Source organism: Enterobacter sp. 168J2, assembly GCF_034107265.1.
GTDB lineage: Bacteria > Pseudomonadota > Gammaproteobacteria > Enterobacterales > Enterobacteriaceae > Enterobacter > Enterobacter nematophilus.
In genome coordinates this window covers 742026-798931 of sequence record NZ_JAWNEB010000001.1, presented here as the reverse complement: position 1 = coordinate 798931, position 56906 = coordinate 742026, and the positions used below count along the sequence as shown (strand labels likewise).

Genomic DNA, 56906 nt, shown 5'->3' with positions numbered 1-56906 from the left:
ACGTCGCCCTCTTCCACCACTTTACCGTTCTCCATCACCGCCACGCGGTCGCAGATTTTGCGCACCACGTGCATCTCGTGCGTGATCAGCACGATGGTGAGTTTGAAGCGGCGGTTAATGTCGAGCAGCAGATCGAGGATCTGATCGGTGGTCTGCGGGTCGAGCGCGGACGTAGCCTCATCGCAGAGCAGCACGTCGGGGTTGTTGGCCAGCGCGCGCGCAATCCCCACGCGCTGTTTTTGCCCGCCGCTCAGCTGCGACGGATATGCATTCTCGCGCCCCTTCAGGCCAACCAGTTCCACCAGTTCGGCGACGCGCGCCTTAATGTTAGCTTTTGGCACACCGGCGATTTGCATCGAGAAAGCAATGTTCTCACTCACCGTGCGCGACCACAGCAGGTTGAAGTGCTGAAACACCATGCTGATCTTCAGGCGCGCCAGGCGCAGCGCTTCACCTTTTGCGGCGGAGATATCCTGCCCGTTAATGGTGACGCTCCCGGCGCTGGGTTTCTCCAGACCGTTGAGCAGGCGAATCAGCGTGCTTTTCCCGGCCCCGCTGTAGCCGATAATGCCGTAAATTTGTCCCTGCTCTATCGTCAAATTGACGTTATCAACGGCGGTCAGCGCGACTTTTCCGTTGTCAAAAACCTTCGAAATATTCCTGAGTACGATCATTCTTATACGTTATCCGTTGCGCATATAGCGGTTTAGCAGTATGGATGTCCAAATGATAGTAAACAGGCGTTATCAGCTTTGAAATGAACAAAAAAGCATGTCTTATAACTTTCGGAAATAAACAGCGAGTTTGCCGGGCGGGAAGTATTTAGACTAATTTCAGCAATGATTATCTGCCAGACGCATATGTGCTGGCTTACCTTCCGTAAAAGCGGTCATTTTTTCAGCATTTTATGCCGGTATAGCCATCCTCACATCCAGACAACTGTACGTCTTGCTGTCCTGACATCCAAAAACGACATTTATATTCCATTACGTTCTAAAAGGCAGTGAATGGTTCTTTATTGAGAAAATTTCACCGCCCTATCATCCCGTCATGACATCCAGAAAGGAAAACATCATGACGATTTACCACTCCGTCACCGAACTGATTGGCCGCACGCCGCTGATCCAGCTGCATAAGCTCGATACCGGCCCCTGCTCGCTGTTTCTGAAGCTGGAAAACCAGAACCCCGGCGGCTCGATTAAAGACCGCGTTGCGCTGTCGATGATTAACGAAGCGGAGCGCACCGGCCAGCTGCAGCCGGGCGGCACGATTATTGAGGCAACGGCGGGGAATACCGGCCTCGGCCTGGCCCTGATCGCCGCCCAGAAAGGCTACTCGCTGATCCTGGTGGTGCCGGACAAAATGAGCCGCGAGAAGATTTTCCACCTGCGCGCGCTGGGTGCCCAGGTGGTGCTGACCCGCTCCGACGTCAACAAGGGCCACCCCGCCTATTACCAGGATTACGCCCGACGCCTGGCCAACGAGCTGCCCGGCGCGTTTTATATCGACCAGTTTAATAACGAGGCCAATCCGCTGGCGCACCGCACCACCACGGCACCGGAGCTGTTTGAGCAGCTTGACGGCAGGATTGACGCCATCGTGGTGGGCGTTGGGTCCGGCGGGACGCTGGGCGGCCTGCAGGCGTGGTTCGCCGAGCACTCGCCGCACACGGAGTTTGTCCTGGCTGACCCCGCCGGGTCGGTTCTTGCCGACCAGGTGGAAACCGGACGCTACCACGACGCGGGCTCCTGGCTGGTAGAGGGAATTGGCGAAGACTTTATTCCGCCGCTGGCCCACATCGAAGGGGTGAATCGCGCCTGGCGCATCTCCGACCGGGAAGCCTTCACCACCGCGCGCGAGCTGCTGAAAACGGAAGGTATTCTGGCGGGCTCTTCCAGCGGCACGCTGCTGGCGGCGGCGCTGAAATACTGCCAGGCGCAGACCATACCTAAACGCGTGGTGACCTTCGCCTGCGACAGCGGCAATAAATATCTCTCCAAGATGTTCAACGACGACTGGATGCGCCAGCAGGGGCTTATCACGCGCCCTCAGGCGGGCGATCTCTCCGACTACATCGCCCTGCGCCACGATGAAGGCGCCACCGTCACTGCCGCTCCGGACGATACGCTTTCCACCGTGCTGGCACGCATGCGCCTGTATGACATCTCTCAGCTCCCAGTCCTTGAGAACGGCAAGGTGGTGGGCATTATCGACGAGTGGGATCTGCTGCGGCATATCGGCGGCGACGGCGACCGCTTTGCCCTGCCGGTCACGGCGGCCATGACCCGTCAGGTGGAATTCCTCGACAAACGCGCCCCGGAGAGCGCCCTGCACGCCATCTTCGACCGCGGTCTGGTGGCCGTGATTAACGACAATGACCGTTTTCTCGGCCTGATTACGCGCAGCGACGTCCTGACCGCGTGGCGCAATCGTCTACAGCAATAAAGGATTAAACGATGAAAAACCTGGCAACCCTGAGCGTCCACAGCGGCGCGTTTAACGACCAGCACGGCGCCGTCATGCCGCCGATTTACGCCACGTCGACGTTTGCGCAACCGTCACCCGGGGAGCATACCGGCTATGAGTATTCCCGCAGCGGCAACCCAACGCGCCACGCGCTGGAAACCGCCATCGCCGAGCTCGAAGGCGGCACGCGCGGCTACGCCTTTGCCTCCGGTCTCGCCGCCATCTCCACGGTGCTCGAACTGCTGGATAAAGACAGCCATATCGTCGCCATTGATGACGTTTACGGCGGGACCTATCGCCTGATCGAAAACGTACGCAAGCGCAGCACCGGCCTGCGGGTCAGCTGGGTTAAGCCGGACGATTTAGCCGGGCTTGAGGACGCCATTCGCCCGGACACGCGCATGGTGTGGGTGGAAACGCCGACCAACCCGCTTCTGAAGCTGGCGGATCTGGCGGCCATTGCCGCTATCGCGCGGCGTCATAACGTCATCAGCGTGGCGGATAACACCTTCGCGTCGCCAGCGATCCACCGCCCGCTGGCGTCGGGTTTCGATATCGTGGTTCACTCCGCCACCAAATACCTTAACGGCCACTCGGACGTGGTGGCCGGGCTGGCGGTGGTGGGTGATAACCCGGCGCTGGCGGACCAGCTTGGCTATCTGCAAAATGCGGTCGGCGGCGTTCTGGATCCCTTTAGCAGCTTCCTGACCCTGCGCGGTCTCCGCACGCTTGCGCTGAGGGTAGAAAAGCACAGCAGCAACGCGCTGGAGATTGCGCAATGGCTGGCGCAGCATCCTCTGGTCGAAAAAGTGTTCTATCCCGGCCTGGAATCGCATCCGCAGTATCAGCTTGCCCGCACGCAGATGGCCCTGCCGGGCGGGATGATTTCCGTCGTGGTGAAAGGCGATGCGCAACGCGCCACCGAGGTGATTCGCAACCTGAAGCTGTTCACCCTGGCGGAAAGCCTGGGCGGCGTGGAGAGCCTGGTGAGCCAGCCCTACAGCATGACGCACGCCTCGATTCCGCTGGAGCAACGCCTGGCAAACGGTATTGTGCCGCAGCTGATTCGCCTGTCGGTGGGCATTGAAGATCCGAAAGACCTGATTGCCGACCTCAGCCAGGCGCTGCAAAAATAGGCAAAATGCGGCAGGTCGATCGCCTGCCGCCAAAAGTTGTCATCATGGCTTAACGCCTTGATAACAATATTATGTGAAACGGCATTGATTAATTCTGAAACGCCGTATCCATTTTCCTTTTATCTTAAAATCAGCGTATAATGCGCGCCAAATCCCTGGTGAATGGTTTCAGCGCTTGGAATACAAAAAACAACCTACAACTTCCCCTCTCCTTCGTTGGGCTGTCACTCAGGCACACTTTCTTCTGCACGCTCATTTGATGTCTCCTATCCTTAGTGCGTGTCATATACTCTTTTGCAACACAGGTTTGACTCCGCGGCGGTGCGCCCCCGGAGCGAGATTTCCATATCCTTCCCAACTTAAAGACTAAGACTGTCATGAAAAAGACGAAAATTGTTTGTACTATCGGCCCGAAAACCGAATCCGAAGAGATGCTGAGCAAAATGCTGGACGCCGGCATGAACGTGATGCGTCTGAACTTTTCCCACGGTGACTACGCGGAACACGGTCAGCGTATCCAGAACTTGCGCAACGTGATGAGCAAGACCGGTAAAAAAGCGGCGATCCTGCTCGATACCAAAGGTCCGGAAATCCGTACCATCAAACTGGAAGGCGGTAACGACGTCTCTCTGAAAGCGGGCCAGACCTTCACCTTCACTACCGACAAATCCGTTGTCGGTAACAGCGAAATCGTTGCGGTAACCTATGAAGGCTTCACCACCGATCTGTCCGTGGGTAACACCGTGCTGGTCGACGATGGTCTGATCGGTATGGAAGTGACCGCTATCGAAGGTAACAAAGTTATCTGTAAAGTGCTGAACAACGGCGACCTGGGCGAAAACAAAGGCGTTAACCTGCCGGGCGTTTCTATCGCGCTGCCAGCACTGGCTGAGAAAGACAAACAGGACCTGATCTTCGGCTGCGAACAGGGCGTTGACTTCGTTGCGGCGTCCTTCATCCGTAAGCGTTCCGACGTGGTTGAAATTCGTGAGCACCTGAAAGCCCACGGTGGCGAGAAGATCCAGATCATCTCCAAAATCGAAAACCAGGAAGGCCTGAACAACTTCGACGAAATCCTCGAAGCGTCTGACGGCATCATGGTTGCACGTGGCGACCTGGGCGTTGAAATCCCGGTTGAAGAAGTGATCTTCGCGCAGAAGATGATGATCGAGAAATGTGTTCGCGCGCGTAAAGTGGTTATCACCGCCACGCAGATGCTGGACTCCATGATCAAAAACCCACGCCCTACCCGCGCTGAAGCAGGCGACGTGGCGAACGCCATCCTCGACGGTACCGATGCAGTGATGCTGTCCGGTGAATCCGCGAAAGGGAAATACCCTCTGGAAGCGGTCGGCATCATGGCGACCATCTGCGAACGTACAGACCGCGTGATGACCAGCCGTCTGGACTTCAACAACGACAGCCGCAAGCTGCGCATCACCGAAGCAGTATGCCGCGGTGCGGTAGAAACCGCTGAGAAACTGGAAGCGCCACTGATTGTGGTTGCGACCCAGGGCGGTAAATCTGCGCGCGCAGTGCGTAAATACTTCCCGGATGCCACCATCCTGGCCCTGACCACCAACGAAACCACCGCACGTCAGCTGGTGCTGAGCAAAGGCGTGGTTGCGCACCTGGTCAAAGAGATCGCCTCTACTGACGATTTCTACATTCAGGGTAAAGCAATGGCTCTGGAAAGCGGTCTGGCGCAGAAAGGCGACGTTGTTGTCATGGTTTCTGGTGCACTGGTACCAAGCGGAACAACCAACACTGCCTCCGTTCACGTGCTGTAATAATTCACGAACGAATTAAATTTGATAAAAAGCGCCCAATGGGCGCTTTTTTTATTAGCGGTATTAGCCAAATTCATTCAAAAAGCAAATCGGGTTTTTCTATTTAAATGCGATTTATCTAAGATGAATCCGATGAAAAATGCCTTTTTTTACATAGCTTTTTACTCAAAACGCACTGATTCGATGCTTCTTTGAGCGAACGATCAAAAATAGGCGTATTCCCATCAAAAAAATATTCTCAACCCAAAAAAGTTTGTGTAATACTTGTAACGCTACATGGAGATTAACTCAATCTAGAGGGTATTAATAATGAATCGTACTAAACTGGTACTGGGCGCGGTAATCCTGGGTTCTACTCTGCTGGCTGGTTGCTCCAGCAACGCTAAAATCGATCAGCTGTCTTCTGACGTTCAGACTCTGAACGCTAAAGTTGACCAGCTGAGCAACGACGTGAACGCAATGCGTTCCGACGTTCAGGCTGCTAAAGACGACGCAGCTCGCGCTAACCAGCGTCTGGACAACCAGGCTACTAAATACCGTAAGTAATAGTACCTGTTAATAAAATGGCGCACATTGTGCGCCATTTTTTTTGCCTGCGTCAAACCCCTACTGCGTTACCTTCTCCCCTTCCTCTTCTGCTACCGCAGCAGACACCCGGCTGTTCTGCACTGACAACACGCTGTTGCTGGCCGAGGGCCCGCTACCGGCGGATACAACCACCGGGATCCCCGCACGGCGCGCCAGCGCTTTATCAATAAGCGCTTTATCGCTTCCGGATTGAGAAACAAAGGCGGCAAAGTCTGCGGAGTGGCTAATGGGCGAAATTTGCGGGTTCTCGCCCTCCACCTGCGCCAGCGGACGGTGGACCTCAATATAGCGCTTGCCGTCCGGCTCAACCGAGAATTTGACCGGCTCATTGATAATTTGTACCCGCGTGCCGACCCGCACCTGCTCAAACAGGGCTTTAATATCCGGGGCGTTCATTCGCATACAGCCGGAACTGACGCGCAGGCCTACGCTGTCCGGCGCGCTGGTGCCGTGAATAAGATATTCCCCATTACCAATACCCAAACGCAGTGCGTAACGCCCCAGCGGGTTATTTGGTCCAGCCGGGACGACGGGAGGCAATTTAATTCCCTGGGCCAGGGAACGCGCTCGGATGCCCGCCGTTGGCGTCCAGGTTGGATTAGGTATTTTTTGGCTAACGCGGGTGGTGCTTACCGGCGTTTCCAGCCCCAGCTGTCCGATGCCGAGCGGGAATACCTGGACAATATTTTCTCCCGGCGGGAAGTAGTAGAGCCGAAGCTCGGCCAGGTTCACCACAATGCCCTCGCGGGGCGTATCCGGCAGCAGCATCTGCGAAGGGATGGTGATAACGGTACCCGGTGCGGGGTTTACCGGCGCAATGGTATTGTTCGTTTCAAGGATCACCTGCGCCGCGGTATTAAACCGACGGGCGATGGTCTGAAGCTTATTATCCCCTTCCTGTATCGTGTAGGTTTGATTTTGCCCAATCAGGCGGCTGCCTGCGGGCGGCAACGGATAGTCCATCGCGCGGGCCGAATTAAACGTACCGAGCGAACTGAGGAGTAATAGAGTTATTAGAGACGCGCGCTTCATGCTGAGATTCCTTATTCACTGGCAGGACGCCAGAAAGCTGAAAAACCAGCGAGGCGGGAACCACCTCGCGAAACAGAATGAATGCTGTTCTGTAAGTCTAGCTAAGGATTGCAGCTTTGGCGCGAATGGCGCGAATCATTGCTTCCAGCCCCTGGGAGCGGGACGGGGTGAGGTGTTGGGTCAGGGCCATTTTTTCAAACCACGGGCGGACATCGAACGCGACAATATCCTGCGCCGACATCCGGTGGTAAAGAATAAAGACCACCGCAATCAGCCCTTTTACAATGGCCGCATCGCTGTCGCCGTGCAGTGCGATTGTGCCGTCATCAGACTGCTCCATCACGATCCACACCTGGCTCTGGCAGCCCTGAATAATGTTTTCCGGGTTATGCGCCTCTTCTCCGAGCGGCGGCAGACGCTGCCCCAGCTCGATGATGTAAAGGTACTTCTCTTCCCAGTTTGCACAACGCCCAAAGTTGCGCAGCAATTTGTCTCTGTCCGGCAGTTCTGCCATCGTTTGCCTCTTCTTAGCCCAGCAGCTGGTGAATGCGCTTAAGCCCCGCCACCAGCCTGTCGACCTCTTCCATTGTGTTATACATCACCAGCGATGCGCGGCACATTGCCGGAACCTGGTAAAAGGCCATCAGCGGCATGGCGCAGTGGTGCCCGGTCCGGACGGCCACGCCGTAGTTATCGAGGAAGCTGCCCACGTCATAGGCGTGGTGTTTCCCCAGGTTAAACGCAATTACGCCCTGCCGGTCAGCCGGGCCATAGAGGGTCAGATCCGGCACGCTGGCAAGCTCCTGCAGCGCGTAGTGCATCAGCAGCTGTTCGTACTCCTGGATGGCGTCCAGGCCGATTGCGGAGACGTAAGACACCGCCGCCCCCAGGCCGATAATCCCACCGGTATTGGGGGTGCCCGCTTCGAAACGCCACGGCGCTCGGGCGTAGGTCGTCCCTTCCGTCAGGCTGACGGTGGCGATCATCGATCCGCCCCCTTCCCACGGCGGCATCGCCTGCAGGATGTCCTCTTTCACATACAGCACGCCGATCCCAGTAGGCCCATAGAGCTTATGCCCGGAAAATACGTAGAAATCGCAGTCCAGCGCCTGCACGTCCACCGCGTGGTGCATCACCGCCTGCGCGCCGTCAATCAGCACCTTCGCGCCGGCCTGATGGGCTTTTGCGATAATCTCTGCCACCGGGTTTTCGGTGCCCAGCACGTTAGAGACCTGGGTGACCGCCACCAGCCGCGTCCTGTCGTCCAGCAGGGCGTCAAGCTGTTCAAGCTGCAGCGTGCCGTCTTCGTTCAACGGAACGACCCGCAGCTGCGCGCCGACACGCTCGCAGAGCATCTGCCATGGCACAATATTGGCGTGGTGCTCCATCTGGGTGATGATGATGTTATCCCCCGCGCGCACCTGGGCGTTTCCCCAGCTGTTGGCAACAAGGTTAATCCCCTCGGTGGTGCCGCGCACAAATACCAGCTCTTCCGGCAGGCGCGCATTGAGGAAGGCTGCAATTTGCGTGCGCACGTTTTCCATGCGCTGGGTCGCCTCGGCGCTCAGCGTATGAATACCGCGATGCACGGCGGCGTAGCCGTGGCGGTAAAACTCGGCTTCCGCATCCACCACCTGATTCGGCTTCTGCGCGCTGGCCGCGCTGTCGAGATAGGCCAGCGGCAGGCCGTTCACTTCACGGGTCAGAACAGGGAAATCGGCCCGCACTTTTTCTACGGGAAAACTCATGCTTCGCCTCCGGGCAGACGCTGACCAATGCGGGCCAGCACCTGCTGCTTCAATACGCCATCGTGCAGCGCTTCCGTAAGCTCCGCCGCAAAGGCGTAGATGATCATTTTCTGCGCCGCCTGCCGGTCGATGCCGCGCGAGCGCAGGTAGAACATTTGCTCATCGTCGATCCGCCCGACCGTCGCGCCGTGGCTGCATTTTACGTCGTCGGCGTAGATCTCCAGCTGCGGCTTGGTGTCCACTTCCGCCAGGCGCCCCAGCAGCAGATTGTTGTTGGTCATCTGCCCGTCGGTTTTGATGGCGTGCTGGGCCACGTTAATCAGGCCGTTAAACACCGCCCGCCCTTTATCGCTGACGATGGTTTTGTGCAGCTGGCGGCTGTTGCAGTAGCCTTTGTTGTGCTCAAGCCAGGTGCGCGTGTCGCACACTTCTGATTTGACCGGCATCGCCAGGCTGTTGATGCGCAGCGTAGTGTTTTCTCCGTTAAGCTGCGTGCTGGTGTTGTGGCGCAGCACCGCGCCGCCGAGCAGAAAGCTGTGGCTGTACGCCGCGGCATCCTGGCCCAGCAGCATATCGTTATGGGCAAAATGGTGGCTCTGCGGATTCTCAAACGCCAGCTTAATGTGGTGAAGCTGCGCATTCGCAGCGACGTTCATCGTCAGCCGCGACCCGGTAAAGTGTCGGGTCTCGTTGAGGCTGACGTAATGTTCGATGACCGTGGCCTCCGCCCCCTCCGCCAGCTCAAGGTGATGGCGATAGTGCGCGGTGTTGATCTCATCGCCCTCCACGCCCTGGGTGATGTGCATCAGCAGCAGCGGTTTTGCCGGGCGCTGGTTACGCTTCACGCGTATATGCGTCACGCTGCGGGCCAGGCTCTCGGTCAGGTGCAGGAACACCTCAGGCTGAACCGGGGCGCTCAGGCTCTGGCGATCGTCGTTAATGATGATATCGAACCCGCTTTCCTGGGCGTCGTCGCTCAGTTCAGGGCGCCAGACGCCGTCGACGAAGACCAGACGCACCGCATCCACCGTCAGCGCCAGGGCGTCGCGCCGGGCCGGGTCAATCTCTGCCAGACGCGTCACAAACTCGCCGTTCAGCAGGCCATCGAGCGGGGTGTACTTCCAGTTCTCATGCTTACGCGTCGGCAGGCCGAGACGCAGCATCTGCTGCAAGTGCTGCTGCGCCTGCTCGGAGCGCGTATGCCCCTGCTCCTCAAACAGCCTGTGCCACTGCTGGAGCGCATTACTGCTGTTCGGTAAGCCAGCCATAGCCCTGCTCCTCCAGTTGTTTAACCAGCGTGAAATCACCGGATTTCACAATACGTCCCTGGTAAAGCACGTGGACGTAGTCCGGCTTGATGTAGTCCAGAATGCGCTGGTAGTGGGTGACGATAATGAACGAACGCTTGCCGTCGCGCAGGGCGTTCACCCCGTCGGCGACAATCTTCAGGGCGTCGATATCCAGACCGGAGTCCGTCTCATCCAGAATGCACAGCTCGGGCTCCAGCACCGCCATCTGCAGGATGTCGTTACGCTTTTTCTCACCGCCGGAGAAGCCAACGTTGACCGAGCGGGTCAGCAGGTCTTCCGGCATTTTGAGCAGCTTGATCTTCTCTTCCATCAGGTCCTGGAAGTCAAAGCGATCCAGCGCCTCCTGGCCGCGATACTTGCGCACCGCATTCAGCGCCGTCTGGAGGAAGAACTGGTTGCTGACGCCCGGAATTTCCACCGGGTACTGGAAGGCCATAAAGATGCCCTCACCCGCGCGGTCTTCCGGCGACATCTCCAGCAGATCTTTGCCGTTGAATTCGACGGAGCCGCCAGTCACTTCGTAATCTTCGCGTCCCGCCAGCGTCGCTGAAAGCGTACTTTTCCCGGAGCCGTTCGGCCCCATGATGGCGTGAACTTCACCCGGCTTGACGTCAAAATTGAGACCGCGCAGGATCGCTTTCTCTTCCACGCTAACCTGTAAATCTTTAATGCTTAACATGTGCTTTCCTTAACCGACGCTGTGTTCAAGACTAATGGCGAGGAGTTTTTGTGCTTCAACGGCGAATTCCAGCGGCAGTTCAGAGAACACGTCCTTACAGAAGCCGTTCACAATCATCGAAATGGCATCTTCTTCGCTGATGCCGCGCTGCAGGCAGTAGAAGAGCTGATCTTCCCCGATACGCGACGTGGTCGCCTCGTGCTCAAGCTGAGCCGTGTTGTTGCGACACTCCACGTACGGGAAGGTATGCGCCCCGCAGTCAGCGCCAATCAGCATTGAGTCACACTGGGTGAAGTTACGCGCGTTGGTGGCCGTCGGCATGATTTTCACCAGCCCGCGATAGCTGTTCTGAGAATGCCCGGCGGAGATCCCCTTCGAGATGATGGTGGATTTGGTGTTTTTCCCGATGTGGATCATCTTGGTGCCGGTATCGGCCTGCTGGTGCCCGCTGGTCAGCGCCACCGAGTAAAACTCACCGATGGAGTTATCCCCGCGCAAAATACAGCTCGGGTATTTCCAGGTGATGGCGGAGCCGGTTTCCGACTGCGTCCAGGACATTTTACTGTTTTCGCCTTCGCACAGCGCGCGCTTGGTGACGAAGTTCAGGATACCGCCGGTGTTGCCGTCGCCGGGGAACCAGTTCTGCACCGTGGAGTATTTCACCTCGGCGTCTTTGTGGATGATGACCTCTACCACCGCCGCATGCAGCTGATAGCTGTCGCGCACCGGTGCGGAACACCCTTCGATATAGCTGACGTAGCTGCCTTCGTCCGCCACCAGAATGGTGCGTTCAAACTGGCCGGTTTTTTCGGCGTTGATGCGGAAATAGGTGGAGAGCTCCATCGGGCAGCGCACGCCTTTCGGCACGTAGATAAAGGTGCCGTCAGAGGCTACCGCGGCATTCAGCGCGGCGAAGAAGTTATCGTTGCTCGGTACCACGGTGCCGATGTATTTCTTCACCAGCTCGGGATGGTCATGAATGGCTTCGCCAAAGGAACAGAAAATGATCCCCTGCTCGGCCAGCTTTTCACGGTAGGTGGTCGCCACCGAGACGGAGTCAAAAATGGCGTCCACCGCCACCTCTTTCCCCTCGCGCACGGGCACGCCCAGCTGGTTAAACGCCTCTTCTACCTCTTTGCTCAGGAAGCTGTTCTCGGCGCCGGTCTGCTGGACCGCGCCGGGCTGCGAGGCGCAGGTGTCGTCACAGCTGCCGCAGGATGGCGCGGAGTAATAGCTGTAATCCTGATAGTTCAGCTTGTCGTAGTGGGCTTTCAGCCAGTGCGGCTCTTCCATCTCCAGCCAGGCGCGGAAGGCGCTCAGGCGGAATTCGAGCATCCACTCGGGCTCGTTACGCTTGGCCGAAATGGCGCGCACGACATCTTCATTAATGCCTTTCGCCAGCTCGTCGGTCTGCAGCTGCGTGAAGAACCCCTCTTTATAGTTGAGGTGTCCGCCGCTCCAGGTGTTTACATCACTCGTTGCTTCAGTATTGCGAGACATAGTACCGCCTATACCCCAAAGCTTTCGCCGCAGCCGCATTCGTTCTGGGCTTTCGGGTTATGAAATTTGAATAACTGGTTTAAACCTTCCCGCACGTAATCCACTTCGGTTCCGTCGATAAACGGCATAGCCTGCAGCGCGACGTACAGCCTTGCGCCGTCAGTTTCAAACACCAGGTCATCTTTTTCCGGTGCGGTGACGGTATCCAGCACGTAGCCAAAGCCCGCGCAGCCGGTCTGCTTAACGCCTAAGCGTACGCCGAGGATCTCGGGCTTTTTCGCCACCAGCTCGTGGATATGCGCCGCCGCCGCAGGCGTGAGCGTTAATCCGCGCCAGGCAAAATCGGCAGGATTGAAGGTTTCTGAATGCAGTTCCATAGGTCCACCTCATCTGATTAGCCATCAGGGCATAACACCATGTTAGTGATAACGATTATCACTTCAACCCTCTGTCAGCAGGGGCATTCGGCTAAACCGCCCTTTTTGTCTACTTTTATTAAGCATAGACCCTGTCAGAAGATGCGGGCGGGATGGATTTAATTGTTCAATGCTTTGAAAATTAATGGATTATCTAACGGAGAAAACAGCGAAGAGGGGAAAAGTAAAATATGTATCGGAAATGCCTATTTTTGAGATAGCTTTTGTTCTGGAAGTGACTAAAACAAAAAAGGCCCTCAAGGCCTCTGATTATTATTGATGAAATGAAACGGTAAAACCCTGCTCACGCCAGTGATCGAGCTGTTCCTGCTGACGCGGTGTTGGCGTTTTTCCCGTCCAGACGAAGATTTTTTGCCCCGGGAAGAGTTCAGGACGCGGGGAATCAATCGGGTCCGCCAGCACGTCAATGTGCCAGCCTTGCTGCGCCAGCCGCGCGGCTTCAAGCCACAGATGAGTACGGTCATCGCATTCCCAGCCGATAAGCAACGCATCTTTACCCGCTTTTTTGCGCGACTCCGCCAGGCTGAGAACCGCGAATTCAATCAGGATACCGTCAAGCATGCTCGCCATGTGGCGTACCGTATTTTGATCCTGATTCATTCGCTGACGGACGGGGGAAATGATGTTATCAATCAGCGCATCCATGGCGTGATTGCGGCGGAATTCGCCGATTTTGGCACGCAGCTTTGCCGGGCTGGCATAACGCAGAACGGTCATCATCTCTTCCTGGAACGAGACCCAGTTACCCTGAGTCAGGACTTCTTTGTTTTCCAGCAAGTCTTTTACTTTTCCGACCGAAACGCCGCTTTTCATCAGGCGCTTGATCTCTTCAATACGCAGGATATCTTCATCGTCAAACTGACGATGACCCCCTTCGCTGCGCTGCGGCTTCAACAATCCATAACGTCGCTGCCAGGCACGCAGCGTAACGGGGTTGATACCGCATCGTTCGGCCACTTCGCCGATACTGTAATAGGCCATTAACTCCCTCACGCTCAGAACTTCCATACCTAACTACACCAACCTTATCAGATTGTACAAACCATTTGTATAACTAAGACCGCATTTTGCCCAGGTGAAAGGTGTCGTTCTCCCTTCACCTGTTAATACATTGTTGTCTAAAATTTGCTTCTCGTACAGCTAAGTCTGCCGAATTCTGTACAGCTTTATCAGAAATCGAATTTTTTCTCCGGCCATGCAATCGCCGGAATTCCGCCATGCCGGGGGCTGGCAAAGAGATGGCCCTGGAACTGGGAAATGCCCGCAGATTCCAGCCACATCCACTCTTCTGCCTTCTCCACGCCGACCGCGCAGAACTGAATTTCAAGCGAGGAACAGCATTTGATAATCGCCTGAATGATGGCCTGTCGAGGGCCACTTTTGTGCACGTTGGCGACGAGATCGCGATTAATCTTAATTCTGTCGGGCTGGAATTGGGCCAGTAGCTGTAGTCCCGCAAAACCGGCTCCAAAGTGGTCGATCGTCACGCTGATGCCCGCACTTTTTAGCTGTCTGACTGAATCCGTGAACTCGTCAAAACGGGAAATGGCTTCACTTTCAGTAAACTCCACCACAATTTGCTCAGGGACAAAACCGTTTGCTTCAATCGCGGTGAGCAGGAAATCTACGGCGTTAGGAATGTTAACCAGCGTCATAGGCAGCAGGTTGAGAGATAACGTCTGGTTCTGCAGCCCGAGCGCGCTGGCCATTGAGAGTGCCACCTGCTTGCTGCGCAAATCAGAGGTATACACGTCGTCACGCGGCAGATTGGCGAAGTAGACTTCCGGTGCGCCGCCGTCAGGCGTGCGGAGAAGCGCCTCCCAGGAGACGACCCGCTGCATAAACGGATCGACTATCGGCTGGAAGGCAAAGCTGCAATCCGCTCCTTTCGCGACCACCTCGGGTTGCGCTGACAACCGCGTTTCTTCGCGAACGAACTCCCAGGAATCCGCTGGCGGCAGTTCAAAATAGTTAGCTTTTTCCGTGGCCTCGACAAAGGTACGGAAAAACTGCAGCGGACGGTCGTTGTAGGTCAGCTGATAGCGTGTGGTTCCCTTGTTCAGCACCTGTTGCAGCACCTCGCTTCTGTCGAACTGGCGCAAATCAAAAAGCTCCATGCCCACCTTGCCAAAACGACGAACAGGCCCGTGATCCCGCATCAGCTCTACCACGTTATGGTGGCGCGGGTCGTTACAGATCTCCTCATAAATAGCAGAAACATGATCCACTGGCCCCTCAAGCAACTGAAAAAAATGTGTGCCGTTAAACAGCAAGATCCCCGTGACGTTGGCTTGCCGGTTTTTACTATTTGCAGCAGCGACCATAGCTTCCAGCGCTTTCACTGGAACGTCCTCGCAGATATGACTGCGGTAAATGATGGTTGTAAGCATGCGATTCCTGGGGGTTAAGGGTTTTGACCACAAAAACATGTGGAGAGACTTCTCTTATAGCACATTAATTGCCTCACAAATAATTTACATCTCAATCATTTACTGCCGTTAATGGCACGCTCAAAAGCGTTGTACAACTTAACAGCGACCATGCAATTTGTACAATATATTCTGTAGCATTACCGTTTCGTGAACAACAAATAACTTACTGATAAATATGTTATTTATAAAATATATCCTGATTTTATTAAAAATCTGTACATTTTTCATGTACAGATTTAGAAAATGTGTATACCTTAAATGTAACGTTACTGATTACAAAATTTTACAGGAGCGAAACATGCAGCAGAAAGGTTACGTCGCAGATTCCGCAGCAGCAATCGCACAGTACTTCGAAAAAGCCACGCTTCCTACTCAACAGGAAACGCTGGGTCAGGTCGTTGTTGAGATCCTTAGCGACGGGCGAAATCTCAATCGCAAATCGCTCTGTACCAAACTGTTAAGTCGCCTTGAAAGGGCCGAGGGCCCAGAAGAGGAACAGCATTACCACATGCTGCTTGGCCTGCTCTTCGAACGATAACGTGATGAACAGCAGTGACGCGGACAAACTGACCGATCAGTTGATAGGCGAAGCCGTTCTTTCTCTGTTGAGAGAGCGTGGCCCCGTTACAACTGAAGCTCTGGTCCAGCGTCTGCGGCATATGAAAGCACATGAAAAGAATCCCCGGCGGCGGGAGACACTGGCGAAGGCGATTTCCGATATCGGATCAAAAAGCCTCGGATTAAAACGTCGCAGAACCGCGCAAGGACGAATGAGCAGAGAGGGACCTCTCAATGATAACAGAGGCAATGTAGTGTCGTTGTTTGGAAAGGGAAAACCGTCCGATCCCAAAAAAATACATTGACTGCATTTTAACAGCTACGGTGAGATCAAATGAGACAAAATATTCGGCTGCAACCCGAATACCATTCTGCTTTTTTAGACAGTGCGCTGGCGGAATATTTCCGTCACGCAGGCGATCGTTTTGCTGAAGAGTCCGCTATTTTTTCTACTGCAGTACGCTGTGTTCTGGCCTCTGAAGGTCATATTTCTAACAAAGCGATCATCCTGTGGCTTATTCAGACGCTGGAAGCGACCAGCGACGTTGTTCAGGCGGATGTTATTCGTAAGACGCTTGAAATCGTTGTGGGCTACACCATGGATGACGTTTAACCCTCCTGCCATTCAGCACTCATGTCATCGTCAGAACTGACGAACATTTTGACGATGACATCCCCCTCTCTTCATAACCCCCTGTAAAATAAGCGCAATAAAGATGGCATGGTTTCTGCTTACTCCCTGTTACGGGACTGGGCTTACCAGTCATTTTGCTTCATTTATTAACAGGTCTGTTATTGATGAAAAAAATCGCCAGCGTCTGCCCTTACTGTGGTGCAGGCTGCAAACTAAACCTTGTTGTTGAGAATAACCGTATCATCCGTGCCGAAGCGGCAGAGGGAGCCACAAACCAGGGCACACTATGCCTGAAAGGATTTTACGGCTGGGACTTCCTTAACGATACTCGCCTGCTCACCCCACGTCTGACCCAGCCGATGATCCGCTACCGCAAGGGAGAGGCCTTCACTCCCGTGACCTGGGAGGAGGCTATCCGCTACACGGCCCAGAAGCTCGGCAGCATTAAAGCCCAGTTCGGCCCGCGTTCGATTATGACCACCGGTTCGTCGCGCGGAACCGGGAATGAAACCAACTACGTGATGCAAAAATTTGCCCGCGCGGTGCTGCACACCAACAACGTCGACTGCTGCGCGCGCGTTTGTCACGGTCCTTCCGTCGCCGGGCTACAGGAGACCCTCGGCAACGGTGCGATGAGCAACTCTATCAACGATATTGAACACTCCAAATGCCTGCTGGTATTTGGCTATAACTGCGCAGACTCCCACCCTATCGTCGCCCGGCGCGTGCTAAAAGCCCGTGAAAACGGCGCGAAAATCATCGTCTGCGACCCGCGCCGCATCGAAACGGCGCGCATTGCCGACCAGCACCTGCAGTTGAAAAACGGCAGCAACATGGCGCTGGTGAACGCCTTTGGCTATGTGCTGCTGGAAGAGGAGCTGTACGACAAGAGCTACGTCGCGCGGTTTACGGAGGGGCTAGAGGCCTATCGGCAGACGGTAAAAGAGTATGCCCCGGAGCGCGTAGAACACCTCACCGGCATCCCCGCCCGCGACGTTCGTCAGGCAATGCGCACCTTCGCAGCGGCCCCTTCCGCCACCGTAATGTGGGGTATGGGCGTGACCCAGTTTGGCCAGGCCGTCGATGTCGTCAAAGGGCTTTCCAGCCTGGCGCTGCTGACCGGCAACCTCGGCCGCCCTGCCGTCGGTGTCGGTCCCGTGCGCGGGCAAAACAATGTTCAGGGCGCCTGCGATATGGGCGTTCTGCCGAATATGTTCCCCGGCTATCAGGATGTGACCGATCCGGCTGTCAGGCAGAAGTTCGCCGACGCCTGGGGGATTGACGTGAATAACATGGACGATCGCGTCGGGACGCGCATTACCGAAGTGCCTCACCTTGCGCTGGAAGGCAAGGTTAAAGCCTATTACATCATGGGGGAAGATCCGCTCCAGACGGAAGCCGATCTCGGCCTGGTCCGCAGCGGTTTCGAGGCGCTTGACTTCGTGGTGGTTCAGGACATCTTTATGACCAAAACGGCGGAAGCGGCGGACGTTCTGCTCCCAGCCACCTCATGGGGCGAGCACGGCGGCGTCTTTACCTGCGCCGACCGGGGTTTCCAGCGTTTTGGCAAAGCCATTGAGGCCAAAGGCAACGTGAAGCGCGACTGGGAGATCGTCAGCCTGCTCGCCACCGAGATGGGCTACCCGATGCACTACGATGATAACCAGCAGATCTGGGACGAGATGCGCGAGCTGTGCCCTCTCTTCTACGGCGTGACGTATGAAAAAATGGGCGAGATGGGCCACGTGCAGTGGCCGTGCCCGACGCTCGATCACCCCGGCACGCCGTACCTGTACAAAAACAATCAGTTTGATACGCCAACAGGCAAGGGGCAACTGTTTGCCGCGCCGTGGCGCGCGCCGGCAGAGACGCCCGATGATGATTACCCGCTGGTGCTCTGCACGGTGCGCGAAGTTGGGCACTACTCCTGCCGCTCGATGACGGGTAACTGCGCCGCGCTGCAAAGCCTCGCCGATGAGCCGGGACGGGTGCAGGTGAATCCTGCCGATGCGAACAGACTGGGTATTACCGACGGCCAGCTGGTCTGGGTACGTTCGCGCCGGGGTAAAGTCATCACCCGCGCCAGCCTTAGCGAGCGCATCAACGCCGGGGCGGTCTATATGACCTATCAGTGGTGGATCGGGGCCTGTAACGAATTAACGCAGGATAATCTCGACCCCGTCTCAAAAACGCCGGAGACAAAGTATTGTGCGGTGCAGCTGGAGGCCATTGAGGACCAGCGCTGGGCGGAGGATTTTGCGGCGTCGTCTTACCAGACGATGAAAACGCGATTGATTAATGCCGTGAACGTCTGATGCACCTGCCGGGTGGCGTCAGCGCCACCCGGCAACAGCGCCACGCTTTAGCCGTACTGCGGGTTATCAGCTGTTAGTCAGATAATCACGCAACCGGTTCGGACAGGCATTTTTCTCTACCATCCGGTGAATCAGGGCCATGAGTTCAAAATCGCTGCGCAGGTCGAATTTCTGCATCAGCAGATATTTATGGGTGAAAATGGTTTTATCACTGGTGTTAAGCTTATTCGCAATCTGCCCTACCGATAACCCTCTGTAAAAATGCACCATAACGCGAATCTGCTGCACAGATAATATTTTATGCTGGCATTCTTCGCAGCTTTTATTCTTCCAGCGAAAGCTGGGTAATTGCGTACGATACCAGGCGATAAACAGCGCCTCGGTCATTCTGTCAAGCGAGGTGCGCCGAGAGATAAATATCATATCCTGATAACAGGACGGACATGCCGAGAAACGTTGCTCATCCTCGACAAGGCCAATCACAATCCCTTTTTTTCGCGCCAGTAATTCTGGATAACAGGTCAGGTTTTCCCCCTGACATAACGCGAGAAAAATAATATCGGCGGCGCTGACATATTCATGAGAAAGCTCAACGTCAAAATGGAGCGAATGCCTGAAATTATGCGTGAAGAAATCTACAAGAAAACGCTGCAACCCATCTCTGAAAAATGAATCTTTCTCTATAATCAGAATATTCAACATAGCAGTTACCGACATCTGTCAATCATTAAGAAATATCAACCCATCAACTGATTAGTTGTACTGCATCGTCATGACAACGACTGCGCTGATGCTTCCCGGCGTCGCGCCGCCGGTAAAGGATCTGACCGATGCCAGCATGGCCATCGTCGCGGTTCTGTCCGCTGAAATTGTCTGCGTAATGCTTGTCCCGGTACCTTTTAATGTACCGCTTGCCGCTTCACTCATCGCAACCGCGACATTCGTGGCCGAACCGCTGTTCATATAGTAATCCGCCCCCGCGACGGGATCGGGGTTTCCGGTAAATGAAACCGTCACGCTGCTCGTTCCTGTCGGACACTGGGTAAACAGCAGGTTAAACGGCACAGGATCGGATGATGACCCCGGCGTGGCCATGTTTGATGCCTGTATATTGCCGAGATCAATATCCATGTTGTCATTCCCGCCGTTAAATATGCAGGGAGAAGCAATAATATTGCCGGTAACGCTAATATTAACAGCGTCTCCCGCAAAGGTATTGCAGCTTATTAACGTGGCGGCAAGCGCTGCCGCTCGCAAAATATTCATCGTCTTATCCATTACTGATACGTTAAATCAAGAGTTGCTGATGCGTTGGCTTTACCGGTTGAAACATTCGCCTGCGTTTGATAATAGCGGGCAGTTATCGGGAAAGTTTCCTGGCCGCCAGCGGATTGCTTCAAAACAATTCGGTTATTTAATTCTAAAGGCGCTCCATTATATAACAATTGCACGCCGACGCCTTTCGCCACATCCGCGTTTCCCTGACCGGTCAAGGCTAATACGCTGGTAGTACTAACGTCAGGGTTTTGCATTCCCTGCAGCATGACATTAATATTCGCATCCGCATCGCAGTCGAGGCCCAGATTCTGCGTGTTTTGAGCGCCAGAAGGAATAGTGCCGACAGCGTTGCCAAAAGCCGATGCTGAAATATCACCGATAGGAAAACTTAATCCAGGCGTTGTTATTGAGCATGCTAATTGCGTCACTTTGTTACCAATATAGTTAACCGTTAACGACTGAACGTTATCATCACCATGGGCCGTTGCCAGCAGTCCGGAGCCTATCACGCCTGACGTAATATTCCCTGTCTTTATTAAAGTTACCTCCAGAGGGGAAACAACTGTCTGTGTCGGCGTCGAATTTGTATATTGCCTGACCTTTGAAAAATACCAGCTTGCAGAGGTGAATTTTAACGCAATACCCACGCCAGGCACATTTGTATTATAATAATTCGCTATTGACGAAGGCGTACTGAACATACTCATTTCATAGGTAATCGTTCCCGAACCGACGCAGAGATCAATATCACCGCTGCTATTGGTGATAAAGCTACTTATCACTGTGCCAACGGGAGCATCGCGCTGAACCGTCACGGCAGGCTGCTGTATATTGAACGGTTGTGCTGGATTAAATCCACTGCCCCCAAACGTACAGTCTGCTTCAGCACGTAGTGAGCATAACCCTAACAGTGCCAGAAAAATGATTTGCCCATACGGCCGATATTTATTTGCTGAATACATAACTCATCCTCAACGACAATCATAAACAACGTCAGGGATACTGTTGGATCTCTCTTTTTCAGTAATCGCATAGTTAACCTGACATTGTTCTGAATTATCACTACCCCATTTAACCCATAACGTTCCGTTTGGACTTAACCCCGTCAAATAAACCTGGCCTTTATCTCCCACAATAAAGCTGTTCCCGCTCTGCCCTTTGATGGTGGCGATAGCGCCAAACGGAACCGGCTGGCCATTACGGTACTTAAGCGTCATCAACACCCGCATCCCGACATTTGCCACATAATCCGCCCTGACCACCGCACCGCGGGTCGGTATCACCGTCTTGTTGGTCAGCTCGAGCTCCACGTCATCCGGTAGCGTATCGGTCATCAGCGCCACGTCGTTCTTACGGTACGGCGTCAGGTTGCTCACCGCGGTGTAGCCACGCCAGTCGGTTTTTGCGCCGCTCTGATTCTGGATGCTTACCCCTTTCGCGCCGGGTGCTTTTATCAGCACGTTGGTTTCACCCAGAGGCTGCGAGAAGGTCACCCCGTCGGCGTGGGCAACGATCCCACCCTGTAACCCATAGTTCAGACGATCGCCGCCTTTGTCGTAACCGTACCCCCCATAGACTTCACCATAGGTACCTTTAAAATCAGCGCTGGCATTGCCGGTATACCCCACGGAATCCGTTCCGTAACCTTGCTGCACGTTCCAGCTGAGCGCGTTGTTTTCCAGCGCGGTACCGTTAAGGCCGACGCTATGCGTCGTGCCGTTGTTCCTGCTGGCGTTCATGCTGTAATTGGCCCAGGTACGCGGCAGGAAGGCCGCTAACGGCACGCTGACGTTCAGTGCAATCTGCCGATCCGTATCGTTGCGGGTTGAACGACCGTTGCCGTCAGTGCTGCCGTTTTTACTGTAGGTATAGGTGATCCCATAGTTCACGCTTCCCCACGCATTGTTATACCCGGCGCTGTAAGACGCCGTGGCCTTACCGGAATTCCAGTAATCTTCACGTACGGCGCTGAGCATGAGCGATCCCAGGCTCTGACCGATGTTTTGGCTCATCGTCAGCTCGGCGCGGTTACGACGGCGGTCCTGCAGCGCGCTGCTGTCGCCATAGGAATCCAGCACCTCCTGCATCCCGTAGTAGCCGCTGGTTGAATAGCGGTAGCCCGCGATGGCGAAGTTGGTTCCCGTCTCAACAAAGTTTTTGCTGTAGCGAATGCGCCAGGACTGGCCGCTGCTTCCCGGCAGGTTTTGCGGGGTTGACCACGCCTGGGTGACATCCGTCGAGAAGGCGCCAAAGTCGCCCATGTTTTTACCGATCCCTGCCGCCAGAGAGCGATACTTGCTCGACTCCTGGAAACCGCCGTAGAGCGTCAGGCCATGCGGCAGGCCGTAGATCCCGGTCAACTGTGCGAACGGGGTTTTATCAACGTCGCTGCTATAGGATCGGTACTGGCCTGCGGTTAACGCATACTTAAAGCGCCCTTCACGCTGCAACACCGGCAGTGAAGCAAAGGCCACGGAAAAGTGCTGCTCGCTGCCGTCGCTCTCTTTCACGGTAACGTCGAGGTCACCCGCGCCGCCAGTGGGGTAGATGTCCGTAATTTCAAACGCGCCCGGCGCCACGTCGCTCTGGTATATCTGGTAGCCATTCTGGCGAATGATGACCTGGGCGTTGGTGCGGGCAATACCGCGCACCACCGGAGCGTACCCTTTCAACGAGTCCGGCATCATGTCATCGTCAGAGGCCAGCTGCGCGCCCCGGAATGGAATACTGTCGAACACGTCAGCCGGAGAGGTGCTGTCGCCGGCCGTAAGCTGAGCCTTGAGCGGAACGATCGCCCGCTGTACGTAGGTGTAGACCGTATCCCATTTGTCGTTGCCGCTGCTGTCGCGGCTCCAGGTGGAATAGTTGCGGATCCGCCACGGACCGACGTTAATGCCCGGGCGCAGGTTGGCGTACTGGCTGTTCGCGTTACTGCTGTTGCCGTCACGTCCCCAGATGTTTGAGCCGCTCAGACTGTAGTTAAGCAGCGCGGCGGTGATCCCCTCGTCCCACATTTCTGGCGGCACATATCCGCGAGCCTGCGGTGACAGCGCCGCCTGTGGAATCGTCATCTCCAGGTGCTGGGCACTGAAAATGAACGCCGTGGAGGCCTGCGGGATCGCCGAGAGCTTCGCACATTCGCCGCCTGAAGCCAGGTCAGGGAATAGCTCGGTTTTTACCCCCCAGCTTTTCAACAGCGCCACGCTCAGGCAAGGCTGCAAGGAGGTCTCGCCTTCCGCGTTTTTTACCGCGTCAAATTTGATCTCGCGCGTGTCAACAACCTGCCCGTCGATGAGCACATCAACGCGATAGGTGCCGGGCAGCTGCGAGCCGGACTCAAACGCCGAAAGATCGGCGCCTTTCATGCCGGGGTTATCCAGTTCAATCAGCTCAGGGTTAAAATACTCGCCGGCATAAGCGGTCCCGGTAACCGAACCGAGTACGACAGCGATTAACAGTACCGGTTTAATTAAAACCGCCTGCTTATTATGGCTAATCACGACGTTACTCCATACCGAGAATAAAGGGGACATCTGGCACAATGCGAATTACAGGGTGGCGTTATGCACATTTCCGGTGCCGCCGTAATCATTAATTATTTTGAACGTTACCGAACTGCCGGTAATACCTTTCGGCAAATCAAACCGTGCGCTAGCGCCGGGAAGTACATAGGTTACGTCCTCCAGTTTTTTACCGTTGACGCGGATTTCATTGAAATTCATTACCACGTTCGTTGGGTTAGTGACCTGGATTTGATTCCCGCTACGCTGCCAGGTTAATTTATCTGCCAGATCTTCAGGAATGACCCCTTTCAGCGCCGCTGGACGATAGATCAACTTAATGCGGGTTTTTACCGCAATTTGCAGCGTGTTATCTTTTCGCGATGCCGCCGGAATAGATTTGATATTTAGCCAGTAGAGCGACTCTTTATCTTCGGCCACTGGGCCTGTCAGTACAATACGTTCCACGTTCTGCTGGCCTTTATCCAGTCGGTAGAGCGGTGGCGTAATAATAAAAGGTGTTTTCTCAGCACTTCCGCTTTGCGATTCCACCCACGACTGAATTAAATATGGTGCTGTGTCGGGGTTAGTGACGCTAATAGAAGACTCCTTTTTATTGCCATCATAAATAACGCGCGTTCCACCGATGACCACACCAGCAGTGGCTTCAGAAATACCGGCTAAAAGAAATACGCAGGCAATGAAAGTTTTACTCAGAAAATACATTTTATACCTCAATAACAAAGGGGCCGACAGACGGCCCCCCAATGGTTTCCGTCAAGAAAATCAGTTGTAGACAACGGAGAAGTTAGCCACGGAATTTGCAGGTCCGGCGGTTACCGCTGATGCAGTGGATATATACTGCGCGTAAAAATTCAGCGTATTATCCATCGTACTGCTGAGCACATAGGAATAACTGTTGCTGCCGTGTAACGGCAGATCGACCTTATCCGCCGACATCAGGTTAATTGCTACCCCTGTTGCAGCCCCAGCCACTGACGAATCAATTGCCAGCAGGTTGGCATTGGTTGGATCCGGCGTGCCGTCGAAACGGACTTTTGCGTTAGTCACCGTAACTGGACAGTTTTTCAGTACAATATCAAATCGTGTTGCAGCCGTTCTGGAACCCGCAGCCGGGAATTCCGTTTTATTATAATCACCCAGCACTACCACCTGGTTCTGAGAAGCCACATCGACATCGCAGGCAGAATCAAGAATATTACCGTTAAAATTAACGGTACCTGCCGCTGCGAACGTATTTGTCATGGTCAGTACAGAACCGGCTGCAAACATTGCCATCATTAATTGCTTTTTCATAATGCTCTACCCTGTATCACTTTATTTATTACTGAGATTCGTGCAGCAGAAAGCCGATAAAAAACCTCTTCAGATTTTTTATTTCCCAATAAATGGGATAAGGCGTTTCTCACTGATTGGTCAAAATTTATATAATTATTTTCGTGAATACAACTTTTTGATGGTCTAGCTGTAGACTGGAATTTAACGAAAAAGCAACATTTACTTCAGGGGAATCTTATCTGTTATTGCGCCAGGTCTATTATTAGACTCGCCTCACTTTTTCTTTTTATTCAACTGGTTAGATTTCAAGAGTGTCTTGGTCTACTTTTAGACCTCGCTGAAATATTCCCTGAGTTCTTCATTTTTAAGATAATTCTCTTCGCAGATCAAAAAATGATCACACATGAAGTCGCTGTGAGGTAACTTATGAATACGCGTTTAACCACCCCACTGAATAATAACGAATCCTCCGTTCTGGATTTAAAACCGTTCTCCCATATAGACATGCTGATTAAACATGTGTTGCCAGCGGCCAACAGAATGATCATCAGTCGTGGTGAAACCGTCCATTATTATAAAGATGATGTTCGGCAGTGCTTTTTGCTTATCCAGGGCAGCGTGGCGCTTCATCGCCGGGGTGACGGCATTGTGTTAAATTCTGAATGTGCGCCTTTTATTCTGGGCGTAAGCAGTCAATTCTCCTCTGAACATCTGTACGTCAGGGCGCTGGAGACCGCGGAAATCGCCCGCGTGTCGCTGGAAAGCTTTAACCAGATTGTGTCGCAACATGATTTATGGGAGCACTTTTCAAAGCTGCTTATTTATACCGCCTCGCGGGTATACGAGCATTGCGCGCAAATATCGCAAATGTCTGCCTACGATATCATCCGGTTCCAGCTTGTTGAGCTGATGCAGGAGCCGGACGCCATACGGCAAAATACGACGGCGGCAGCCTACATCAAAAGCCGGACGTATCTTTCACGTAGCGGAATTATGCGTATTCTGGCGGAATTGCGTACCGGGAAGTACATCACCATGGAGCGCGGCGTTCTGCTTGAAATTCACCATTTACCGCGAAAATATTGATTGCCACCGTGCCTGTACGGGCGAGAAACGCTATAATTAGCCAGGTTATTTTTAAGGTTACCGGCTACCATGTCCCTTCCAGAAACGTCTCACCGCGGCTCGCCCTACGCACAAGAGCTTATTTCTCACTTACTGCCTGATTGTACAACGCGACGCACCGCTCGCGGTGAGCGGCTCGATCTTCAGATCGACGGTCAGGGAATGTGCTATTTAATTCTTGAGGGAACGGTCGCTATCTACAGAAGAAGCGACGACATGATGCTCTCCACGGCCCGCAGCCCCGCCCTGTTCGGTCTCGCTAATCTGACAGATATTTATTTCAATGATTACCTGAAGACCGTTAGCCCGTGCCTGATAGGCACGCTCACCACCGGGCGGGTGAATGAAATTATCAAGGAAAAGGCGCTGTGGGGGCTGCTCTCGAAACAACTTATGTTTGTATATAGTCGTCTTTATAACAACGTGATGCCGCAGGGCGCGCCGACGGCGTATGAGATGATTCGCCAGCAGCTGATAAAGCTGATGGAAGAAGATGAAAGCTATCGCAGCAGCGTGACGGCGGAAAGGTATATTCGGGAGAAAACCCAGCTCTCCCGCAGCGGCGTGATGCGTATTCTGGCGGATTTAAAAACCGGCGGCTTTATTGAAATAGAAGAAGGCCGACTCATCAGGATCAACAAGCTTCCCGCCCGCTACTGAATTCCGGGCACAAAAAAGGCCGCACTCGCGGCCTATTCAACAACACTCACTCAATGGACGTGAACGCCCAACCGCCAGGCAAAGTAGATCTCTTCTTTCAGCTCATTCGAAGAGAGCGCCAGCAAATCCGTGAACTCCAGCTCAAGCTGTTTCAGCTTTTTCAGGTATTGCGCCGGAGACAGGTTGCTCTTATCGCGACGTAAATATTCAATTGCCAGCTGTGTTGGGGTTATTTCAGTATCCATGATGTCCTCGCTTATGTACAAATCCTGACCAGTATATCACATCGTGCTGGCTAGTTTTTGACCAAAGGCAATTCATCTGAAAACTTTACACGACCGCCGTCGTCAGCCGCGACGAGCAGCACAGGCGATCCTGCTCGTCGAGAATATCAATCTGCCACACCTGGTGGCGGCTGCCGGCGTGCAGCGCGCGGCAGATACCGCGCACGCGTCCGCTGCGCACCGAGCGAATGTGGTTGGCATTCACCTCAAGCCCGACCACCTTCTGTTCGCCTTCGGTGCAGAGATATCCCGCAACGGAGCCCAGGGTTTCCGCCAGCACGACGGAGGCCCCGCCGTGCAGCAGGCCAAACGGCTGATGGGTGCGACTATCGACAGGCATCGTCGCCTCCAGATCGTCGTCCCCAATGCGGGTGAACTGGATATCCAGCAGCCCCACCATATTCCCCTCGCCCATGGCGTTCAGCGCCTGCAGCGTGACGGCACGTTTCCAGATCATCCAATTATCTCCAGTAAAGCCTGTAATGGGTGGCGTACGCCGTTAACCTCTACCCGTTTGACCTGGCTGCGGCAGGAGTAGCCCGTCGCCAGACAGCGGTTTCTTGGCAATCGCTGCATCGCCTGATGCCAGGAGAGCTCATAGATGCCGAGCGAGTTGGCGTGGTTTTTCACCTCGTGGCCGTAGGTGCCCGCCATGCCGCAGCAGCCCACGCTGACGCTCTCCAGCTTCGCGCCGAAGCGCGCAAAAATAGACGCCCACTGCGCCGGGGCGCCGGGCAGCGCCGTCACCTCCGTACAGTGGCCGAACAAATACCACGGTTCACCGCTAGCCTCCTGAATGGCCTTCTCTTCCAGAGCTGCCGGCAGCCACTCGTGCACCAGCATGACGTGGAAATCGCCGCGCTTATCACCCAGCGTCTGCTTGTATTCATCGCGATAGCAAAGCACCAGCGCCGGATCGACGCCGACCATCGGCATTCCAAGTTCAGCGATCCGGTTGAGAAAATCAGCGGTTTTTTGCGCCGTTTTCGCAAAGCGGTTCAGGAAGCCTTTAATGTGCTGTGCCTTGCCGTTTGGCGAGAACGGCAGCACCACGGGCTGATACCCCAGTTTTTCAGCCAGACGGATGAAGTCAGCGACCACCTGCGCGTCGTAATAGCTGGTAAACGGATCCTGAACCACCAGCACTACATTCGCTTTTTGCTCAGGAGTAAGCGCTTCGAGCTGTTCCAGGGTCATGTTCGCCGAGCGGTGGCCGACGAGCTGGCGCTGCAGCGACGGCACCGACAGCAGCGGCAGATCGACCATGCCGATGTGTTTTTCGGAGAGCTTGCGCACCAGCGGCTGATTAATAAAGAAGTTAAAGGTCTTCGGCGCGCGCGCCATCAGCGGCGCGTAGCTTTCTACCGTCGCCACCAGATGGTCGCGAACCGGGCGCAGATAGCGGGTGTGGTAGAGCTGCAGGAAGCGCGAGCGGAATTCCGGCACGTCGATTTTAATCGGGCACTGGGTAGAGCAGGCTTTACAGGCCAGGCAGCCGGACATCGCCTCTTTCACCTCGTGGGAGAAATCATATTCGCCCTTGTTGGCATGCCAGCTGTTGCGGGTGCGCTCAATCAGCGAGCGCAGGCTGGCCCGTTTTTCCGGCAGCTCCTGCTCCAGCTTCAGGGGATCGACGCCGCGGTCCGCCAGCAGACGCAGCCACTCGCGCACCAGCGTCGCACGCCCTTTCGGCGAGTGAATGCGGTTGCTGGTGATTTTCATTGACGGGCACATTGGGCTTTTCACGTCGAAGTTAAAGCACAGGCCGTTGCCGTTACACTCCATCGCGCCGCGCCAGGACGAGCGCACCGCAATCGGGATCTGTCTGTCATACGTGCCGCGCTTCACGGCATCCACCTGGAGCATCGGCGCGTCCACGCCTTCAGGCGGGCAGATTTTCCCCGGGTTGAGGCGGTTATCCGGGTCGAACGCCGCCTTCACCTTGCGCAGCTCCGCGTAAAGCTGTTCCCCAAAGAAGGCCGGGCTGTATTCCGCGCGGAACCCTTTCCCATGCTCCCCCCACAGCAGACCGCCGTATTTGGCGGTCAAGGCCACCACGTCGTCGGAGATCTGCTTCATCAGGATCTCCTGCTGCGGGTCGCACATGTCCAGCGCCGGACGCACGTGCAGTACCCCGGCATCCACGTGGCCGAACATGCCATAGCTAAGGCCGTGGCCGTCCAGCAGGGCGCGAAACTCCACGATATAATCCGCCAGATGCTCAGGCGGCACGCAGGTGTCTTCGGCAAACGGAATCGGCTTCGCCGCCCCTTTCGCATTGCCGAGCAGGCCCACGGCTTTTTTACGCATGGCGTAAATACGCTCGATACCGGCCAGATCGTGACAAAGCTGCCAGCCAATCACGCCGCCTTCGCCTTGAGCAATAAGCTCATCCAGGCGCTGACAGAGCGTCGTCACCTGGCTTTCAATCAGCTCCGCGTCATCACCGGCAAATTCCACGATGTTGAGGCCAAGCATCTCTTTATCCGGCACGTCGGTAATCAGCTCGCGCACGGAGTGCCAGACGATATCTTCCCGCGCCAGGTTCAGCACCTTCGAGTCGACGGTTTCCACCGACAGCGCCTTCGCGTCCACCATAAACGGCGCATTGCGCAGCGCGGAGTCGAAGGAGTCATATTTGACGTTCACCAGGCGACGCACCTTCGGCAGGCGGGTGATATCCAGCCGCGCCTCGGTAATAAACGCCAGCGTCCCTTCGGAGCCGGTCAGCACACGGGTTAAATCAAACTGCGTCAGGTCGTCGTTAAAGACGTGGCGCAGATCGTAGCCCGTTAAGAAGCGGTTCAGTTTGGGGAATTTGTCGAGAATCAGCTGGCGGTTGTCGCGGCAGCGCTCCAGCACGGTGCGGTAGATGCGCCCGCTGGCGGTATTGTCTTTACCCAGCGTTTCCGCCAGTTCGACCGGCATCGGCTGGGTATCAAGAATGTCGCCGCCTAACAATACCGCCCGCACGCCCAGCACGTGATCGGAGGTTTTGCCGTAGACCAGCGACCCCTGCCCGGAGGCATCGGTGTTGATCATTCCCCCGATGGTTGCACGGTTGCTGGTGGAGAGTTCTGGGGCAAAAAAGTAGCCGTAAGGCTTGAGGTACTGATTAAGCTGATCTTTGATCACGCCCGCCTCAACCCGCACCCATCCCTCTTCAGGGTTGATCTCAATGATGCGGTTCATATAGCGCGACATATCAATAATGATGCCCTGGTTCAGCGCCTGGCCGTTGGTTCCGGTGCCACCGCCGCGCGGCGTGAAGACCAGAGAGGCAAACCGCTCCTGCGTTGCCAGCCGGGCGATAAGCGCCACGTCGGCCGTTGAACGAGGGAAAACAACCGCATCGGGAAGAAGCTGGTAGATACTGTTATCGGTTGCCATCGTCAGCCTGTCGGCATAGTTCGTGGCGGTATCACCTGTAAAACCCTGTTGCTCCAGTGCCTGCAAAAAATTAAGCACCAGCTGAACGACGCCAGGTGCCTGAGAAATCTGTGGGATCATTACTGTCGACCCTAATTAGAGTTGTGGGAATCGTTTGCGTGTATCTTAAAAGTTTTATCACATTTTTTTCTTATAATCTCTGCTGAATTACAGGCAGAATTCGCCTGTCAAAAACCGCTGATATCGCTAATGATTAGAGAAACGCGGTTTTCCATTCCCGCCAGACGTACTGGCGTTCTTTTAAGGAAAGTTTCATTTATGGTCAATCTTCGCCAGCCCAGGGATGTTGCGCAAATTCTGCTGTCGGTGCTGTTCCTGGCCCTCATGATTATTGCGTGTCTGTGGATTGTTCAACCCTTTATTCTCGGCTTCGCCTGGGCTGCGACCGTTGTCGTCGCCACGTGGCCTTTGCTGCTGCGCTTGCAGAAGCTGCTGTTTGGCCGCCGCGGCCTGGCCGTGCTGGTGATGACGCTGCTGCTGTTCCTGCTGTTTATTATTCCGATTGCGCTGCTGGTAAACAGCCTTGTCGACTCCAGCGGCCCGGTGATCCGCGCCGTGACCAGCGGCGACCTGACGCTGCCGGACCTCGGCTGGCTGAACAGCATTCCGGTCGTGGGCGCTAAACTTTACAGCGGCTGGCATAGCCTGCTGGAGATGGGCGGCAGCGCGCTGATGGCGAAAGTGCGCCCGTATATTGGCACCACCACCACCTGGTTTGTCGGCCAGGCCGCGCATATCGGCCGCTTTATGATGCACTGTACCCTGATGCTGGTCTTCAGCGCTCTGCTTTACTGGCGCGGTGAGCAGGTGGCTTTAGGCGTTCGTCACTTTGCCACTCGCCTCGCGGGAAAACGCGGTGATGCCGCGGTTCTGCTGGCCGCGCAGGCCGTGCGCGCGGTCGCCCTGGGCGTTGTGGTGACGGCGCTGGTGCAGGCGGTGCTGGGCGGTATTGGCCTGGCGATTTCCGGCGTGCCGTACGCCACCGTCTTTACCGTGGTCATGCTGATGACCTGCCTTGCGCAACTGGGGCCGCTGCTGGTACTGGTTCCGAGCATTATCTGGCTCTACTGGACGGGTGATACCACGTGGGGAACGGTTCTGCTGGTCTGGAGCTGCGTGGTTGGCACCATGGATAACGTGATTCGCCCAATCCTAATCCGCATGGGCGCAGACCTGCCGCTGATCCTGATCCTCTCCGGGGTTATCGGCGGACTGATTGCCTTCGGGATGATCGGCCTGTTCATTGGCCCGGTGCTGCTCGCCGTCACCTGGCGTCTGTTCTCCGCCTGGGTTCATGAAGTGCCGCCGCCGGGAACCGACCCGGACGCGATCCTGAGCGAGCTGGAAGAGCTGGAAGAGAAGAACACGCAGTAAGTTTTTGCCGGGTGGCGCTAACGCTTACCCGGCCTTAACTGTTTCACGCAATACTTAAATACTGCTAAAGTATTTATTCGTTACGCACTGGTCAGACCCGCCATTTCAGCATTAAGTCCGCTATTATCCTCAAGAAATCTTTACGTCTCTTTAACTATTGAGACGAATCCGATCGACGCTAAAAATTACAATGCCTACTATTAGCTCACGGTTATAAATCAACACCTTGATTTATAAGCATGGAAATCCCCTGAGTGAAACAACGAATTGCTGTGTGTAGTCTTTGCCCATCTCCCACGATGGGCTTTTTTTTATCCTGACTACGCGCGCTTCACGTCACAGGCGCTGAGCATCCGCCACTCCGCTGGCAGCACCCGGGTTTCCCCTGTCACATTGACCGTCACCGCCTCGCGGATATCCGCCGACGATGCGCCAATTTGAATTTCAAACTCGCCCGGCTCAACGACGCGCTGGCCGTCGCGACGGGTGAAGTTGAACATATCAACCGGCAGCGTGAAGGTGAGCGTGGCGGTTTCGCCCGGCGAGAGCGTAACGCGCTGGAAGGCCTTAAGCTCCTGAAGCGGGCGCACCTGACTGGCGACCTTATCCCGCACGTAGACCTGCACGACTTCGCTGCCGCTGCGCTCACCGGTATTGGTGATATCCACGCTCAGCGTCACCTCACCGTCGACCAGCACGCTGCTTTCAGCGACGCGGGCAGTGCCCCAGCTAAACTGCGTCCAGCCGAGGCCGAAACCAAACGGGTAACGCGCGCCGAAATGGAACGCAAACGGTGTGCCGCCGCTTTTCAGCTTGTGGTTATAGTAGAACGGCATCGCCCCGGCGCTTTTCGGCACGCTGACCACCAGCCGGCCCTGCGGCTCCGCGCGACCGGTTAACACATCGGCAATCGCCCAGCCCCCTTCCTGCCCCGGTGCCCAGGCCATCATCAGCGCGGCAACCTTATCTTCCAGCCCCTGGAGGTTGTACGGGCGCCCGCCGGTCATCACAACAATTACCGGTTTGCCGGTGGCGACCAGCGCCTCCAGCAGCCGTTGCTGCACGCCGGGCAGATTCAGGGAATCGGTATCGGAGCCTTCCCCTACCGTGCCGCTCTGGAACAGCCCGGCGAGATCGCCCACGCAGGCCACCACCACGTCACTCTCCTGTGCGGCGCTGACCGCCTCGGGGATAAGTGCGGTACTTTGCGAAACAGGAGACTGCTGCATTGGCTTGCCGCCGCTGTCGCCGGGGAAGACCGGCGCGCCCGCCATCCGTTTTTCGATAATGTGGCACCCTTTCGCGTAGCGCACGTTCGATGCACCCAGGTACTGCTCCAGCGCCGCGCGCGGGGTCGTCACCTGCGAGGTCTCCTCAACCATATCGCTGATGATCAGATGCACCGGGAAGCTGTAGCCGCTGAGTAACGCCAGCGGATCGTCTGCCGTCGGCCCCACCACCGCCGCGCGGGGTTTACCGTTCAGCGGCAGAATACCGTTGTTTTCCAGAAGCGTGACCGATTTTGTCGCCACCTCCCGCGCCGCCTGGCGGGTCATCTCATTTTGCAGATCGATGCCGTTTTCATCGGCATACGGGTTCTCGAACAGGCCGAGGCGGAATTTTTCGGTCAGCGTACGCGCCACGATCTCATCCACCTTCGCCATGGAAATCAGCCCGCGCTCAACGGCGTCTGCCAGATGCCTCGCGCAGTCGTCTTTCGGCAGCTCAACGTCCAGCCCGGCGTTAAAGGCAAGCGCGGCGGACTCCGCTGCGTCGTGGGAAATCCCGTGGTGCTGGTGCAGCAGGCTGACGCCGCCGTAGTCCGCCACAATAATGCCGTCGAAGCCCCACCTTTCGCGCAGGACAGTGGTCAGCAGGAAGCTGTCGCTGTGCCCCGGCTGGTTATCAATGTCGTGGTAGGCGGGCATGACCGAACCGGCGTTTGCCAGCTTGACCGCCATTTCAAACGGCAGCAGGAAGGTGTCGTTCAGCTCGCTGAAGCCCAGATGAACCGGGGCGTGGTTGCGCGCCCCTTCGCTGAACGAGTGGCCTACGTAATGCTTGAGCGTCGCCAGCAGATCGCGCTTGTCGCCCTGCAACCCTTTCACGTAGGCGGTTGCCATCACGCCCACCAGCCAGGGATCTTCCCCGAACGTCTCTTCGGTTCGCCCCCAGCGCACGTCGCGGGAAACGTCCAGCACCGGGGCCAGCCCCTGCTGGCAGCCGACGGAACGCGCCTCTTTACCGATCTGCTCCGCCGCGCGCTGCACCAGTTCAGGGTCCCAGGTGGAGCCGTAGTTCAGCGAGGACGGGAACAGCGTGGCGTCTTTGCACAGCAGCCCCACCAGGCATTCTTCATGGAACAACGCCGGAATGCCGAGCCGCGTCTCTTCCATCATCATGCGCTGCAGGCGGTTAGCGGCGCGCACCCCGGTTTTCGCGTCAACGATGTGGGTGCCGAGCGGACGGGTGATCTGCCCGACGCCCAGCTTTAGCCGTTCGCTCAGCGCCGCCTGCTCGCTGACGCCGGCGAACTCATCGCTGAGGTCGCTGCGCTCCCGGTGGTTGCCGTTTTCATCGAGGATCAGCCAGTAGGCGTGCATCTGGGCGAACTTCTCTTCCGGGGTCATGCGCGCCAGTAAATCGGCGACGCGCTCGTGCACGGGACGTCCCGCGTCCTTATAGATAGCAGTCATATTTTACTCCTGTAGTGCGGAAGGGGTTGCCGGGCCGAGCTGCCCCGCGTCGGGTCTTACCTCACGCTTGCTGGCCAGCTCCCGGGCGATGGAATCCACCAGCCGGCTGTTGAGCTTGTAGATGGAAAGCAGCGCCACCATGCAGAGGAACAGCGCGCACGGAATAAGGGTGAACAGCGCGTTAATGGTGGAGAGCACGTGCGGCGCCTGGGCTGCCTGGCCCGGGGCGTAATCCACCATGCCGAGCACCCAGCCGACCACCGCCCCGCCCAGCGCAAGGCCAAACTTGATGGCGAACAGCGCGGTAGAGAAGACCAGCCCGTCCAGACGGCGGCCGCTGCGATGCTCTTCGTAGTCGACCACATCGGAGAACATGGTCCACTGAAGCGGCGTAGTGAGGTTTTGAATAAAGCTAAAAACGATGTTAAGGCCAAAGATCAGCCACACCTGCGAAGGCGGCAGGAAGAAAATCAGCGCGCCGAAAATGACGAAGGAAATTATCGTCCACTGATAGGCGCGTACGCGGTCAAATTTACCCAGCAGGCGTTCAGATAATAACGCGCCGCTTAACGAGGCCACCATTCCGGAAACAATAAAGGCAAAAACCAGCTCCGGGCGCAACAGCACATAGTTAACGTAATACATGGTGGCAGAGCCGCGCGTCACCACCGCCGTTAACAGCAAAATATTAAACACGAACACAATGCGCCACTGGCTGTTACCGGCCAGCAGTTTTAAATCGGTGAGCATGGAGCCGGAGGTATCATTGCGCGGGGAATAACGCTCGCGGGTCATCAGGAAGCAGCAGAAGAACAGCACAATCCCCAGCAGCCCCATCAGGCTCATGGCATAGAAATAGCCTTTCTGCACGTTGCCCTGGCCCAACAGTGAGACCAGCGGCAGAGCGATAACCGTCACGATCAGCCCGCCGATAAATGACAGGCCAAAACGCCAGGACTGCAGGGAGTGGCGCTCGCGCGGATCCAGCGTCAGCGCGCCCGGCATGGCGCAGTAAGGCACGTTTATGGCGGAGTAAATCAGACTTAAAATCGCGTAGGTCGCGCAGGCATAGACAATTTTTGCCGTCGGCCCCACGTCCGGTACGTAGAAGGTGATAAGGCAGCTTGCGCCAAAGGGAATGGCGAACCACAGCAGCCAGGGACGGAAACGACCGTGACGCGTCTGGGTGCGGTCAACCAGCGCGCCAATGCACGGGTCGACAAACGCATCCACCACGCGCACCACTAAAAACATGGTACCCATGATCGCGGCAGGCAAACCAAAAACGTCGGTATAGAAATAAGCAAGAAATAACGTGGCCGTTTGCCAGACCAGCGCGCTGGCCATATCGCCTAAGCCATAACCTATTTTATCTTTAGTACGCAATACAGAGGAAAGTGTCATTGTTATTTGCCTTTTTATCAGGTTAAAACGTATTTCAACCAGTTGCGCATCTTCTGAAGGGAAATGCGCAGTAAGGCTCAAGTATTAGCAACGCGTTGCGCACTAACAATTGTCTTAATTAACAGACAAATTATGATATTTGGTTTTTTAGATTATTTGTGATGGGGAGCAAATTAGCGGTGAAATAAAAAAGGCGAGGAATAAAACCCTCGCCTTTTTGCGATCGTGTTGCCGTTACTTGTTCAGTTCCGCCAGGCTCAGCCAGGTTTGCACTACCGTGTCCGGGTTCAGGGAGAGGCTATCAATCCCCTCTTCCATCAGCCAGGCGGCAAAGTCTTCATGGTCGGATGGACCCTGACCGCAAATCCCGACGTATTTACCCTGCTTCTTCGCCGCGCGGATGGACATGGAGAGCAGCGCTTTCACCGCCTCGTTACGCTCGTCGAACAGCTCGGAGACCACGCCGGAGTCGCGGTCCAGGCCCAGCGTCAGCTGCGTCATGTCGTTCGAGCCGATAGAGAAGCCGTCGAAGTGCTCCAGGAACTGCTCGGCCAGCAGGGCGTTGGACGGGATCTCGCACATCATGATGATCTTCAGCCCGTTTTCGCCGCGCTTCAGCCCCTGACGCGCCAGCTCGTCCACCACCGCTTTCGCCTGATCCACGGTACGCACGAACGGGATCATGATTTCGACGTTGGTCAGCCCCATGTCGTTGCGCACGCGTTTCACCGCCTCGCACTCCAGCGCGAAGCAGTCGCGGAAGCTGTCGGACACGTAGCGTCCGGCCCCGCGGAAGCCCAGCATCGGGTTCTCTTCTTCCGGCTCGTAGCGCTCGCCGCCCACCAGGTTAGCGTATTCGTTAGACTTAAAGTCAGACAGGCGGACGATCACGCGTTTCGGGTAGAACGCCGCGCCCAGCGTGGCGATCCCTTCGGTCAGGCGGCCAACGTAGAACTCTTTCGGCGAGTCGTAGCCTTTCATCATCTCGCGGATTTCGTTCTGCAGCTTCGCGTCCTGGTCGTCAAACTCCAGCAGCGCGCGCGGGTGAACGCCGATCATACGGTTGATGATGAATTCCAGACGCGCCAGGCCAACGCCTTCGTTCGGCAGGCAGGCGAAGTCAAACGCGCGGTCCGGGTTGCCGACGTTCATCATGATCTTCAGCGGCAGATCCGGCATGGTATCCACGCTGGAGCTCTTCACGCTGAAGTCAAGGATATCGGCGTAGACGTAGCCGGTATCGCCTTCCGCACAGGAGACGGTCACGTTCTGGCCGTCCTTCATGCGCTCGGTAGCGTCACCGCAGCCGACAACCGCCGGGATCCCCAGCTCGCGGGCAATGATCGCCGCGTGGCAGGTACGGCCGCCGCGGTTGGTGACGATGGCCGAGGCTTTCTTCATGATCGGTTCCCAGTCCGGGTCGGTCATGTCGGTCACCAGCACGTCGCCTGGCTCAATACGGTTCATCTCGCTGATGTCGTGGATCACCTTGACCGGACCAGCACCGATGCGGTGACCGATGGCGCGGCCTTCCGCCACGATTTTACCCTGCGCGTGCAGCGTATAACGCTCCATCACCTGGCCGCGAGAGCGAACGGTCTCCGGGCGCGCCTGAACGATAAACAGCTTGCCGGTGTTCCCGTCTTTCGCCCATTCGATATCCATCGGGCGGCCGTAGTGTTTTTCAATCTGCACCGCCTGCTTCGCCAGCTCCTGCACTTCGGCGTCGGTCAGGGAGAAGCGGTCGCGCTGCTCCTGCGGCACATCTTCAATCTTAACCTGCTTGCCGTGCTCCTGGGTTGGGGCATAGATCATGCGGATTTTTTTCGAGCCCATGGTGCGGCGCACCACCGCCGGACGGCCCGCAGCAAGCGTAGGCTTGTGGACGTAGAACTCGTCAGGGTTCACCGCACCCTGCACCACCATCTCACCCAGGCCCCATGCGGAGGTGATAAACACCACCTGGTCGAAGCCGGATTCGGTATCAATGGAGAACATCACGCCGGAGGAACCCACGTCCGAACGCACCATGCGCTGCACGCCCGCGGAGAGCGCCACGCCGCGATGGTCGTAGCCCTGATGCACGCGATAGGAGATGGCGCGGTCGTTGAACAGGGAAGCAAACACGTGCTTCACCGCCACCAGCACGGCATCGTAGCCCTGAACGTTCAGGAAGGTTTCCTGCTGCCCGGCAAACGACGCGTCCGGCATGTCTTCTGCGGTCGCGGAAGAACGCACGGCAAAGGAGGCCTGCGCGTCGTCAGCGGAGAGCTGGTTGTACGCGTCATGGATAGCTTTTTCCAGTTCCGGCTGGAAAGGTGTGTCGATGATCCACTGGCGGATCTGCGCCCCGGCTTTAGCAAGCTCGGTGACGTCATCAATATCCGTTTTATCCAGCAGGTCGTAAATGCGCTGGTTTACACCGCTCTGGTCTAAAAACAGGTTAAACGCGTCGGCGGTCGTGGCAAACCCGTTTGGTACGGAGACACCCATACCGGACAGATTTGTAATCATTTCACCCAGGGAGGCATTTTTGCCCCCAACTCTGTCTACATCATTCATGCCGAGTTGGTTATACCAAAGCACCAGCGGTGACGAGCCATTGTTGGACATCGAAACAATCCTTTTGTGATATTTGATCGGAGTAAGTAACACCTGACTACGTATTTATACTGGCATAATTATTTGCGCTAAAAAAACGGTGAATCGTGTAAGCAATTTAAATTTTCAACTTTTCGGATAGTTTCCCACCAGCCAATAAGCTGATGATTCCTCTATATTCAGCCAGAAACCACAAAAATAAAGCCGCTATTTGAAAAATGAAATCCGCTTTTCAGGAAAACCAAAAACATCATTTCATTTTAAATTCAGATAACTTCTTTGCTGTGCAATTAACTTTTTTAATTTATGCTTTCAGACAATTACGTATGATATTCAGGGTGGGTAAAATGGATAATGCTGTCGATCGTCACGTTTTTTATATTTCTGATGGTACGGCGATCACCGCCGAGGTGCTGGGCCACGCGGTGATGTCGCAATTCCCCGTTTCGATTAACAGCATCACGCTGCCGTTTGTGGAAAATGAGAGCCGCGCCAAAGCGGTGAAGGACCAGATTGACGCCATCTTCCAGCAGACCGGCGTGCGCCCGCTGGTGTTCTACTCCATCGTTATTCCAGAGATTCGCCACATCATTCTGCAAAGTGAAGGCTTCTGCCAGGATATCGTGCAGGCGCTGGTGGCCCCGCTCCAGAGCGAGCTGAAGCTTGACCCGACGCCTATCGCCCACCGCACCCACGGGCTGAACCCCGGCAACCTGACCAAGTACGACGCGCGTATCGCCGCCATCGACTACACCCTGGCGCACGACGACGGGATCTCGCTGCGCAATCTCGACCAGGCGCAGGTGATTTTGCTCGGCGTGTCGCGCTGCGGCAAAACGCCGACCAGCCTCTATCTGGCGATGCAGTTTGGCATCCGCGCCGCAAACTACCCCTTTATTGCTGACGATATGGATAACCTGGTGCTGCCCGCTGCGCTCAAGCCGCTGCAGCACAAGCTGTTCGGCCTGACAATTAACCCGGAACGTCTCGCGGCGATCCGCGAAGAGCGCCGCGAGAACAGCCGCTACGCCTCGATGCGCCAGTGCCGCATGGAGGTTTCCGAAGTGGAGGCGCTGTACCGCAAAAATCAGATCCCGTGGCTGAACAGCACGAACTATTCGGTAGAAGAGATCGCCACCAAAATTCTCGACATCATGGGGCTTAACCGCCGCATGTACTAATATGCTAGTACATTAGCTCAGATTCATGTATCATCCATTTCAACAGCGGGGCGGTGTCGCCCCGAACTTGAAATCAGCAGGGATTGGTTTAATGTGATGCCCATCACTTCCCGGTAGTCTGCCGATGAAGCACAAATTTTCTGAGACACGTCATGAATAAAACCGATGAACTCCGCACGGCGCGCATAGACAGCCTGGTCACCCCGGCTGAACTGGCCGAGCGGCACCCCGTTTCCGCCGCGGTCGCGGAACATGTGACGGCCTCCCGCCGCCGCATTGAAAAAATCCTCAATGGTGAAGACAAGCGTCTTCTGGTAGTGATTGGACCCTGCTCCATCCACGATCTGGATGCCGCGATGGATTATGCAAAACGCCTTCAGGGGATGCGGGATAAATACCAGCATCGCCTTGAGATTGTGATGCGCACCTACTTTGAAAAACCGCGTACCGTGGTGGGCTGGAAGGGGCTGATTTCCGACCCTGACCTTAACGGCAGCTATCGCGTGAACCACGGCATTGAGCTGGCGCGCAAGCTGCTGCTGCAGGTCAACGAGCTGGGCGTGCCGACGGCCACCGAGTTTCTCGATATGGTGACCGGGCAGTTTATCGCCGACCTGATCGGCTGGGGCGCGATTGGCGCGCGCACGACCGAAAGCCAGATCCACCGCGAGATGGCTTCCGCCCTCTCCTGTCCGGTCGGCTTTAAAAACGGGACCGACGGCAACACCCGAATTGCGGTGGATGCGATCCGCGCCTCGCGTGCCAGCCATATGTTCCTCTCGCCGGACAAGAGCGGCCATATGACCATCTACCAGACCAGCGGTAACCCGTATGGGCACATCATTATGCGCGGCGGGAAGAAGCCTAATTACCATGCACAAGATATTGCGGCAGCCTGCGAAACGCTGGCCGAATTCGACCTGCCGGAACATCTTGTGGTGGATTTCAGCCACGGCAACTGCCAGAAGCAGCATCGCCGCCAGCTGGACGTTTGCGATGAGGTCTGTCAGCAGATCCGCAGCGGCTCGACCGCCGTTGCCGGGATTATGGCCGAAAGCTTTATCAAAGAAGGCACGCAGAAAATCGTTGCCGGGCAGCAGATGGTATATGGCCAGTCTATCACCGACCCGTGCCTGAGCTGGGAAGACAGCGAGCTGCTGCTGGAGAAGCTGGCGGCTGCGGTTGATTCTCGCTTCTGATGTTATTGTCGGGTGGCGCCCTTCTCCCTCTCCCACGGGGCTGAGGGATCCCCACAAATTAATGCGAGCAGTGAACAATCCCCTCGCCCCTTTGGGGAGAGGGTTAGGGTGAGGGGCACATACGGCGGTAGTGGTCATTCCGTTCACTTTACGTTCCTTGCTACTCTGTTACGACAGGACCAGTGAACGTGCCAGGGTGGCTCAGTCGCCACCACCCTGGCGACCCGGGCTCCCGGCGGTAAATCGCCGCTTCGCGGTACCCTCGGCTTATTCCTTTCGGCTTATCGGGGACGGGCGGAGGTAACGTCCATGTAAAGCCCGCCCTCTCGGCGCATCCATGCGCCTCGCCCCGGCCTGCAGGAAACGCCTCAGCGATTTACAGCCGGACCAGGGCGTCGCTGCAAGCCATTCATTTTCCTGAAGCAACGTTCATCGCTTCGGGTAGAGAAATTACTGGGGATTCCTCAGCCCACGGGGAGAGGGTTGGGGTGAGGGGATCAGGCCGCACCTCCCCCTAAATTTGATCCCGTCACACAATTTTCACAAAAACGCTTGCCGTGAAATTGCAGTTTATTGATAATGATTATCATTGTTACATTGATTGTTATTTATAAACATGATGTCACCTACGGATAACAGCGCGGCAACGCCAGCTAAAACACACACAGCACCGTCCCCTACCCCTACCGATCGTCGCATCGACAGCAAAACTTTGCTGGGTGATGAGGGCCGGGTGATTATCGAGCATGACGGCCAGCACTACCTGCTGCGCCAGACGAATGCCGGAAAATTGATCCTCACAAAATAAACCAAAACTTTCGCCAGCCACCCAGATGATCCCCAGGCAGCCAGCGCTTTCGATACTTTATGGAGAGTTGCTATGCCACACCTGCATACCGCACGTTTACGCCCGTCCCTTCTGGCGCTGGCGATTGTCAGCACCCTGCCGGGCGCCGCGTTTGCTGCCGCAGATGAAATCACCGTCACCGCCACGGGCAACGCCCGTAGCGCCTTCGAAGCCCCTATGATGGTGAGCGTGATTGACGCCACCGCCCCGGAAAAACAGACCGCCAGCTCTGCCGCCGATCTGCTGCGCAACGTGCCCGGCCTGACGCTGGACGGCACCGGCCGCACCAACGGTCAGGATGTTAACCTGCGCGGCTACGACCGCCGCGGCGTGCTGGTGCTGGTCGACGGCGTGCGCCAGGGTACCGACACCGGGCACCTCAACAGCACGTTCCTCGATCCGGCGCTGATTAAACGTATTGAAGTGGTGCGCGGTCCGTCTGCTCTGCTCTACGGCAGCGGCGCGCTGGGTGGCGTCATCTCCTATGATACCGTCGACGCCAAAGATCTGCTGGAACCGGGCAAAAACAGCGGATACCGCGTGTTTGGTACCGGCGCGACGGGGGATCACAGCCTCGGCCTCGGGGCCAGCGCCTATGGCCGTACCGATACCCTGGACGGCCTGGTGTCGTGGTCCAGCCGCGACCGCGGCGATATCCGCCAGAGCGACGGTGCGACGGCGCCGAACGACGAATCTATCAATAACATGCTGGCGAAAGGCAGCTGGAAAATCGACCAGGCCCAGACGCTGAGCGGCGCCCTGCGCTACTACAACAACGCCGCGCAGGAGCCGAAAAACCCGCAAACCGCTGATGCCAATAGCAGCAACCCGATGACCGACCGGTCCACCATTCAGCGCGATGCGCAGGTTGGCTACCACATTGCGCCGGAAGGGTACGACTGGCTGAACGCCGATGCGAAGGTTTACTGGTCCGAAGCGCGCATTAATGCCCAGAACATCGACAGCACCGGCGAGTTCCGCAAGCAGACCACCAAAGGCGGCAAGGTGGAAAACCGTACCCGCCTGTTCAGCGACTCCTTTGCCTCTCACCTGCTGACCTACGGCGGAGAATATTATCGTCAGGAGCAGCGTCCGGGCGGGGCCACGACCGGCTTCCCGGAGGCGAAAATCGACTTCAGCTCCGGCTGGCTGCAGGATGAAATCACCCTGCGCGACCTGCCCGTTACCCTTCTGGGCGGCACGCGCTATGACAACTATCGCGGCAGCAGCGAGGGCTACGATGACGTCAATGCCGATAAGTGGTCTTCCCGGGCGGGATTAACCGTCAGCCCGACCGACTGGCTGATGCTGTTCGGATCTTACGCGCAGGCCTTCCGCGCGCCGACCATGGGCGAAATGTATAACGACGCCAAACACTTCTCCATCGGCCGGTTCTACACCAACTACTGGGTGCCTAACCCGAACCTCCGCCCGGAAACCAACGAAACGCAGGAGTTTGGTTTCGGCCTGCGCTTTGACGACCTGATGCTCGCCAACGACGCGCTGGAGTTTAAGGCCAGCTATTTCGATACCAAAGCCAAAGACTACATCTCCACCACCGTCAATTTTGCCGCGGCGACCACCATGTCGTACAACGTTCCCAACGCCAAAATCTGGGGCTGGGACGTGATGGCAAAATACTCGGCCGATCTGTTTAACCTCGACGTGGCCTATAACCGCACCCGCGGGAAAGATACCGATACCGGGGAGTACATCTCCAGCATCAACCCGGACACCGTCACCAGCAAGCTGGACGTTCCGGTGGCGCAAAGCGGTTTCTCCGTGGGCTGGATCGGCACCTTTGCCGATCGTTCAACCCACGTCAGCAGCAGCTACAGCAAGCAGCCGGGCTATGCGGTTAACGATTTCTACGTCAGCTATAAGGGTCAGGAGCAGCTCAAGGGCGTCACCACCACGCTGGTGCTCGGCAACGCCTTCGACAAGGAGTACTGGTCTCCGCAGGGTATTCCGCAGGACGGTCGTAACGGCAAGATTTTCGTAAGCTATCAGTGGTAATTCCCTTCGGGGCCACTCTTCAGAAGGATAAGACAATGCATCACTACACACGCTGGCTTGAGCTAAAAGAAGAACATCCGGGTAAGTATGCGCGAGACATCGCCGGGTTAATGAACATCAGCGAAGCGGAGTTGACCTTTGCGCGCGTGGGCCATGACGCCTGGCGACTGCGCGGCGAAATCCGCGATATCCTGGGCGCGCTGGAAGCCGTGGGTGAAACCAAGTGCATCTGCCGCAACGAGTATGCCGTTCACGAGCAGGTGGGCAGCTTCACCAACCAGCACCTGAACGGCCACGCCGGGCTGGTGCTGAACCCGCGCGCGCTGGATCTGCGCCTGTTCCTTAACCAGTGGGCGAGCGCGTTTCACCTCAGCGAAACCACCGCCCGCGGCGAGCGCCAGAGCATTCAGTTCTTCGATCGTCAGGGCGATGCGGTGCTGAAGGTCTACACCACGGACAACACCGACCTCGCCGCCTGGGGCGACGTGCTGACCCGCTTTATCTTTGCCGATAACCCGCCGCTTGAGCTGAGCGCCGGGGATGCCCCGACTCACGCCGAAAACGCGGATGCCGCTCTGGTGGACAAGGAGTGGCGCGCCATGACCGACGTGCATCAGTTCTTCAGCCTGCTCAAACGCCACAACCTCAGCCGCCAGCAGGCGTTTCGCCTGGTGGGCGACGACCTTGCCTGTAAGGTGGAGAACAGCGCGCTGGCACAGCTGCTGGAAGCGGCACGCCAGGACGGCAACGAAATCATGGTTTTCGTCGGCAACCGCGGCTGCGTGCAGATCTTCACCGGCGCGGTGGAGAAAGTCGTGCCGATGAAAGGCTGGCTGAACATCTTTAACCCTGCCTTTACTCTGCATCTGCTGGAGGAGACGATCGCGGAGAGCTGGGTGACGCGCAAGCCCACGGCTGACGGTCACGTCACCAGCCTGGAGCTGTTTGCCGCCGACGGCACGCAAATCGCCCAGCTTTACGGCCAGCGTACCGAAGGCGAGCCGGAGCAGAGCCAGTGGCGCAGCCAGATTGATGCCCTGACGCCAAAAGGGCTGGCCGCATGAAAACGTGGTTAGCCCTGCTGAGCGCCCTGCCTCTGGTGACGTTTGCCGCCGCGCAGGAGAAAATTGTCGCCCTTGGCGGCGACGTGACCGAGATTGTCTATGCGCTTGGCGCGCAGTCTTCGCTGGTCGCACGCGACAGCACCAGCCAGTGGCCGCAGGCGGCAAACGATCTGCCTGACGTGGGGTATTTACGCCAGCTTAACGCCGAAGGCATTTTGTCCATGCGCCCCACGCTGGTGCTGGCCAGCGACCAGGCGCAGCCGTCTCTGGCGCTGAAGCAGGTCGAACAAAGTCACGTCAGGGTGGTAACCGTTCCCGGCCGCAACGACCTGAGCGTCATTGACGAAAAGGTTCGCGTTATTGCCGACGCCACGCACCGTGAAGCCGAGGGAGAAGCCCTGCGCCACACGCTGCGTCAGGCGCTGGCGGCTCTGCCCACCGCGCCCCTCAACAAGCGGGTGCTGTTTATCCTCAATCACGGGGGAATGACCGCGATGGCCGCCGGGCAGCAGACCGGCGCAGACGCCGCCATCCGTGCCGCCGGGCTGCAGAACGCGATGCAGGGATTCACCCGCTACCAGCCGCTGTCTCAGGAAGGGGTCATTGCCAGCCAGCCCGATCTGGTGGTGATTTCGCAGGACGGCGTGAACGCGCTGGGCGGCGAGGAAAACCTCTGGAAGCTGCCCGGTCTGGCGCAAACCCCGGCGGGACGAAACAGGCAGGTGCTGGCGATTGATGATATGGCGCTGCTGGGCTTCAGCGTGCGAACGCCGGATGCCATCCAGAAGCTGCGCGCCAAAGCGGAGCAACTGCCCTGATGTCCCGGCGGATCGCCTTGTCGCTGTGGATGCTGGCCGCGATCCTGAGCATCATGACGCTCACCGCGACCGGGTTTGGGGCACTGCACCTGCCGGTCAGCCTGCTGTGGAGCGGCAGCGATGAGGCCATGCGTCAGATCTGGCTTACCATTCGTCTGCCCCGCGTGCTGCTGGCGCTGGTGATTGGTGGAGCGCTGGCGCTGGCCGGCTGTGTGATGCAGGGGCTGTTCCGCAACCCGCTGGCGGACCCGGGGTTGCTGGGGATCAGCAGCGGCGCGGCGCTGGCGGTGGCGCTGTGGGTGGTCATTCCCGCCGCTTTACCTGCCCTGCTGATGCTGTATGCCCCGATGCTCGCGGCGTTCCTCGGCGCGCTGGCCGCAACCGTCATTATCTTCCTGCTCAGCCAGCAGCGTCACGGCTCCCTGTCCCGCCTGCTGCTGGTGGGGATCGCCATCAACGCCCTGTGCGGCGCGGCCGTCGGGATGCTCTCATGGCTCAGCAACGATGCCCAGCTTCGCCAGCTTTCCCTCTGGGGAATGGGCAGCCTCGGGCAGGCGCAGTGGTCCACCCTGCTGGCGGTAACGTCGCTGATGGTGCCCGCGGTGCTGATTATCTGGCGGCTGGCCGGCCCGCTCAACCTGCTGCAGCTGGGCGATGAAGAGGCGCACTATCTCGGGGTGGATGTCGCGATGGTACAGCGGATCCTGCTGCTGTGCAGCGCCCTGCTGGTTGCCGCGGCGGTGGCCGTCAGCGGCGTGATCGGCTTTATTGGCCTTGTGGTGCCGCACCTGATGCGCATGTGGCTGGGGGCCGACCACCGGGCCGTCGTTCCCGGCTCGGTGCTGGCCGGCGCGCTGCTGCTGCTGGTTGCCGACACGCTGGCGCGCACCCTGGTCTCACCGGCGGAGATGCCCGTCGGGTTGTTGACCAGCCTTCTCGGCGCGCCGTGGTTCCTGTGGCTTATCTTTCGTCGCGGAGGTACGCATGGCTGAACGCTATTGTGCAGAAAGCATTTTCTTTCACGCCGGGCAGCGGACGCTGATCGACGATGTGTCGCTTACCCTCTCTCAGGGTGAGCTGGTCGCCCTGATTGGCCCAAACGGTGCCGGGAAATCGACGTTATTGCGGCTGCTTACCGGCTATCTTAAGCCCGCAAGCGGACGCTGCACTCTGGCCGGCACGCCGCTTGCGGACTGGCCGCCGGATACCCTCGCCCGCTACCGGGCGGTGATGCGCCAGAATACACAGCCCGGATTCGACTGGCCGGTAGAAGCGGTGGTCGGTATGGGACGCGCCCCCTGGACTCGCTCCCCTGAAGCGTCGGTGGTTGAGGAAGTGATGGCGATAACGGGCTGTATACCGCTGGCGGGCAGACGCTATTCGACGCTCTCCGGCGGCGAGCAGCAGCGGATCCAGCTCGCCCGCGCGCTGGCCCAGCTCTGGTGCGACGGAGCACCGCGCGGCTGGCTGTTTCTTGATGAGCCCACCTCCGCGCTGGATCTCTACCACCAGCAGCATCTGCTGCGCCTGATGAAATCCCTGACCCGTCGGGGTCATCTCCACGTCTGCGTGGTGCTGCACGATCTCAACCTGGCGGCGCTGTGGGCGGATCGCATTCTGCTGTTGCACAGCGGCAGGCTGGTCTCCAGTGGCGCGCCGGAGGACGTGCTGCAGGCCGGGACGCTGGCGCGCTGGTACGGCGCGCAGGTGCGCGTCGGCAGCCATCCGGATCACCCCGTACCGCAGGTATTTCTCGCCCCCTGAGCGGGCTGGTAAAAATCCTTCAGCGTTTCCAGCAGGGCATGCGCCGCTTTAGAGAGCTGCGTGTGCCCAGGATGGATCGCTCCGATACACTTTTCTATGGGCGGGTTATCCAGCGGAATACAGACCGCGCCCAGTGCCGTCATCTGCGCTTCGCAGAGCGCCGGTACGGCGCTGCCGCCCAGCCCGCTGGCGACCATGCGCCCTACCGTCACCAGCTGATGGCTCTCCAGCGCCACGTCCAGCTTTCTGCCGCTTCGCGCCAGCTCCTCCTCCATCATCAGACGTACCGCCGAAGGGCGCTGCAGGGTAATGAAGTCCAGCGTCAGCAGCTCTTCCCAGGCCAGCCGCTTTTTGCCCGCCAGCGCGGAGTCCTTCGGCACAATGGCGACAAACCTGTCGAGCCCCAGCGGCGTAAACAGCAGGTTGTGCGTGGGGGCCGGCTCAAAGGCGATCCCCATCTCAACCCGCCCTTCCCGCACCATCTCAATCACCTGCTCATTGATGACGTCATGCACGGTGACGTTGATCCCGGCGTGGCGATCGCGAAACGCCTTGAGCACCTCAGGCAAGACGTTGGCGGCAAATGACGGCATCGCCGCGACGGAGATTTTGCCGCGCTGCAGGGTAAAGCACTGGTGCATCGCCTCTTCCACATTATCCCAGTCGGCAAGCAGCTGCCGCGCCATCGGCAGAAACGTCTCCCCCTCCTGCGTGAGGGCAACCTTGCGCGTGCTCCGCTGCAGCAGCGGGCCGCCGAGCGCGTCTTCCAGACTTTTAATCGTCAGGCTCAGGGCCGGCTGAGAGAGATTTAAGCGTTCGCTGGCGTGCGCGAAATTGAGAGTGTGAGCTACCGCTAAAAACGCGCGTAACTGTTTGACACTCATTCTCATTTTTCATCCTGTTAACTAATTGAAAAGAATTAGTTAACAGGAAATTAATAAGAAAACCAAATGAGTGGGTCACAAATTCAAAATTAACAAATGAGTCGCCGCCCCTAATGATACCGGCACGGTTAACGGGAGGGATGACTATGGCAGGACTGGATAAGCGCGTTGGCAGCTATGCGCAGGCGCTGGATGGGCTGACGGACGGAATGACCTTGCTGGCGGGCGGCTTCGGCCTGTGCGGCATTCCGGAGAACCTGATTGCGGAGGTCCGACGCCGTCAGGTGAGAGATTTGACCGTGGTGTCAAACAACTGCGGCGTGGACGGTTTCGGTCTGGGGATACTGCTCGAAACGCGGCAGGTTCGCAAAGTGGTGGCCTCTTACGTCGGCGAGAACGCGCTGTTTGAGCAGCAGGTGCTGAGCGGCGAGCTGGAGATTGAGCTCACCCCGCAGGGCACGCTGGCGGAAAAGGTGCGCGCGGGCGGGGCCGGTATTCCGGCGTTTTACACGGCCACCGGCTACGGCACGCCCGTGGCGGCCGGCAAGGACGTGCGCCAGTTTGCAGGCAAGCACTGCATCCTCGAGGAGGCGATCGTCGGCGATTTCGCGCTGATCAAGGGCTGGAAAGCGGACTGGTACGGCAACGTCATCTATCGCCATACCGCGCAAAACTTTAATCCGCTGATGGCAACGGCGGGCCGGATCACGGTGGTGGAGGTGGAAGAGATTGTTCCGCCGGGTGAACTGCCGCCGTCGGCCATTCACACTCCGGGAATTTACGTCGACAGGCTGATTGTCGGCCAGTTTGAAAAACGCATTGAGCAGCGCACCCTGCGCGCGCAAGGAGTGTGACGATGTTAACCCGTGAACAGATGGCCATGCGCGTCGCCCGCGAGTTGCGCGACGGTTTTTACGTCAACCTGGGGATCGGCATCCCTACCCTGGTGGCGAACTACATCCCGGACGGGATGGACGTGATGCTTCAGTCGGAAAACGGCCTGCTGGGGATGGGGGCTTTTCCTGACGAGCAGAGCCTCGACGCCGACATGATCAACGCCGGTAAACAGACCGTGACCGCGCGGATCGGCGCAGCCATTTTCGACTCGGCCCAGTCGTTTGCCATGATCCGCGGCGGCCATGTGGACCTGACCGTGCTGGGCGCGTTTGAAGTGGACGTGGAGGGCAATATCGCCTCGTGGATGATCCCCGGAAAGATGGTGAAGGGTATGGGCGGCGCGATGGATCTCGTTGCCGGGGCGCAGAACATCATCGTGGTGATGACCCACGCCTCAAAGAGCGGTGAGTCAAAGCTGCTGCCGCGCTGCACGCTGCCGCTCACGGGCGCGGGCTGTATCCGTCGGGTCCTGACCGATCTCGCGCTGCTGGAAATCCAGGACGGCGCGTTCATCCTGCGGGAATACGCCCCGGGCGTCAGTATTGACGAGATCGTGCGTAAAACGGCAGGGAAAATCATTGTGGCGGACGACGTGCGCGAGATGCGCTTCAACTGAGGGGTCAGCATGAACAAGGTCATGATTGTCGGGGCAACGCGAACCCCCATCGGCAGTTTTCGCGGATCGCTCTCGCCCCTTTCTGCGGTTGAGCTGGGGGCCGTCACGGCACGGCACCTGCTGGAGAACAGCGGTATCAGCGCAGAGCAGGTAGACGAACTGATTTTCGGACAGGTGCTGACGGCCGGATGTGGGCAAAACTCCGCCCGCCAGACGGCCATCGGCGCCGGATTGCCCGTCAGCACGCCGGCGACCACCGTCAACCTAGTGTGCGGCGCGGGCTTAAAAGCGGTGCAGCTCGCCGCCCAGGCGATCCGCTGCGGCGACGCGGAGGTGGTTATCGCCGGCGGTCAGGAGAGCATGAGCAACGCCCCGTATCTGCTGGACGGCGCGCGTGCCGGGCTGCGTTTCGGGCATGCGGGCCTCAAGGACAGCATGATTACCGACGGCCTGTGGGACGCATTCAACGATTACCACATGGGGATCACCGCTGAAAACGTCGCTCGCGAGTATGGCATTTCCCGCGAGCAGCAGGACGCCTTCGCCGCCCGCTCGCAGCAAAAAGCGGCCTCCGCCATCGAAGCGGGTCGCTTCGACGCCGAGATAGCGCCGGTGACGGTGAAACAGGGTAAAAAGCCGCCGCTGGTTATCAGCCGTGACGAACAGCCCCGACCGGGCACCACCGCAGAGCAGCTTGCGCAGCTGCGCCCCGCCTTTTTGCACGAGGAAGGTACCGTCACGGCGGGGAATGCCTCCACGCTCAACGACGGTGCCGCCGCGGTGCTGCTGATGAACGAGGAAAAGGCGCGGGAGAGCGGATTGCCTGTTCTTGGCCGCATCGTGAGTTACGCCGTGACGGGCGTTGACCCGTCGGTGATGGGCATGGGCCCGGTCAGCGCCTGCCGGACGGCGCTGGCGCGGGCGGGCTGGACGCTCGACGAGGTGGACCTCATTGAAGCTAATGAAGCCTTTGCCGCCCAGGCGCTGGCGGTGGGCCAGCAGCTCGGCTGGGACGAGCGCAGGGTAAACGTTAACGGCGGCGCCATCGCCCTGGGCCATCCGATTGGGGCTTCCGGCTGCCGCATTCTCGTGACCCTGCTGTACGAAATGCAGCGCCGTGACGTCAAAAAAGGGCTCGTCACCCTGTGCGTAGGCGGCGGACAAGGCATTGCCCTGACCGTCGAGCGTTAAACCTCTCGTTGGTACCCGAATAATAATTAAAGTGAGGAGTCGTAATGAGTGTGTTAATAGCCCTGGCGGCGCTGGCACTGCTGATGCTGGCGGCCTACCGCGGATACAGCGTTATTTTGTTTGCGCCGATCGCAGCGCTCGGTGCCGTGCTGCTGACCGATCCGGGTGCCGTCGGCCCGACGTTTACCGGCCTGTTTATGGAAAAGATGGTGGGCTTCGTCAAGCTCTACTTCCCGGTGTTCCTGCTGGGGGCGGTGTTTGGCAAGCTGATTGAGCTTTCCGGTTTTTCACGCTCCATCGTCGCCGCCGCGATCCAGATCCTCGGGCGTCGACACGCCATCCCGGTGATTGTCCTGGTGTGTGCGCTGTTAACCTACGGCGGCGTTTCGCTGTTCGTGGTGGCGTTTGCGGTGTACCCGTTTGCCGCCGAGCTGTTTCGCCAGAGCGGCATCCCCAAGCGGCTGATCCCGGCCACCGTGGCGCTTGGGGCATTCTCGTTTACCATGGACGCCCTGCCCGGCACGCCGCAGATCCAGAATATCATCCCTACCAGCTTCTTTGGCACGAACGCCTGGGCGGCCCCGTGGCTGGGGCTTATCGGCTCTCTGTTTATTATCGTCTTTGGCCTGCTCTGGCTGGAGCGCCAGCGTCGGAAGGCGCTCAATAACAATGAAGGTTACGGCACGGATCTGAAAAATGAACCCGAGACACCGGATAACATTAATCTCCCGCATCCGCTGATTGCTATCTCCCCGCTGCTGGTGGTAGGCATACTGAACCTGCTGTTTACCCGCCGGATCCCCGGCTGGTACGGCGTGAGTCACGAATTAACCCTGCCCGGCCTGGCGAAACCGATTGTGACCGAGGTGGGCAAGATCACCGCCATCTGGGCCGTGGAGGCGGCGCTGATCGCCGGTATCGTGCTGGTGCTGTTTTTTGGCTTTCGCAATATTCGGGGGCGTCTGGCTGAAGGCAGCCGGACGGCGGTGAGCGGAGCCATTCTGGCGGCGATGAATACCGCCTCGGAATACGGTTTCGGCGCGGTTATCGCGGCGCTGCCTGGGTTCCTGGTGTTATCCAAAGCGCTGGCGGCCATTCCGAATCCGCTGCTGAATGAGGCCATCAGCGTGACCGTCCTCGCGGGGATCACCGGTTCGGCTTCCGGCGGAATGAGCATCGCCCTTGCGGCGATGGCCGATACCTTTGTTGCTGCCGCCCATGCGGCCAATATTCCGCTTGAGGTGCTGCACCGCGTGGCCTCGATGGCGAGCGGCGGGATGGATACCCTTCCCCATAACGGCGCGGTGATTACCCTGCTGGCTATCACCGGCCTGAGCCATCGCCAGGCCTACGGCGGCATTTTCGCTATCACCATCATTAAAAGTCTGGCAGTGCTTTTTGTCATTGCCGTGTTCTATCTGACCGGCATTGTGTAAGGAGAGAAGAATGAATCTGAACGGTAAAACCGCTCTGGTAACCGGCTCGACCAGCGGCATTGGCCTGGGGATCGCCCGCGTGCTGGCGAAGGCGGGCGCGCAGCTGATCCTCAACGGCTTCGGCGACAGCGCATCGGCACGGGAAGAGATTGCGCAACTGGGCAAAAAGCCGGGCTATCACGATGCGGATCTGCGGGACGTACTGCAGATTGAGGCCATGATGCGCTACGCCGAATCGCAGTTTGGCGGCGTGGACATTCTTGTGAACAACGCCGGGATCCAGCACGTGGCCCCGGTTGACGCCTTTCCGGTGGAGAAATGGAACGACATTATCGCCATTAACCTTTCCGCGGTGTTTCACACCAGCCGGCTGGCGCTGCCGGCCATGCGGGAGAAAAACTGGGGGCGCGTCATCAATATCGCCTCCGTTCACGGGCTGGTCGCGTCGAAAGAGAAATCGGCCTACGTAGCGGCGAAGCACGGCGTGGTGGGCTTTACCAAATCCCTGGCGCTGGAAACCGCCCGCACGGGGATTACCGCCAATACTATTTGCCCCGGCTGGGTACTGACCCCGCTGGTGCAGCAGCAAATCGACAAGCGTATCGCAGATGGCGTACCGCCGGAGCAGGCCCGCGAACAGCTTCTGGCGGAGAAACAGCCCTCAGGGGAGTTTGTTACCCCGGAACAGCTGGGCGAGCTGGCGCTGTTTTTGTGCAGCGACGGCGCCGTGAACGTTCGCGGCGCCGCGTGGAATATGGATGGCGGCTGGGTTGCTCAGTGATGAACAGGCCGGATAAGGCAACGCCGCCGCCCGGCCAACATCTCTAGCTTGAGCAGCTGACTTCCAGCCGCTTGCCCCAGTCGGGCGGGCGGCTGACGTAGTCATCATCCCGGTCGGCAAACGGCGTGCGCAACGCCAGATGCAGCCGGTGTAACTCGTCGTACTCGCCCTGCTCTGCCTGCTCAATCGCCCGCTGCGCCAGCCAGTTGCGTAATACCATCGCGGGATTCGCTGCGTTCATCTGCGCCTGACGGGTAGCGTCGTCTACCTGCTCCTGCTGCAGCCGCGTGCGGTACTGTGCAAACCAGTCGTCAAACGCCTGACGGTCAATAAACTCGTCGCGCAGCGGCGAGGCGGCGCTGTGCTGCTCCGTCTGGCCCAGCATGCGGAAGGTGCGGGTGTAATCGCTTCCCTCACGCGCCATCAGGGCAAACAGGCCGTTGAGAATGTCATTGTCGCCCTTCTCCTGGGTCATCAGCCCCAGCTTGTTACGCATCAGCGTGCCGTACTCCCGCAGCAAAAGCTCCTGATAGCTGTCGAGCGCATCGTTCAGGGCATCAACGTCAATAAACGGCGATAAGGTCTGTGCAAGCCGCTGGAGATTCCACAGCCCAACCGCGGGCTGATTATCAAAGCTGTAACGCCCCTGATAGTCGGAATGGTTGCAGATATACCCCGGCTGATAATCGTCCAGGAAACCAAACGGACCGTAATCAAAGGTCAGGCCGAGAATCGACATGTTGTCCGTGTTCATGACCCCGTGAGCAAAGCCTACCGTTTGCCAGCGCGCAATCATCGTGGCGGTACGGGCAACCACGTCCCGGAACCAGAGAACGTATTTATCCGCCTCATCCTGCAGATGCGCCCAGTGGTGGCGAATGGCGAAGTCCGCGAGCTGGCGAACCTTGTCCGGCTCGCGGCGATAGTAAAAGTGCTCAAAATGACCAAAGCGCAGATGGCTTTGCGCAATGCGCATCAGCATCGCCCCCTTTTCCACCGTTTCGCGCGCCACCGGCGTGTCGCTGGTGACAATCGACAGCGCGCGGGTGGTGGGAATACCCAGCGCATGCATCGCTTCGGATGCCAGACTTTCGCGTATTGTTGAACGCAATACCGCGCGCCCGTCGCCCATGCGTGAATATGGGGTAAGGCCTGCGCCTTTCAGATGCCAGTCAACTGTCTCCCCGTTGGGAAGCCGTTGTTCGCCGAGCAGGATCCCCCTGCCGTCACCCAGCTGCCCCGCCCAGACGCCAAACTGGTGCCCGCTATAGACCTGAGCCAGAGGCTGCATGCCGGGGAGAAGCGTCTCGCCTCCCCAGACGCCAGCGCTCTCTGAACGCTGAAACAGATCGGGCGGAATGGCCAGCTCATCGGCCAGCCGATCGTTATGCCAGATAAGACGTGAATTATGTAACGGTGTTGGTTTGAGTGCGGTGTAAAAGCCAGGCAACTCGTCATGCCAGTGAGCAGTAAAAGACAGGGTCATAAGTCCTCCTGCTTTTAGTGTAGAGGGTTTACCCGGACTTAAACACGGGCGAAAGGCAGGGTTATCGCTGCTGAACGAGCGTCGTGACGTGCTCCGCCGAGACGGCTGGCCAGAGCGCGCCCTGCATGGCACCAAAATTGAAGGACAGGACGCGCTGCAGCAGGCCGTGGTCGTCAATGCCGGAGACGATCACCGACTGGCAGTGCGGGGTTATTTGCCAGAGGATCGCGCGCATAAAAGGCTCGAAAGAAAGCTCTGAAGCACGCTGCTGGATGAATCCTTTATCAAGAATAACCCGTTTAAATAATCCATCATAGACGGCCTTGAGCGATGCCGCACCGGCACCAAAGTTTGCCAGCACCAGCGGAAAATGGATTGCCATTCTTGCCAGTTGCAGATCGTCCTTTCCGTTATTTAAACCTGGATAGTTCTCATTAACAGTAAACTCAAGAAACGGATAACGCTCAAGAATTGAAACAGCATTCCCATTACTTAATAAAAACTCAACAATTGCTGGTGTAATATTGATCCATGCAATTAACTGATGCTGAATAAAAAACAGTTTACAGGTATCAAGCAATTGCAGTTTTTCGTTAAACAGCGCTAACTCCTCTGCTGCTGAAAGCCGAGGGATAACGAGCTCGGTGGGGATCCTCACATCGGTGCCGACGCCAGTAAAGTTAACCAGTATTTCTAAACCTTTTAGCTCGCCTGCGCTATTACGGGCAGGCAGAAGCATCAGTTCAGACTGGTAAGCATTATCTAGCGTAATAATCATTGCACTCGCCCCGCATTAAAGATGAGAGAGGACATCCTGGAGCAATTGCTGACACAATTCCACTGTCTTGATTTTAATAAGTTTAATTTCATTAGTTCCGTATTAATTTTCAGATTTATCCCTGAATCTAAAATAATCTTATCCTGGTTACTGAATAATAGCCAGTTTTAGATAAAACAGACACATAAGGATGTTGCTAATTTAGGTAAATTTAACTTTAATCAGCTTATTTGAGAAAAACGGCATGGCTTAATAGTTACCATGCCGACATAAGAATCGTGTACGGGCAGTCTAAATACGTCGCGCCTGCCAGAAATTTTTACGCCAGTACACGTTATCAAGAGAAGAGCGCATCACGCCGCGACTGGTAGAGGCGTGAATAAACTGGTTGTCTGTATCATATATCCCAACATGGAGGCCGCTTTCTCCCGAGCCGGTTTTGAAAAAGACCAGGTCACCGGGCAGGAGATCGTCTTTATCAATTTCAGTGCCTATTTCCGCCTGTTTGCGCGTGTCTCGCGGAAGCTGTAAATCAAACTTGTCACGAAACGTCATCAGCACAAAGCCTGAGCAGTCCACCCCGCCGCGGCTCATGCCGCCGTAGCGATAAGGCGTGCCGCGCCAGTTGCTCAGCTGATCGTTAAGGCTGGCAATGACGGTGATAGAATCTGATAGCCGCGGATTAGGCGGCGGTGCACGATGGCTGCTGCATCCAGCAAGAAAGAGTGCCGCCACAAGGAGAAACCAGAATCGCATTTTCAGACGAATCCTCTGCTTTTATTGTTCTTTCGGTAATTTAGCGTGCAATTGTGTCAACAGGCAAGAAACGGTTACTCCAGCCCGGTAGAAATCAGCATCTTATGCCCCTCTATATCCAGCCTGCGGAACGACATGTTGTAGGCACGGGCGAGATTGGGCGGCGTCAGGACCCGATCCCGCGTACCGCTGGCGACCATCCTGCCGTGCGACAGGAGCCACACGCGATGGGCGTGACGTAACGTATGGTTAAGATCGTGGCTGCTCATCACTACGGCGATACCTTTCCTGCTCAGCGCGCTTAGCAGGCTATCCAGCGCCGCCTGCTGGGCAACATCCAGACCGCTCATCGGTTCATCCAGCAGCAGCATCCTCCCGTGAGGATTGCCTGCGGGATGGATCTGCAGAATGACCGCCGCCAGACGCACCCGCTGCCATTCCCCCCCGGAAAGCTGGCTGGCATGCCGGGAGAGTTTATCTTCCAGCCCTAACGCCGCAGCCACCTCCTCCAGCAGTGCCGTATGCTGTTTGTCGTGCAGATGCAGCATCAGATAATGCCAGACCGGCATCGCAAAAGGCGGTACCTGCTGCTGCACCAGGTAGCTGCGCCGATGTGCCAGCGAGGCGGGTGACCAGTCGACCAAAGCCTGTTCCAGCAGAGTAATCTGCCCTGGCCCGGTGGTCAGCCCCGCCATCCGCGCCAGCAGCGTGCTTTTACCCGCGCCGTTTGGCCCGACGAGATGCAGGATTTCCCCCGAACTGATGTCGCAGGTTATCGGCTCCAGACGCCCCTTCTCGGCGACGTCCGTGAGCTGCATCAGCAGCGTCATTATTTCGCCAGCGCCAGCTTAATAGATTCCATGAGGATCGGATCCTCAGGCGTCATATCAGGCGAA

The 56906-nt window shown here is 57.1% G+C and carries 52 protein-coding genes and 1 other RNA gene (2 of these 53 cut by a window edge); 25 read left to right on the top strand and 28 right to left on the bottom strand.

Annotated elements, in window-relative coordinates:
* A protein-coding gene (locus USG84_RS03925; RefSeq protein ID WP_253541686.1) for a methionine ABC transporter ATP-binding protein crosses the window boundary here: on the bottom strand, positions 1 to 674 show its 5' portion. The gene continues 349 nt to the left of window position 1, outside the view; only the first 674 of its 1023 coding nucleotides appear in the window; its start codon is at positions 672 to 674; the stop codon falls past the left edge of the window.
* A 400-nt stretch (positions 675 to 1074) separates the two neighbouring features.
* Here USG84_RS03925 and USG84_RS03920 point away from each other — a divergent pair, with 400 nt between their 5' ends.
* From USG84_RS03920 to lpp, 4 genes are all read left to right on the top strand, one after another.
* Positions 1075 to 2445, top strand: coding sequence for a pyridoxal-phosphate dependent enzyme (locus USG84_RS03920; RefSeq protein WP_151413250.1), 1371 nt, complete (start codon positions 1075 to 1077; stop codon positions 2443 to 2445).
* An 11-nt stretch (positions 2446 to 2456) separates the two neighbouring features.
* A complete protein-coding gene (locus USG84_RS03915; protein WP_151413249.1) occupies positions 2457 to 3602 on the top strand; it encodes a trans-sulfuration enzyme family protein in 1146 nt (381 codons plus the stop codon).
* A 377-nt stretch (positions 3603 to 3979) separates the two neighbouring features.
* Positions 3980 to 5392, top strand: a complete 1413-nt coding sequence (pykF, locus tag USG84_RS03910) for a pyruvate kinase PykF (protein ID WP_151413248.1) — start codon at positions 3980 to 3982, stop codon at positions 5390 to 5392.
* Between the two features lie 309 nt (positions 5393 to 5701).
* Positions 5702 to 5938, top strand: a complete 237-nt coding sequence (lpp, locus tag USG84_RS03905) for a murein lipoprotein Lpp (protein ID WP_001082307.1) — start codon at positions 5702 to 5704, stop codon at positions 5936 to 5938.
* A 60-nt stretch (positions 5939 to 5998) separates the two neighbouring features.
* On the opposite strand, the gene ldtE is transcribed toward lpp, so the two are convergent.
* From ldtE to USG84_RS03860, 9 genes are all read right to left on the bottom strand, one after another.
* Positions 5999 to 7012 (bottom strand): L,D-transpeptidase LdtE, encoded by a 1014-nt coding sequence (gene ldtE, locus USG84_RS03900; RefSeq protein ID WP_253541680.1) that lies wholly within the window; start codon positions 7010 to 7012, stop codon positions 5999 to 6001.
* Between the two features lie 97 nt (positions 7013 to 7109).
* Positions 7110 to 7526 (bottom strand): cysteine desulfuration protein SufE, encoded by a 417-nt coding sequence (gene sufE / locus USG84_RS03895; protein WP_028012869.1) that lies wholly within the window; start codon positions 7524 to 7526, stop codon positions 7110 to 7112.
* A gap of 13 nt (positions 7527 to 7539) precedes the next feature.
* Entirely contained in the window at positions 7540 to 8760 is a 1221-nt protein-coding gene (sufS, locus tag USG84_RS03890) for a cysteine desulfurase SufS (protein WP_151413247.1), read from the bottom strand.
* Positions 8757 to 10028 carry a Fe-S cluster assembly protein SufD gene (gene sufD, locus USG84_RS03885; protein WP_253541677.1) on the bottom strand — a complete coding sequence of 424 codons (1272 nt, stop codon included), beginning with the start codon at positions 10026 to 10028 and terminating at the stop codon, positions 8757 to 8759. Before sufD ends, sufS begins: the two co-directional genes overlap by 4 nt.
* Complete coding sequence (gene sufC, locus USG84_RS03880; RefSeq protein ID WP_061098458.1) at positions 10003 to 10749, bottom strand: Fe-S cluster assembly ATPase SufC; 747 nt, start codon at positions 10747 to 10749, stop codon at positions 10003 to 10005. The genes sufD and sufC overlap by 26 nt, the downstream gene beginning before the upstream one ends.
* A gap of 9 nt (positions 10750 to 10758) precedes the next feature.
* On the bottom strand, positions 10759 to 12249 hold the full coding sequence (gene sufB / locus USG84_RS03875; RefSeq protein WP_032657798.1) for a Fe-S cluster assembly protein SufB: 1491 nt from the start codon (positions 12247 to 12249) through the stop codon (positions 10759 to 10761).
* Between the two features lie 8 nt (positions 12250 to 12257).
* Positions 12258 to 12626: a Fe-S cluster assembly scaffold SufA gene (gene sufA, locus USG84_RS03870; protein WP_061098459.1), complete on the bottom strand. Its 369-nt coding sequence runs from the start codon at positions 12624 to 12626 to the stop codon at positions 12258 to 12260.
* A 312-nt stretch (positions 12627 to 12938) separates the two neighbouring features.
* Positions 12939 to 13667, bottom strand: a complete 729-nt coding sequence (locus USG84_RS03865; RefSeq protein WP_151413246.1) for a MerR family transcriptional regulator — start codon at positions 13665 to 13667, stop codon at positions 12939 to 12941.
* A gap of 188 nt (positions 13668 to 13855) precedes the next feature.
* Positions 13856 to 15076 carry a diguanylate phosphodiesterase gene (locus tag USG84_RS03860; RefSeq protein ID WP_151413245.1) on the bottom strand — a complete coding sequence of 407 codons (1221 nt, stop codon included), beginning with the start codon at positions 15074 to 15076 and terminating at the stop codon, positions 13856 to 13858.
* Between the two features lie 340 nt (positions 15077 to 15416).
* On the opposite strand from USG84_RS03860, the gene ycgZ reads away from it, so the two are divergent.
* The 4 genes from ycgZ to fdhF all read left to right on the top strand — a co-directional run bounded on the left by ycgZ (position 15417) and on the right by fdhF (position 18625).
* Positions 15417 to 15656 (top strand): regulatory protein YcgZ, encoded by a 240-nt coding sequence (gene ycgZ, locus USG84_RS03855; RefSeq protein WP_028012861.1) that lies wholly within the window; start codon positions 15417 to 15419, stop codon positions 15654 to 15656.
* A 4-nt stretch (positions 15657 to 15660) separates the two neighbouring features.
* Positions 15661 to 15981 carry a hypothetical protein gene (locus tag USG84_RS03850; protein WP_151413244.1) on the top strand — a complete coding sequence of 107 codons (321 nt, stop codon included), beginning with the start codon at positions 15661 to 15663 and terminating at the stop codon, positions 15979 to 15981.
* 29 nt (positions 15982 to 16010) lie between these two features.
* Positions 16011 to 16289 (top strand): biofilm/acid-resistance regulator YmgB/AriR, encoded by a 279-nt coding sequence (locus tag USG84_RS03845; RefSeq protein WP_320738166.1) that lies wholly within the window; start codon positions 16011 to 16013, stop codon positions 16287 to 16289.
* 185 nt (positions 16290 to 16474) lie between these two features.
* The gene (gene fdhF / locus USG84_RS03840; protein WP_253541668.1) at positions 16475 to 18625 is read left to right on the top strand and encodes a formate dehydrogenase subunit alpha; all 2151 of its coding nucleotides are present in this window, start codon (positions 16475 to 16477) and stop codon (positions 18623 to 18625) included.
* A 66-nt stretch (positions 18626 to 18691) separates the two neighbouring features.
* Here fdhF and USG84_RS03835 read toward each other — a convergent pair whose 3' ends face one another.
* From USG84_RS03835 to USG84_RS03810, 6 genes are read right to left on the bottom strand one after another with little or no spacing between them, the layout of a single operon-like run.
* Positions 18692 to 19327, bottom strand: a complete 636-nt coding sequence (locus USG84_RS03835; RefSeq protein ID WP_151413242.1) for a helix-turn-helix transcriptional regulator — start codon at positions 19325 to 19327, stop codon at positions 18692 to 18694.
* Between the two features lie 51 nt (positions 19328 to 19378).
* Entirely contained in the window at positions 19379 to 19891 is a 513-nt protein-coding gene (locus USG84_RS03830; RefSeq protein WP_151413241.1) for a fimbrial protein, read from the bottom strand.
* Positions 19892 to 19902: 11 nt separating this feature from the next.
* Entirely contained in the window at positions 19903 to 20865 is a 963-nt protein-coding gene (locus USG84_RS03825) for a fimbrial protein (RefSeq protein ID WP_151413240.1), read from the bottom strand.
* A 9-nt stretch (positions 20866 to 20874) separates the two neighbouring features.
* Complete coding sequence (locus tag USG84_RS03820) at positions 20875 to 23400, bottom strand: fimbria/pilus outer membrane usher protein (RefSeq protein ID WP_414146784.1); 2526 nt, start codon at positions 23398 to 23400, stop codon at positions 20875 to 20877.
* 51 nt (positions 23401 to 23451) lie between these two features.
* A complete protein-coding gene (locus tag USG84_RS03815; RefSeq protein WP_151413238.1) occupies positions 23452 to 24129 on the bottom strand; it encodes a molecular chaperone in 678 nt (225 codons plus the stop codon).
* Positions 24130 to 24189: 60 nt separating this feature from the next.
* Positions 24190 to 24720 carry a fimbrial protein gene (locus USG84_RS03810; RefSeq protein WP_061098467.1) on the bottom strand — a complete coding sequence of 177 codons (531 nt, stop codon included), beginning with the start codon at positions 24718 to 24720 and terminating at the stop codon, positions 24190 to 24192.
* Positions 24721 to 25128: 408 nt separating this feature from the next.
* Between USG84_RS03810 and USG84_RS03805 the strand changes: the two genes are divergently transcribed.
* A complete protein-coding gene (locus USG84_RS03805) occupies positions 25129 to 25788 on the top strand; it encodes a helix-turn-helix domain-containing protein (RefSeq protein ID WP_061098468.1) in 660 nt (219 codons plus the stop codon).
* Positions 25789 to 25857: 69 nt separating this feature from the next.
* Positions 25858 to 26487: a helix-turn-helix domain-containing protein gene (locus USG84_RS03800; protein WP_151413237.1), complete on the top strand. Its 630-nt coding sequence runs from the start codon at positions 25858 to 25860 to the stop codon at positions 26485 to 26487.
* Between the two features lie 50 nt (positions 26488 to 26537).
* Here USG84_RS03800 and USG84_RS03795 read toward each other — a convergent pair whose 3' ends face one another.
* The 3 genes from USG84_RS03795 to USG84_RS03785 form a co-directional block, all read right to left on the bottom strand.
* The gene (locus tag USG84_RS03795; protein WP_003857766.1) at positions 26538 to 26732 is read right to left on the bottom strand and encodes a YdiH family protein; all 195 of its coding nucleotides are present in this window, start codon (positions 26730 to 26732) and stop codon (positions 26538 to 26540) included.
* Between the two features lie 85 nt (positions 26733 to 26817).
* Positions 26818 to 27228: a 1,4-dihydroxy-2-naphthoyl-CoA hydrolase gene (gene menI / locus USG84_RS03790; protein ID WP_151413236.1), complete on the bottom strand. Its 411-nt coding sequence runs from the start codon at positions 27226 to 27228 to the stop codon at positions 26818 to 26820.
* Complete coding sequence (locus tag USG84_RS03785; protein ID WP_320738165.1) at positions 27225 to 30281, bottom strand: FAD-binding and (Fe-S)-binding domain-containing protein; 3057 nt, start codon at positions 30279 to 30281, stop codon at positions 27225 to 27227. Before USG84_RS03785 ends, menI begins: the two co-directional genes overlap by 4 nt.
* Before the next feature lie 198 nt (positions 30282 to 30479).
* Here USG84_RS03785 and ydiK point away from each other — a divergent pair, with 198 nt between their 5' ends.
* Both ydiK and rprA read left to right on the top strand, forming a co-directional pair.
* Positions 30480 to 31595: an AI-2E family transporter YdiK gene (ydiK, locus tag USG84_RS03780; protein WP_253541656.1), complete on the top strand. Its 1116-nt coding sequence runs from the start codon at positions 30480 to 30482 to the stop codon at positions 31593 to 31595.
* Positions 31596 to 31802: 207 nt separating this feature from the next.
* Positions 31803 to 31910, top strand: an RNA gene (gene rprA / locus USG84_RS03775) — antisense sRNA RprA.
* A 5-nt stretch (positions 31911 to 31915) separates the two neighbouring features.
* Here the strand turns inward: rprA and USG84_RS03770 are convergent.
* The 3 genes from USG84_RS03770 to ppsA form a co-directional block, all read right to left on the bottom strand.
* Entirely contained in the window at positions 31916 to 34291 is a 2376-nt protein-coding gene (locus tag USG84_RS03770; protein WP_253541653.1) for a glycoside hydrolase family 3 N-terminal domain-containing protein, read from the bottom strand.
* Positions 34292 to 34294: 3 nt separating this feature from the next.
* A complete protein-coding gene (locus USG84_RS03765) occupies positions 34295 to 35695 on the bottom strand; it encodes an MFS transporter (RefSeq protein ID WP_151413235.1) in 1401 nt (466 codons plus the stop codon).
* 234 nt (positions 35696 to 35929) lie between these two features.
* Positions 35930 to 38308 carry a phosphoenolpyruvate synthase gene (gene ppsA / locus USG84_RS03760; RefSeq protein WP_028012836.1) on the bottom strand — a complete coding sequence of 793 codons (2379 nt, stop codon included), beginning with the start codon at positions 38306 to 38308 and terminating at the stop codon, positions 35930 to 35932.
* 335 nt (positions 38309 to 38643) lie between these two features.
* On the opposite strand from ppsA, the gene USG84_RS03755 reads away from it, so the two are divergent.
* From USG84_RS03755 to USG84_RS03720, 8 genes are all read left to right on the top strand, one after another.
* Positions 38644 to 39477, top strand: a complete 834-nt coding sequence (locus tag USG84_RS03755; RefSeq protein ID WP_028012835.1) for a pyruvate, water dikinase regulatory protein — start codon at positions 38644 to 38646, stop codon at positions 39475 to 39477.
* A 152-nt stretch (positions 39478 to 39629) separates the two neighbouring features.
* Entirely contained in the window at positions 39630 to 40676 is a 1047-nt protein-coding gene (aroH, locus tag USG84_RS03750; RefSeq protein WP_253541651.1) for a 3-deoxy-7-phosphoheptulonate synthase AroH, read from the top strand.
* A 619-nt stretch (positions 40677 to 41295) separates the two neighbouring features.
* Positions 41296 to 41484, top strand: a complete 189-nt coding sequence (hemP, locus tag USG84_RS03745) for a hemin uptake protein HemP (RefSeq protein ID WP_151413273.1) — start codon at positions 41296 to 41298, stop codon at positions 41482 to 41484.
* A gap of 72 nt (positions 41485 to 41556) precedes the next feature.
* Positions 41557 to 43539: a TonB-dependent hemoglobin/transferrin/lactoferrin family receptor gene (locus tag USG84_RS03740; protein ID WP_253541648.1), complete on the top strand. Its 1983-nt coding sequence runs from the start codon at positions 41557 to 41559 to the stop codon at positions 43537 to 43539.
* A 35-nt stretch (positions 43540 to 43574) separates the two neighbouring features.
* Entirely contained in the window at positions 43575 to 44603 is a 1029-nt protein-coding gene (gene chuS, locus USG84_RS03735) for a hematinate-forming heme oxygenase ChuS (protein WP_151413234.1), read from the top strand.
* On the top strand, positions 44600 to 45421 hold the full coding sequence (locus USG84_RS03730) for a heme/hemin ABC transporter substrate-binding protein (protein ID WP_151413233.1): 822 nt from the start codon (positions 44600 to 44602) through the stop codon (positions 45419 to 45421). Before chuS ends, USG84_RS03730 begins: the two co-directional genes overlap by 4 nt.
* Entirely contained in the window at positions 45421 to 46413 is a 993-nt protein-coding gene (locus tag USG84_RS03725) for a FecCD family ABC transporter permease (RefSeq protein ID WP_151413232.1), read from the top strand. Before USG84_RS03730 ends, USG84_RS03725 begins: the two co-directional genes overlap by 1 nt.
* Complete coding sequence (locus USG84_RS03720; protein WP_151413231.1) at positions 46406 to 47185, top strand: heme ABC transporter ATP-binding protein; 780 nt, start codon at positions 46406 to 46408, stop codon at positions 47183 to 47185. Before USG84_RS03725 ends, USG84_RS03720 begins: the two co-directional genes overlap by 8 nt.
* Here USG84_RS03720 and USG84_RS03715 read toward each other — a convergent pair.
* Positions 47152 to 48075, bottom strand: a complete 924-nt coding sequence (locus tag USG84_RS03715) for a LysR family transcriptional regulator (RefSeq protein WP_061098481.1) — start codon at positions 48073 to 48075, stop codon at positions 47152 to 47154. The genes USG84_RS03720 and USG84_RS03715 overlap by 34 nt on opposite strands.
* Before the next feature lie 140 nt (positions 48076 to 48215).
* Here USG84_RS03715 and USG84_RS03710 point away from each other — a divergent pair, with 140 nt between their 5' ends.
* Genes USG84_RS03710 through USG84_RS03690 form a run of 5 tightly spaced genes read left to right on the top strand, consistent with a single transcriptional unit; the run spans position 48216 to position 52990 of the window.
* The gene (locus USG84_RS03710) at positions 48216 to 48923 is read left to right on the top strand and encodes a CoA transferase subunit A (RefSeq protein WP_151413230.1); all 708 of its coding nucleotides are present in this window, start codon (positions 48216 to 48218) and stop codon (positions 48921 to 48923) included.
* 2 nt (positions 48924 to 48925) lie between these two features.
* Complete coding sequence (locus USG84_RS03705) at positions 48926 to 49582, top strand: CoA transferase subunit B (protein WP_151413229.1); 657 nt, start codon at positions 48926 to 48928, stop codon at positions 49580 to 49582.
* A 9-nt stretch (positions 49583 to 49591) separates the two neighbouring features.
* Positions 49592 to 50773, top strand: a complete 1182-nt coding sequence (locus tag USG84_RS03700) for an acetyl-CoA C-acetyltransferase (protein WP_151413228.1) — start codon at positions 49592 to 49594, stop codon at positions 50771 to 50773.
* A 44-nt stretch (positions 50774 to 50817) separates the two neighbouring features.
* Positions 50818 to 52209: a GntP family permease gene (locus USG84_RS03695; RefSeq protein ID WP_151413227.1), complete on the top strand. Its 1392-nt coding sequence runs from the start codon at positions 50818 to 50820 to the stop codon at positions 52207 to 52209.
* 10 nt (positions 52210 to 52219) lie between these two features.
* Positions 52220 to 52990, top strand: coding sequence for a 3-hydroxybutyrate dehydrogenase (locus USG84_RS03690; RefSeq protein WP_253541633.1), 771 nt, complete (start codon positions 52220 to 52222; stop codon positions 52988 to 52990).
* Positions 52991 to 53033: 43 nt separating this feature from the next.
* On the opposite strand, the gene selO is transcribed toward USG84_RS03690, so the two are convergent.
* From selO to USG84_RS03665, 5 genes are all read right to left on the bottom strand, one after another.
* The gene (selO, locus tag USG84_RS03685) at positions 53034 to 54476 is read right to left on the bottom strand and encodes a protein adenylyltransferase SelO (protein WP_151413225.1); all 1443 of its coding nucleotides are present in this window, start codon (positions 54474 to 54476) and stop codon (positions 53034 to 53036) included.
* Positions 54477 to 54537: 61 nt separating this feature from the next.
* Positions 54538 to 55254 carry an EAL domain-containing protein gene (locus tag USG84_RS03680; RefSeq protein WP_028012821.1) on the bottom strand — a complete coding sequence of 239 codons (717 nt, stop codon included), beginning with the start codon at positions 55252 to 55254 and terminating at the stop codon, positions 54538 to 54540.
* 291 nt (positions 55255 to 55545) lie between these two features.
* The gene (locus USG84_RS03675; protein ID WP_061098488.1) at positions 55546 to 56010 is read right to left on the bottom strand and encodes an NlpC/P60 family protein; all 465 of its coding nucleotides are present in this window, start codon (positions 56008 to 56010) and stop codon (positions 55546 to 55548) included.
* A 74-nt stretch (positions 56011 to 56084) separates the two neighbouring features.
* Complete coding sequence (btuD, locus tag USG84_RS03670) at positions 56085 to 56840, bottom strand: vitamin B12 ABC transporter ATP-binding protein BtuD (protein WP_151413224.1); 756 nt, start codon at positions 56838 to 56840, stop codon at positions 56085 to 56087.
* Positions 56840 to 56906 carry the 3' portion of a glutathione peroxidase gene (locus USG84_RS03665; RefSeq protein ID WP_061098490.1) on the bottom strand. The gene runs 485 nt beyond the window's last position, so 67 of the gene's 552 nt are visible here — the last part of the coding sequence; its start codon lies beyond the right edge, outside the window — the gene reads right to left on this strand; the stop codon is at positions 56840 to 56842. The genes btuD and USG84_RS03665 overlap by 1 nt, the downstream gene beginning before the upstream one ends.

Excerpts from the sequence above, each read along its gene's own strand:
- USG84_RS03795 (WP_003857766.1), bottom strand. The coding sequence starts at position 26,732 with ATGGATACTGAAATAACCCCAACACAGCTGGCAATTGAATATTTACGT.
- hemP (WP_151413273.1), top strand. The coding sequence starts at position 41,296 with ATGTCACCTACGGATAACAGCGCGGCAACGCCAGCTAAAACACACACA.
- USG84_RS03695 (WP_151413227.1), top strand. The coding sequence starts at position 50,818 with ATGAGTGTGTTAATAGCCCTGGCGGCGCTGGCACTGCTGATGCTGGCG.
- sufA (WP_061098459.1), bottom strand. The coding sequence starts at position 12,626 with ATGGAACTGCATTCAGAAACCTTCAATCCTGCCGATTTTGCCTGGCGC.
- USG84_RS03710 (WP_151413230.1), top strand. The coding sequence starts at position 48,216 with ATGGCAGGACTGGATAAGCGCGTTGGCAGCTATGCGCAGGCGCTGGAT.
- USG84_RS03690 (WP_253541633.1), top strand. The coding sequence starts at position 52,220 with ATGAATCTGAACGGTAAAACCGCTCTGGTAACCGGCTCGACCAGCGGC.
- aroH (WP_253541651.1), top strand. The coding sequence starts at position 39,630 with ATGAATAAAACCGATGAACTCCGCACGGCGCGCATAGACAGCCTGGTC.
- lpp (WP_001082307.1), top strand. The coding sequence starts at position 5,702 with ATGAATCGTACTAAACTGGTACTGGGCGCGGTAATCCTGGGTTCTACT.
- pykF (WP_151413248.1), top strand. The coding sequence starts at position 3,980 with ATGAAAAAGACGAAAATTGTTTGTACTATCGGCCCGAAAACCGAATCC.
- USG84_RS03830 (WP_151413241.1), bottom strand. The coding sequence starts at position 19,891 with ATGAATATTTTGCGAGCGGCAGCGCTTGCCGCCACGTTAATAAGCTGC.
- USG84_RS03915 (WP_151413249.1), top strand. The coding sequence starts at position 2,457 with ATGAAAAACCTGGCAACCCTGAGCGTCCACAGCGGCGCGTTTAACGAC.
- ppsA (WP_028012836.1), bottom strand. The coding sequence starts at position 38,308 with ATGTCCAACAATGGCTCGTCACCGCTGGTGCTTTGGTATAACCAACTC.
- USG84_RS03675 (WP_061098488.1), bottom strand. The coding sequence starts at position 56,010 with ATGCGATTCTGGTTTCTCCTTGTGGCGGCACTCTTTCTTGCTGGATGC.
- USG84_RS03815 (WP_151413238.1), bottom strand. The coding sequence starts at position 24,129 with ATGTATTTTCTGAGTAAAACTTTCATTGCCTGCGTATTTCTTTTAGCC.
- USG84_RS03680 (WP_028012821.1), bottom strand. The coding sequence starts at position 55,254 with ATGATTATTACGCTAGATAATGCTTACCAGTCTGAACTGATGCTTCTG.
- ycgZ (WP_028012861.1), top strand. The coding sequence starts at position 15,417 with ATGCAGCAGAAAGGTTACGTCGCAGATTCCGCAGCAGCAATCGCACAG.
- USG84_RS03715 (WP_061098481.1), bottom strand. The coding sequence starts at position 48,075 with ATGAGAATGAGTGTCAAACAGTTACGCGCGTTTTTAGCGGTAGCTCAC.
- USG84_RS03705 (WP_151413229.1), top strand. The coding sequence starts at position 48,926 with ATGTTAACCCGTGAACAGATGGCCATGCGCGTCGCCCGCGAGTTGCGC.
- USG84_RS03770 (WP_253541653.1), bottom strand. The coding sequence starts at position 34,291 with ATGACTGCTATCTATAAGGACGCGGGACGTCCCGTGCACGAGCGCGTC.
- sufB (WP_032657798.1), bottom strand. The coding sequence starts at position 12,249 with ATGTCTCGCAATACTGAAGCAACGAGTGATGTAAACACCTGGAGCGGC.
- USG84_RS03920 (WP_151413250.1), top strand. The coding sequence starts at position 1,075 with ATGACGATTTACCACTCCGTCACCGAACTGATTGGCCGCACGCCGCTG.
- USG84_RS03740 (WP_253541648.1), top strand. The coding sequence starts at position 41,557 with ATGCCACACCTGCATACCGCACGTTTACGCCCGTCCCTTCTGGCGCTG.
- USG84_RS03865 (WP_151413246.1), bottom strand. The coding sequence starts at position 13,667 with ATGGCCTATTACAGTATCGGCGAAGTGGCCGAACGATGCGGTATCAAC.
- selO (WP_151413225.1), bottom strand. The coding sequence starts at position 54,476 with ATGACCCTGTCTTTTACTGCTCACTGGCATGACGAGTTGCCTGGCTTT.
- sufD (WP_253541677.1), bottom strand. The coding sequence starts at position 10,028 with ATGGCTGGCTTACCGAACAGCAGTAATGCGCTCCAGCAGTGGCACAGG.
- ldtE (WP_253541680.1), bottom strand. The coding sequence starts at position 7,012 with ATGAAGCGCGCGTCTCTAATAACTCTATTACTCCTCAGTTCGCTCGGT.
- USG84_RS03835 (WP_151413242.1), bottom strand. The coding sequence starts at position 19,327 with ATGTTGAATATTCTGATTATAGAGAAAGATTCATTTTTCAGAGATGGG.
- USG84_RS03785 (WP_320738165.1), bottom strand. The coding sequence starts at position 30,281 with ATGATCCCACAGATTTCTCAGGCACCTGGCGTCGTTCAGCTGGTGCTT.
- USG84_RS03825 (WP_151413240.1), bottom strand. The coding sequence starts at position 20,865 with ATGTATTCAGCAAATAAATATCGGCCGTATGGGCAAATCATTTTTCTG.
- sufE (WP_028012869.1), bottom strand. The coding sequence starts at position 7,526 with ATGGCAGAACTGCCGGACAGAGACAAATTGCTGCGCAACTTTGGGCGT.
- USG84_RS03700 (WP_151413228.1), top strand. The coding sequence starts at position 49,592 with ATGAACAAGGTCATGATTGTCGGGGCAACGCGAACCCCCATCGGCAGT.
- USG84_RS03800 (WP_151413237.1), top strand. The coding sequence starts at position 25,858 with ATGTCCCTTCCAGAAACGTCTCACCGCGGCTCGCCCTACGCACAAGAG.
- USG84_RS03810 (WP_061098467.1), bottom strand. The coding sequence starts at position 24,720 with ATGAAAAAGCAATTAATGATGGCAATGTTTGCAGCCGGTTCTGTACTG.
- USG84_RS03765 (WP_151413235.1), bottom strand. The coding sequence starts at position 35,695 with ATGACACTTTCCTCTGTATTGCGTACTAAAGATAAAATAGGTTATGGC.
- USG84_RS03725 (WP_151413232.1), top strand. The coding sequence starts at position 45,421 with ATGTCCCGGCGGATCGCCTTGTCGCTGTGGATGCTGGCCGCGATCCTG.
- USG84_RS03720 (WP_151413231.1), top strand. The coding sequence starts at position 46,406 with ATGGCTGAACGCTATTGTGCAGAAAGCATTTTCTTTCACGCCGGGCAG.
- USG84_RS03730 (WP_151413233.1), top strand. The coding sequence starts at position 44,600 with ATGAAAACGTGGTTAGCCCTGCTGAGCGCCCTGCCTCTGGTGACGTTT.
- USG84_RS03860 (WP_151413245.1), bottom strand. The coding sequence starts at position 15,076 with ATGCTTACAACCATCATTTACCGCAGTCATATCTGCGAGGACGTTCCA.
- USG84_RS03850 (WP_151413244.1), top strand. The coding sequence starts at position 15,661 with ATGAACAGCAGTGACGCGGACAAACTGACCGATCAGTTGATAGGCGAA.
- sufS (WP_151413247.1), bottom strand. The coding sequence starts at position 8,760 with ATGAGTTTTCCCGTAGAAAAAGTGCGGGCCGATTTCCCTGTTCTGACC.
- menI (WP_151413236.1), bottom strand. The coding sequence starts at position 27,228 with ATGATCTGGAAACGTGCCGTCACGCTGCAGGCGCTGAACGCCATGGGC.
- USG84_RS03845 (WP_320738166.1), top strand. The coding sequence starts at position 16,011 with ATGAGACAAAATATTCGGCTGCAACCCGAATACCATTCTGCTTTTTTA.
- ydiK (WP_253541656.1), top strand. The coding sequence starts at position 30,480 with ATGGTCAATCTTCGCCAGCCCAGGGATGTTGCGCAAATTCTGCTGTCG.
- USG84_RS03755 (WP_028012835.1), top strand. The coding sequence starts at position 38,644 with ATGGATAATGCTGTCGATCGTCACGTTTTTTATATTTCTGATGGTACG.
- fdhF (WP_253541668.1), top strand. The coding sequence starts at position 16,475 with ATGAAAAAAATCGCCAGCGTCTGCCCTTACTGTGGTGCAGGCTGCAAA.
- btuD (WP_151413224.1), bottom strand. The coding sequence starts at position 56,840 with ATGACGCTGCTGATGCAGCTCACGGACGTCGCCGAGAAGGGGCGTCTG.
- chuS (WP_151413234.1), top strand. The coding sequence starts at position 43,575 with ATGCATCACTACACACGCTGGCTTGAGCTAAAAGAAGAACATCCGGGT.
- sufC (WP_061098458.1), bottom strand. The coding sequence starts at position 10,749 with ATGTTAAGCATTAAAGATTTACAGGTTAGCGTGGAAGAGAAAGCGATC.
- USG84_RS03805 (WP_061098468.1), top strand. The coding sequence starts at position 25,129 with ATGAATACGCGTTTAACCACCCCACTGAATAATAACGAATCCTCCGTT.